General features: G+C 52.1%; 50 protein-coding genes and 1 pseudogene (2 of these 51 cut by a window edge). 20 read left to right on the top strand and 31 right to left on the bottom strand.

Annotated elements, in window-relative coordinates:
• Window positions 1-377, bottom strand: partial view of an Lrp/AsnC family transcriptional regulator gene (locus M975_RS06330; RefSeq protein WP_064518476.1) — the 5' portion only. 67 nt of this gene lie to the left of the window's left edge; only the first 377 of its 444 coding nucleotides appear in the window; it begins with the start codon at window positions 375-377; the stop codon falls past the left edge of the window.
• Window positions 378-485: 108 nt separating this feature from the next.
• Here M975_RS06330 and M975_RS06325 point away from each other — a divergent pair, with 108 nt between their 5' ends.
• Window positions 486-1385 carry a DMT family transporter gene (locus M975_RS06325; protein WP_064558001.1) on the top strand — a complete coding sequence of 300 codons (900 nt, stop codon included), beginning with the start codon at window positions 486-488 and terminating at the stop codon, window positions 1383-1385.
• Here the strand turns inward: M975_RS06325 and narI are convergent, their stop codons facing one another.
• The 8 genes from narI to narU all read right to left on the bottom strand — a co-directional run bounded on the left by narI (window position 1386) and on the right by narU (window position 13029).
• Window positions 1386-2063, bottom strand: coding sequence for a respiratory nitrate reductase subunit gamma (narI, locus tag M975_RS06320; protein ID WP_064558000.1), 678 nt, complete (start codon window positions 2061-2063; stop codon window positions 1386-1388). It abuts the gene before it with no gap.
• 2 nt (window positions 2064-2065) lie between these two features.
• Window positions 2066-2767: a nitrate reductase molybdenum cofactor assembly chaperone gene (narJ, locus tag M975_RS06315; protein WP_064557999.1), complete on the bottom strand. Its 702-nt coding sequence runs from the start codon at window positions 2765-2767 to the stop codon at window positions 2066-2068.
• Complete coding sequence (narH, locus tag M975_RS06310; RefSeq protein WP_064557998.1) at window positions 2764-4299, bottom strand: nitrate reductase subunit beta; 1536 nt, start codon at window positions 4297-4299, stop codon at window positions 2764-2766. Before narH ends, narJ begins: the two co-directional genes overlap by 4 nt.
• Window positions 4296-8042, bottom strand: coding sequence for a nitrate reductase subunit alpha (locus tag M975_RS06305; protein ID WP_064557997.1), 3747 nt, complete (start codon window positions 8040-8042; stop codon window positions 4296-4298). Before M975_RS06305 ends, narH begins: the two co-directional genes overlap by 4 nt.
• A gap of 341 nt (window positions 8043-8383) precedes the next feature.
• Window positions 8384-9649 (bottom strand): MFS transporter, encoded by a 1266-nt coding sequence (locus M975_RS06300; protein ID WP_064557996.1) that lies wholly within the window; start codon window positions 9647-9649, stop codon window positions 8384-8386.
• Between the two features lie 98 nt (window positions 9650-9747).
• Window positions 9748-10722, bottom strand: a complete 975-nt coding sequence (locus M975_RS06295) for a sugar phosphate isomerase/epimerase family protein (RefSeq protein WP_064557995.1) — start codon at window positions 10720-10722, stop codon at window positions 9748-9750.
• A gap of 8 nt (window positions 10723-10730) precedes the next feature.
• Window positions 10731-11438, bottom strand: coding sequence for a GntR family transcriptional regulator (locus tag M975_RS06290; RefSeq protein ID WP_064557994.1), 708 nt, complete (start codon window positions 11436-11438; stop codon window positions 10731-10733).
• Window positions 11439-11634: 196 nt separating this feature from the next.
• The gene (narU, locus tag M975_RS06285) at window positions 11635-13029 is read right to left on the bottom strand and encodes a nitrate/nitrite transporter NarU (RefSeq protein ID WP_064557993.1); all 1395 of its coding nucleotides are present in this window, start codon (window positions 13027-13029) and stop codon (window positions 11635-11637) included.
• Between the two features lie 309 nt (window positions 13030-13338).
• Here narU and narX point away from each other — a divergent pair, with 309 nt between their 5' ends.
• Both narX and narL read left to right on the top strand, forming a co-directional pair.
• Window positions 13339-15123: a nitrate/nitrite two-component system sensor histidine kinase NarX gene (gene narX, locus M975_RS06280; RefSeq protein WP_064557992.1), complete on the top strand. Its 1785-nt coding sequence runs from the start codon at window positions 13339-13341 to the stop codon at window positions 15121-15123.
• Window positions 15116-15766, top strand: coding sequence for a two-component system response regulator NarL (gene narL, locus M975_RS06275; protein ID WP_064518454.1), 651 nt, complete (start codon window positions 15116-15118; stop codon window positions 15764-15766). The genes narX and narL overlap by 8 nt, the downstream gene beginning before the upstream one ends.
• 46 nt (window positions 15767-15812) lie before the next feature.
• Here narL and M975_RS06270 read toward each other — a convergent pair whose 3' ends face one another.
• From M975_RS06270 to M975_RS06240, 7 genes are all read right to left on the bottom strand, one after another.
• Entirely contained in the window at window positions 15813-17213 is a 1401-nt protein-coding gene (locus tag M975_RS06270; protein WP_074388332.1) for a YchO/YchP family invasin, read from the bottom strand.
• A gap of 78 nt (window positions 17214-17291) precedes the next feature.
• Window positions 17292-19889, bottom strand: coding sequence for a nitrate reductase (locus M975_RS06265; protein WP_064557991.1), 2598 nt, complete (start codon window positions 19887-19889; stop codon window positions 17292-17294).
• The gene (gene nirB / locus M975_RS06260) at window positions 19886-23953 is read right to left on the bottom strand and encodes a nitrite reductase large subunit NirB (protein ID WP_074388331.1); all 4068 of its coding nucleotides are present in this window, start codon (window positions 23951-23953) and stop codon (window positions 19886-19888) included. Before nirB ends, M975_RS06265 begins: the two co-directional genes overlap by 4 nt.
• A gap of 10 nt (window positions 23954-23963) precedes the next feature.
• A complete protein-coding gene (locus tag M975_RS06255; RefSeq protein ID WP_064557990.1) occupies window positions 23964-24752 on the bottom strand; it encodes an ABC transporter ATP-binding protein in 789 nt (262 codons plus the stop codon).
• Window positions 24753-24762: 10 nt separating this feature from the next.
• Complete coding sequence (ntrB, locus tag M975_RS06250) at window positions 24763-25644, bottom strand: nitrate ABC transporter permease (protein WP_064557989.1); 882 nt, start codon at window positions 25642-25644, stop codon at window positions 24763-24765.
• A 10-nt stretch (window positions 25645-25654) separates the two neighbouring features.
• Window positions 25655-26905, bottom strand: a complete 1251-nt coding sequence (locus tag M975_RS06245) for a CmpA/NrtA family ABC transporter substrate-binding protein (protein ID WP_064557988.1) — start codon at window positions 26903-26905, stop codon at window positions 25655-25657.
• Window positions 26906-27144: 239 nt separating this feature from the next.
• Complete coding sequence (locus M975_RS06240) at window positions 27145-28341, bottom strand: nitrate- and nitrite sensing domain-containing protein (protein WP_064557987.1); 1197 nt, start codon at window positions 28339-28341, stop codon at window positions 27145-27147.
• A 79-nt stretch (window positions 28342-28420) separates the two neighbouring features.
• On the opposite strand from M975_RS06240, the gene M975_RS06235 reads away from it, so the two are divergent.
• Window positions 28421-28774 carry a DsrE/DsrF/TusD sulfur relay family protein gene (locus tag M975_RS06235; protein WP_064557986.1) on the top strand — a complete coding sequence of 118 codons (354 nt, stop codon included), beginning with the start codon at window positions 28421-28423 and terminating at the stop codon, window positions 28772-28774.
• 240 nt (window positions 28775-29014) lie between these two features.
• A complete protein-coding gene (locus tag M975_RS06230; RefSeq protein WP_064557985.1) occupies window positions 29015-29260 on the top strand; it encodes a DUF1883 domain-containing protein in 246 nt (81 codons plus the stop codon).
• Window positions 29261-29322: 62 nt separating this feature from the next.
• Here M975_RS06230 and M975_RS06225 read toward each other — a convergent pair whose 3' ends face one another.
• Together M975_RS06225 and chaB are read right to left on the bottom strand one after the other, a co-directional pair.
• A complete protein-coding gene (locus M975_RS06225) occupies window positions 29323-30018 on the bottom strand; it encodes a gamma-glutamylcyclotransferase (RefSeq protein ID WP_064557984.1) in 696 nt (231 codons plus the stop codon).
• A 225-nt stretch (window positions 30019-30243) separates the two neighbouring features.
• Entirely contained in the window at window positions 30244-30474 is a 231-nt protein-coding gene (chaB, locus tag M975_RS06220; protein WP_064557983.1) for a putative cation transport regulator ChaB, read from the bottom strand.
• 280 nt (window positions 30475-30754) lie between these two features.
• On the opposite strand from chaB, the gene chaA reads away from it, so the two are divergent.
• Window positions 30755-31858, top strand: a complete 1104-nt coding sequence (chaA, locus tag M975_RS06215; protein WP_064557982.1) for a sodium-potassium/proton antiporter ChaA — start codon at window positions 30755-30757, stop codon at window positions 31856-31858.
• 97 nt (window positions 31859-31955) lie between these two features.
• On the opposite strand, the gene kdsA is transcribed toward chaA, so the two are convergent.
• The 6 genes from kdsA to hemA are packed head-to-tail and all read right to left on the bottom strand — an operon-like array spanning window position 31956 to window position 37287.
• Window positions 31956-32810 carry a 3-deoxy-8-phosphooctulonate synthase gene (gene kdsA / locus M975_RS06210; protein ID WP_064557981.1) on the bottom strand — a complete coding sequence of 285 codons (855 nt, stop codon included), beginning with the start codon at window positions 32808-32810 and terminating at the stop codon, window positions 31956-31958.
• A gap of 40 nt (window positions 32811-32850) precedes the next feature.
• Window positions 32851-33660 (bottom strand): invasion regulator SirB1, encoded by an 810-nt coding sequence (gene sirB1 / locus M975_RS06205; protein ID WP_064557980.1) that lies wholly within the window; start codon window positions 33658-33660, stop codon window positions 32851-32853.
• Window positions 33661-33663: 3 nt separating this feature from the next.
• Window positions 33664-34053, bottom strand: coding sequence for a SirB2 family protein (locus tag M975_RS06200; RefSeq protein WP_064557979.1), 390 nt, complete (start codon window positions 34051-34053; stop codon window positions 33664-33666).
• Between the two features lie 29 nt (window positions 34054-34082).
• On the bottom strand, window positions 34083-34913 hold the full coding sequence (gene prmC / locus M975_RS06195) for a peptide chain release factor N(5)-glutamine methyltransferase (RefSeq protein ID WP_064557978.1): 831 nt from the start codon (window positions 34911-34913) through the stop codon (window positions 34083-34085).
• Window positions 34913-35995, bottom strand: a complete 1083-nt coding sequence (prfA, locus tag M975_RS06190; protein ID WP_064557977.1) for a peptide chain release factor 1 — start codon at window positions 35993-35995, stop codon at window positions 34913-34915. The genes prmC and prfA overlap by 1 nt, the downstream gene beginning before the upstream one ends.
• 35 nt (window positions 35996-36030) lie before the next feature.
• A complete protein-coding gene (hemA, locus tag M975_RS06185) occupies window positions 36031-37287 on the bottom strand; it encodes a glutamyl-tRNA reductase (protein WP_064557976.1) in 1257 nt (418 codons plus the stop codon).
• A gap of 211 nt (window positions 37288-37498) precedes the next feature.
• Between hemA and lolB the strand changes: the two genes are divergently transcribed.
• From lolB to dauA, 4 genes are all read left to right on the top strand, one after another.
• Window positions 37499-38116 (top strand): lipoprotein insertase outer membrane protein LolB, encoded by a 618-nt coding sequence (gene lolB / locus M975_RS06180; RefSeq protein WP_064558282.1) that lies wholly within the window; start codon window positions 37499-37501, stop codon window positions 38114-38116.
• Window positions 38116-38985, top strand: a complete 870-nt coding sequence (ispE, locus tag M975_RS06175) for a 4-(cytidine 5'-diphospho)-2-C-methyl-D-erythritol kinase (protein WP_064557975.1) — start codon at window positions 38116-38118, stop codon at window positions 38983-38985. Before lolB ends, ispE begins: the two co-directional genes overlap by 1 nt.
• A 122-nt stretch (window positions 38986-39107) precedes the next feature.
• On the top strand, window positions 39108-40055 hold the full coding sequence (gene prs, locus M975_RS06170) for a ribose-phosphate diphosphokinase (protein ID WP_008454180.1): 948 nt from the start codon (window positions 39108-39110) through the stop codon (window positions 40053-40055).
• A 138-nt stretch (window positions 40056-40193) separates the two neighbouring features.
• Window positions 40194-41900, top strand: coding sequence for a C4-dicarboxylic acid transporter DauA (gene dauA / locus M975_RS06165; RefSeq protein WP_064557974.1), 1707 nt, complete (start codon window positions 40194-40196; stop codon window positions 41898-41900).
• A gap of 80 nt (window positions 41901-41980) precedes the next feature.
• Here dauA and ychH read toward each other — a convergent pair whose 3' ends face one another.
• On the bottom strand, window positions 41981-42259 hold the full coding sequence (ychH, locus tag M975_RS06160; protein WP_064557973.1) for a stress-induced protein YchH: 279 nt from the start codon (window positions 42257-42259) through the stop codon (window positions 41981-41983).
• Between the two features lie 275 nt (window positions 42260-42534).
• On the opposite strand from ychH, the gene pth reads away from it, so the two are divergent.
• From pth to M975_RS06120, 8 genes are all read left to right on the top strand, one after another.
• Complete coding sequence (gene pth, locus M975_RS06155; protein WP_064557972.1) at window positions 42535-43119, top strand: aminoacyl-tRNA hydrolase; 585 nt, start codon at window positions 42535-42537, stop codon at window positions 43117-43119.
• Window positions 43120-43255: 136 nt separating this feature from the next.
• Window positions 43256-44347 carry a redox-regulated ATPase YchF gene (ychF, locus tag M975_RS06150; RefSeq protein WP_064557971.1) on the top strand — a complete coding sequence of 364 codons (1092 nt, stop codon included), beginning with the start codon at window positions 43256-43258 and terminating at the stop codon, window positions 44345-44347.
• A gap of 214 nt (window positions 44348-44561) precedes the next feature.
• Entirely contained in the window at window positions 44562-45737 is a 1176-nt protein-coding gene (locus M975_RS06145; RefSeq protein WP_064557970.1) for a tyrosine-type recombinase/integrase, read from the top strand.
• 275 nt (window positions 45738-46012) lie between these two features.
• The gene (locus M975_RS06140) at window positions 46013-46930 is read left to right on the top strand and encodes a hypothetical protein (RefSeq protein ID WP_064557969.1); all 918 of its coding nucleotides are present in this window, start codon (window positions 46013-46015) and stop codon (window positions 46928-46930) included.
• Window positions 46931-47458: 528 nt separating this feature from the next.
• Window positions 47459-48958 (top strand): CBASS system CD-NTase-associated protein Cap4, encoded by a 1500-nt coding sequence (gene cap4 / locus M975_RS06135; RefSeq protein WP_064557968.1) that lies wholly within the window; start codon window positions 47459-47461, stop codon window positions 48956-48958.
• 5 nt (window positions 48959-48963) lie between these two features.
• Window positions 48964-50109 (top strand): SMODS domain-containing nucleotidyltransferase, encoded by a 1146-nt coding sequence (locus tag M975_RS06130; protein WP_064557967.1) that lies wholly within the window; start codon window positions 48964-48966, stop codon window positions 50107-50109.
• On the top strand, window positions 50106-51908 hold the full coding sequence (locus M975_RS06125; RefSeq protein WP_083967847.1) for a ThiF family adenylyltransferase: 1803 nt from the start codon (window positions 50106-50108) through the stop codon (window positions 51906-51908). Before M975_RS06130 ends, M975_RS06125 begins: the two co-directional genes overlap by 4 nt.
• The gene (locus M975_RS06120) at window positions 51898-52392 is read left to right on the top strand and encodes a Mov34/MPN/PAD-1 family protein (protein WP_064557966.1); all 495 of its coding nucleotides are present in this window, start codon (window positions 51898-51900) and stop codon (window positions 52390-52392) included. The genes M975_RS06125 and M975_RS06120 overlap by 11 nt, the downstream gene beginning before the upstream one ends.
• A 413-nt stretch (window positions 52393-52805) precedes the next feature.
• Here the strand turns inward: M975_RS06120 and M975_RS06115 are convergent, their stop codons facing one another.
• Entirely contained in the window at window positions 52806-53207 is a 402-nt protein-coding gene (locus M975_RS06115; protein WP_064557965.1) for a hypothetical protein, read from the bottom strand.
• 382 nt (window positions 53208-53589) lie between these two features.
• On the bottom strand, window positions 53590-54114 hold the full coding sequence (locus tag M975_RS06110; RefSeq protein ID WP_064557964.1) for a hypothetical protein: 525 nt from the start codon (window positions 54112-54114) through the stop codon (window positions 53590-53592).
• Window positions 54115-54311: 197 nt separating this feature from the next.
• On the opposite strand from M975_RS06110, the gene M975_RS06105 reads away from it, so the two are divergent.
• Window positions 54312-54503 (top strand): helix-turn-helix transcriptional regulator, encoded by a 192-nt coding sequence (locus tag M975_RS06105; RefSeq protein WP_064557963.1) that lies wholly within the window; start codon window positions 54312-54314, stop codon window positions 54501-54503.
• A 132-nt stretch (window positions 54504-54635) separates the two neighbouring features.
• The gene (locus M975_RS06100) at window positions 54636-55703 is read left to right on the top strand and encodes a hypothetical protein (protein WP_157093338.1); all 1068 of its coding nucleotides are present in this window, start codon (window positions 54636-54638) and stop codon (window positions 55701-55703) included.
• A gap of 228 nt (window positions 55704-55931) precedes the next feature.
• Here the strand turns inward: M975_RS06100 and M975_RS06095 are convergent, their stop codons facing one another.
• The 4 genes and pseudogenes from M975_RS06095 to M975_RS06085 form a co-directional block, all read right to left on the bottom strand.
• Window positions 55932-56885 (bottom strand): tyrosine-type recombinase/integrase, encoded by a 954-nt coding sequence (locus M975_RS06095; RefSeq protein ID WP_083967845.1) that lies wholly within the window; start codon window positions 56883-56885, stop codon window positions 55932-55934.
• Between the two features lie 58 nt (window positions 56886-56943).
• Window positions 56944-57186: a DUF905 family protein gene (locus M975_RS23325; protein WP_245164331.1), complete on the bottom strand. Its 243-nt coding sequence runs from the start codon at window positions 57184-57186 to the stop codon at window positions 56944-56946.
• Window positions 57187-57225: 39 nt separating this feature from the next.
• A pseudogene (locus M975_RS23320) lies at window positions 57226-57573 on the bottom strand (TA system toxin CbtA family protein); the annotation flags it as partial.
• 57 nt (window positions 57574-57630) lie between these two features.
• On the bottom strand, window positions 57631-57671 hold the 3' portion of the coding sequence (locus tag M975_RS06085; RefSeq protein WP_064557960.1) for a type IV toxin-antitoxin system YeeU family antitoxin. The gene runs 316 nt beyond the window's last position; only the last 41 of its 357 coding nucleotides appear in the window; its start codon lies off the right edge, out of view; its stop codon occupies window positions 57631-57633.

The following is a 57671-nucleotide window of genomic DNA, read 5'->3' as shown; positions in this document are numbered from 1 at the left end:
TCGGCAAGCCCATCGAGCAGCGTGTCCAACTGCGCAATATCTTTTACTACCAGTCTCACCACAAAACAGTCTTCTCCAGTCACTTTGTCACACTCAATGCATTGCGGCATGGCTTGCAGATATTTTTCCACCTTCTGCAACATTCCTGGCAGCGGTTTCACCCTGACCAGAGCCTGCAATGTATACCCCAGTGCCGCCAGATTCACTCGCGCGCTATAGCCCTGAATAATCCCTCGCTCTTCTAAACGCTTCAGTCGCTCTGCCGTACTCGGCGATGTTAGCCCCACTCGCGCACTCAGTACTTTAAGCGACAATCTGGCATCCTGTGCCAGGCAGGTCACAATCGCCCGGTCGATATCATCAATAAGGAATTCCATCTAATTTACCTTCATAAAAAAAGAAATTATCTCTTTTTACCTTACAACAACTCTGTAAAGCACACGTCGATTTTTTCACAATAGAGACATCTGATTCGGGAGGTTTCTATGAGTGAATTTAAAACGGGTGTCTGGCAAATGTGCCTGGCAATGCTTATTTCAGGCTCCATTGGCGCATTTGTATTGTTGTCAGGTTTACCCGTTATTGACGTCGTATTCTGGCGTTGTGCGATCGGCGCTGCAGCGCTTGGATTTTTTATCCTGGTGAGCAAACAGCCTTTCAGCCACTTTACACGTCGCACGTTATTGCTGTCCGTAATCGGCGGGGTAGCTTTGGTCATCAACTGGTTACTGCTGTTCGCCGCCTACGACCAGATTTCCATCGGCATGTCGACCGTGGTCTACAATACCCAGCCGTTCATGCTGGTTCTGATAAGCATTTTAATGGGTGAGCGGGTGACACTGATAAAGTGGGGTTGGCTGCTGCTGGCGTTTAGCGGCGTGGCGATTCTACTTTCTAGTGAGCTTATTAAGGCGCATAACGCTAACTTGATAACAGGTATTGCCATGGCGCTTGGTGCCGCTTTCTTCTACGCGTTGACGGCAATCATCACCCGCAAATTACGCCCTCTTCCACCGCAACATATTGCCTTTATCCAGGTGCTGGTTGGTGTGGTTATATTGTTGCCGCTGGCCCGTTTCGTCACTCTCTCGGATAATTTCCCATGGGGAATTTTATTGACGCTCGGAATCGTTCACACTGGAGTGATGTACCAGTTGCTTTATAGCGCGATTCAGAAACTACCAACGCCGATAATCGGCTCACTCTCTTTTATTTATCCTTTAGTGGCGGTCACAGTAGATAGCCTGATGTTTGGTCATACGTTGAGCGTTGTGCAACTTATCGGGGGTGCAATGATTTTGCTGGCTGCGGCAGGAAATAATCTCGGCTGGGGCATAAAAGAAAAGGCCCCGCTCTCGCAGGGCCTGGAACAAAAAACGCGATAATTAGCGACGTGCGCGAACAACCTGATACTTACGCGTCAAATACTCAACCGGTGCACTCCACGCGTGCACCAGACGGGTGAATGGGAACAATAAGAACAACGTCATCCCCAACACCAAATGCACACGGAAGATAAACGCCACACCATCCAGGTGCTCAGATGCACCACCGTGGAATGTCACCACCGCCTGCGCCCAGCCCACTAACTTCATCATCTCGCTGCCATCCATATGCTGCGCTGAGAATGGAATGCTCAACAGACCGAGCAGGCACTGAATCACCAACAGGCTAAGAATCAGAATATCCGCCACGCTCGATGTCGCACGGATACGTGGATTAAACAGACGGCGCTTGAGCAACAAGAAGCCACCCACCAGCGTCATCACACCGCTCGCGCCACCGGCAAACATCGCCATTTTCTGCTTCACATCGATTGGCAGGAATGACTCATACATCCAGTGCGGCGTCAGCATGCCAAGGAAGTGCCCGGCGAAAATCCCCAAAATCCCAATATGGAACAGGTTTGAAGCCAGATTCATGCCTTTGCGATCCAACATCTGGCTGGAACCCGCTTTCCAGGTGTACTGGCCGTAGTCATAACGCAACCAACTGCCCAGCAGGAATACCGTGCCGCACAGATACGGATAAATGTCGTAGAAGAACACATTGAGAAAATGCATAGTTACTGTCCTCCGATATTCAAATACTGCGGAGCGACAGCCCCGGCAAAACGACGCTGATGGCTGCTGATTTCAGACTCACCGCACCCTGCGTCCGCCACAAATTTCACCTGCTCTTCTTCCCAGACCGCATCCAGCGCTTGCGGCGTATCATCACGCGCTTCGTCCGCGATTTGCAGGCTCACGCTTTCCACCACCACATCGCTTTGCGACAGGCCAAGCAACACATCAAACAACACCGCATAATCGCTTTCGCGCTGCTTCAGGCGTGCCGCCAGCAGAGCCAGAATCGGTGCCACATCCTGCAAACCGCCTCGCGCTTCACTTTCTTCACGCTGGGACAGATATTCCAGATACAGCGGCAAATGGTCCGGCAGCTCGCGGCTGTCGATTTCCATACCCGCCTGCTGATACTGGTTCATCAGGTTGACCATCGCCTGGCCACGGTCACGGGATTCCCCGTGCACATGTTCAAACAACAACATTGAAGTGGCACGACCGCGATCGAACAGCTCGCTGTAGCTTGCCTGCGCATCCAGCAAATCACCGCCACACAGCGTCGAAATAAAATTATTAAGCTGAGCGGCCTGTTGCAAATTAAGCGCCCCGCCCTCGGCTAAGGCTTCGCGCAATTCCTGTTGGTGCTGCCATAAGGCAGCATCCGGGTACTCGAGCAGACGGGAAATCACCAGAAGTTCAATCATGGTTTTGGCTCCGTTTTGCTGGACACATCAATCGCGTCGATACGTTTGCTATTGAACAGGTTGAATTTGCTGTCAGAACCATGGCAACCGTCGCCAAAGCTGAAACCACAGCCTTTGCTTTCCGGGAAGGCATCTGCCGCCAGTTCGCGGTGGCTTGATGGCACCACAAAACGATCTTCGTAGTTGGCTATCGCCAGGTAGCGATACATTTCCTGCGCCTGCGCTTCCGTCAGCCCAACTTCTTCCAGCGCACGCGTATCAACAACGCCTTCGACTGTTTCAGCGCGCTTGTAATGGCGCATTGCCATCATGCGTTTGAGCGCACGCAGCACCGGCGCGGTGTCGCCCGCAGTCAGCAAATTCGCCAGGTATTCCACCGGAATACGCAGGCTTTCAACGTCTGGCAGGATCCCGGTATGCGGCAGTTCACCCGCGTCAGCCGCAGACTGAATTGGCGACAACGGCGGCACATACCAGACCATCGGCAACGTGCGGTATTCCGGGTGCAGCGGCAGAGCGAGCTTCCAGTCCATCGCCATTTTATAAACTGGCGACTGTTGTGCGGCGTCAATAACACTCTGCGGCACGCCATCTTTCAGTGCCTGCTCGATAACCGCGGGGTCATTCGGATTAAGGAAAATACCCAACTGACGCTCGTAGAGATCTTTCTCGTTCTCGGTACTCGCCGCCTGTTCAATGGCATCAGCGTCATACAACAACACACCGAGGTAACGAATACGGCCCACACAGGTTTCAGAACACACCGTTGGCTGGCCCGCTTCGATTCGCGGATAACAGAAGATGCACTTCTCGGATTTACCGCTCTTCCAGTTGAAGTAGATTTTTTTGTACGGACAACCGGTAATGCACATGCGCCAGCCGCGGCACTTGTCCTGGTCAATCAACACAATGCCGTCTTCTTCACGCTTGTAAATGGCACCGCTCGGGCATGTCGCCGCACACGCCGGGTTCAGGCAGTGTTCGCACAAGCGCGGCAGGTACGCCATAAAGGTGTTTTCGAACTGGCCGTACATCGCCTTTTGCATGTTCTGGAAGTTCTGGTCTTTGGAGAGCTTTTCGAACTCGCCACCCAGATCGTCTTCCCAGTTCGGGCCGGCTTCGATTTTGTTCATCCGCTGGCCGGTAATCAGTGAGCGTGGGCGCGCAATCGGCTGATGCTTGCCTGCTGGCGCGTTATGCAAATGCTGATAGTCAAAATCAAATGGCTCGTAGTAATCGTCGATACCCGGCAGGTGCGGGTTAGCGAAGATTTTACCCAGCAGCATCGCGCGGTTACCCATGCGCGGTTGTAGTTTGCCGTTGATTTTACGGATCCAGCCGCCCTTCCATTTTTCCTGGTTTTCCCAGTCAGTTGGATAGCCGGTTCCTGGTTTGGTTTCGACGTTGTTGAACCACGCGTACTCCATCCCTTCGCGGCTGGTCCAGACGTTTTTACAGGTCACAGAACAGGTGTGACAGCCGATGCATTTATCAAGATTCAGCACCATGCCGACTTGTGAACGAATTTTCATTTTACGCTCTCCTGTACCTGGTCATTGCCTTCACCGTCTAACCAGTTGATGTCTTTCATCTTACGCACCACGACGAACTCATCACGGTTTGAACCGACGGTGCCGTAGTAGTTAAAGCCGTACGCCAGTTGCGCGTAACCGCCAATCATATGCGTCGGTTTCGGGCTAATACGGGTGACCGAGTTATGGATACCACCACGCTGACCGGTAATTTCAGAACCCGGCAGGTTCACGATACGTTCCTGCGCGTGGTACATCATGGTCATGCCTTCCGGCACACGCTGACTCACCACCGCACGCGCGGTCAAAGCACCGTTATTGTTGAACACTTCAATCCAGTCGTTATCGACGATACCCAACGCTTTGGCGTCGATTTCGCTCATCCAGACAATCGGCCCGCCGCGCGACAGCGTCAGCATCAGCAAGTTGTCGCTGTAGGTTGAGTGAATGCCCCATTTCTGGTGCGGCGTCAGGAAGTTCAACGCTTTCTCCGGGTTACCGTTGGATTTTTTACCCATCACACCTTTGACGGAGCGGGTATCAATCGGCGGACGGTACACCAGCAGGCTTTCGCCAAAATCACGCATCCACTGGTGATCCTGGTAAAGCTGCTGGCGGCCTGACAACGTGCGCCACGGAATCAGTTCGTGAACGTTGGTATAACCGGCGCTGTAGGAAACGTGTTCATCTTCAAGGCCCGACCAGGTTGGGCTGGAGATGATTTTGCGTGGCTGCGCCTGGATATCGCGGAAGCGAATCTTTTCGTCTTCTTTATTGAGCGCCAGGTGCGTGTGGTCGCGGCCGGTAAATTCGCTTAGCGCCGCCCAGGCTTTCACGGCAACCTGGCCGTTAGTTTCAGGTGCCAGGGTGAGGATCATTTCAGCGGCGTCGATAGCCGTGTTAATCATCGGCTGGCCTTTTGCCGGGCCTTCGGTTTTGGTGTAATTGAGCTTACGCAGCAGATCCATTTCAGACTGCGTGTTCCACGCGATACCTTTCCCGCCGTTACCGATGGTTTCCATCAACGGACCAACCGAGGTGAAACGCTCGTAGGTCGCCGGGTAATCGCGCTCAACCGTCACCAGATGCGGGGCCGTTTTGCCCGGAATCAGATCACATTCGCCTTTTTTCCAGTCCATCACGCCAAACGGCTGCGCCAGTTCTGCGGCGGAATCGTGCTGAATTGGCAGCGTCACCACATCGGTTTCTTTGCCCAAATGGCCGACGCACACTTCGGAGAATTTCTTCGCGATGGCTTTATAGATTTCCCAGTCGCTTTTTGAATCCCAGGCTGGGTCAACAGCTGCAGAAAGCGGATGAATAAACGGATGCATATCCGACGTATTCATATCGTCTTTTTCATACCAGGTGGCCGTTGGCAGCACGATATCGGAGTACAGACAGGTGCTTGACAGGCGGAAGTCCAGCGTCACCACCAGATCCAGTTTGCCGTCCAGCCCGTTATCTACCCACTCGACTTCCTCCGGCATGACGCCGCCTTCTTTGCCCAGATCTTTACCCTGAATACCGTTCTCAGTACCGAGCAAATATTTGAGCATGTACTCGTGGCCCTTACCGGAAGAGCCCAGCAGGTTTGAACGCCAGACGAACAAGTTGCGCGGATGGTTATTGCCTGCATCCGGCTGTTCTGCGGCAAAGCGAATATCGCCACTTTTCAGTTGCTGTGCGGTGAAATCAGCCGGGCTCATGTCCGCCGCTTTCGCCTGCTTCGCAATGGTCAGCGGGTTGGTATTGAGCTGTGGCGCAGATGGCAGCCAGCCCATGCGTTCAGCACGCACGTTAAAGTCAATCAGGTGGCCGCTATAGCGGGATTTATCCGCCAGCGGGGAAAGCAATTCTTCCGCGGTCAACGACTCGTAGCGCCACTGACTTGAGTGGTTATAGAAGAACGAAGTGCTGTTCATCTGGCGCGGCGGACGCTGCCAGTCGAGTGCGAACGCCAGTGGTGTCCAGCCGGTTTGTGGGCGCAGTTTTTCCTGGCCGACATAGTGTGCCCAGCCGCCACCGCTCTGACCAACGCAGCCGCAGAAGATCAGCATATTGATCAGACCGCGGTAGTTCATGTCCATGTGGAACCAGTGGTTCATCCCGGCACCGACGATAATCATCGAGCGGCCATGGGTTTTATCAGCGTTATCGGCAAATTCACGCGCAATGCGGATGATGTTCTGGCGAGAAACGCCGGTGATTTGCTCAGCCCACGCTGGGGTATACGCTTTTACATCGTCATAACTGGTCGCGCAGTTTTCATCATTCAGGCCGCGATCGAGGCCGTAGTTCGCCAGCGTCAGGTCATAAACGGTGGTCACCAGTGCGGTGGAGCCGTCAGCCAGTTGAATGCGTTTCACCGGCAGTTTGTGCATCAGCACGTTATCAAGTTTAACGTTGCTGAAGTGTTCAGTGCTTTCGCCACCGAAGTACGGGAAACCGACATCAGCGATTTCGTCGTGGCTACCCAGCAGGCTCAGGCGCAGTTCGGCTTCTTCACCGCTGGTGCCATCACGCTGTTCGAGGTTCCACTTGCCCTTCTCGCCCCAGCGGTAACCGATGGAACCGTTTGGTGCCAGCAGTTCGCCATTCTGGCTATCCATGGCGACCGTTTTCCACTGCGGGTTGTTTTCCTGGCCAAGACCATCCACCAGGTCAGAGGCACGTAACATACGGCCTGCGGCATAGAAACCGTCACGCTCCTCTAACATCACCAGCATCGGCATGTCGGTGTAGCGGCGCACATAATCGGTGAAGTATTGGCTTGGGTTATCGAGGTGGAATTCACGCAACATCACGTGGCCCATCGCCAGCGCCATGGCGGCATCGGTACCCTGTTTTGGTGCCAGCCACTGATCGCATAATTTAGCGATTTCAGCGTAATCCGGCGTCACCGCTACGGTTTTGGTACCTTTGTAGCGCACTTCGGTAAAGAAGTGGGCATCTGGTGTACGGGTCTGCGGAACGTTAGAGCCCCAGGCGATGATGTAGCTGGAGTTATACCAGTCGGCAGATTCCGGCACGTCCGTCTGCTCGCCCCAGGTCATTGGTGACGCTGGCGGCAAATCGCAATACCAGTCGTAGAAGCTCAGGCAGGTGCCGCCAATCAGGGAAAGGTAACGTGCACCTGACGCATAAGAAACCATCGACATCGCCGGGATCGGCGAGAAGCCCGCGATACGGTCCGGGCCGAAGGTTTTTGCGGTAAACACGTTTGCTGCGGCAATCAGTTCGTTTACTTCAGCCCAGCTTGAACGCACAAAACCACCACGACCACGGGCTTGTTTATAGCTTTTTGCTTTTTCCGGGTCGTTGATGATTGAAGCCCAGGCATCGACAGGATCGTCATGCAAAGTTTTCGCTTCACGCCACAGTTGGATCAGACGCTTGCGCATCAGAGGATATTTCAGGCGGTTGGCGCTATAGAGATACCAGGAATAGCTGGCGCCGCGTGGGCAGCCGCGTGGTTCATGGTTTGGCATATCCGGGCGGGTACGCGGGTAGTCGGTTTGCTGCGTTTCCCAGGTTACCAGGCCGCTTTTGACATAGATCTTCCAGCTACAGGAGCCCGTGCAGTTTACACCGTGAGTGGAACGAACCACTTTGTCGTGCTGCCACCGCTGGCGATAACCTTCTTCCCAATCACGATTGGTATCGAGCAGTTGGCCATGTCCATCGGCAAAAGTTTCGCCCTTCTGTTTGAAGTAACGAAACCGGTCAAGAAATTTGCTCATCGGGGTTCTCCTGATGTGGAGCCTGGAGGCTCTATCTTATGAAAACGACATTACTAACGATGGCGGCACGGTAACTCGCGCATATGAAGGGAGAATTGATGAGGATCAACTGCGGCGGAGGATGTTTTAAGCGCGAACTGGCGATCTACCACCAAAGTGGCAATCGAATATTGATGGTTAATTAACTGATATATAAACAAAATACCCATTATCTATATTCTGTAAGGAGTAGAAATCTGAGCGACTGAGTATTAAGGGGTAAGTCCGCCAATATTGCGGGCATGGAAGCAAAAAAATGGGGCTCCCCTTGCAGAGAAGCCCCATGTTGAATGGTGTCACAATCAGACAGAGGTTAGCGGTTCAGCTTTGCGTTGCCCACGAATATTTTTGATAAGCAGACCCGAAATCACAATCCCGGCGCAGGCGAAAACAGCCATCAAACCAAACACGATTTTATAGCCCAATAACCCTGGGTTGGTATCTAAGATGTAGCCATACAAGCTGTAGCAGAACATCGCTGGGGCATAACCGATAAAACTTCCCAACGCCATTGCCGCACCGGTGTTTTTCTCACTGATTCCCGCCTCACCGATAGGGGCGAAGAATACCGCTCGCTGAGTAAAAATGACCGCGCCAAACATCAGGGTACAGGCCATGCCTAAATAAACAGGCATTTGCTCATGCGGCAGTAATATCAAGGCAACCAACGCCAGAGCGCTAATAATAAAAGTATAGAACAAATACTGGCTGGGAGATTTTAAAACCTTGTCAGCAATTAAGCCACCAATAGGACCGCCTACCATTTTCAAACAATATTGGTTGATAATCCCGTACGCCCCTACCAATGCAATCGGTAGAGCGTAGACATTTCTTAAGAATGGAATGAAGAAAGTCAATCCGCAATACACCGCATAAACACAGAACACACTAAAAGCGATTAACCAGACAGTTTTGTTTTTTAATACATTACCCAGACCTGGATTAGCTTCTTTTTTCTCTGCTTTCTCTTGTTTAGCCACTTGTTCTTCCGGGCTTTCTTTTAATACAAAGAAAATAACCACACCGACCAGAATTGCGATGAAAGAGTAAAACAATATTGCGGCTTTAAACCCGAAATAGTCGCTACCAAACCAGGTGAACACCGCCAGGGCGCTAAATGCGATAACGGTATCGACAATCCCTCGCCCGGTTTCAAAGAAGCCAAATAAGCGCCCCTGTTGAGTGTTGTCACCCAGCAAACTCACCGACTTTAGCAACACCGGCCAGTTGAGCATGTCGCAGGTCACGCCGAACAACGCCCAGACAAAAAGTATCCCCCAGTAGCCCGGCATGGTAGAGAGGTAGATCCCCAGCAGACCCGTCGCAATCAGCGAAAGCGACATGGTAAAGCGGCGCGGTAATTTGTCAGAAAAGTAAATTGATAAAAAGAAACCAATAGTCGTGACAATGGAGTTAACCGACATCGCATTACCAATCTCACCGTTTGTCAGGTGAAAATACTCCTGCATAGGAACATAAAATGCGTCTTTCAATGACGGCAGTTTATATATTGTGCCGCCGCACAGAACCAACAAGCTAAATATAGTCCATCTTTTTTTAGATAGCATAAGACACCCCACCCTGAATTAGCGGAATTAATTATTATATTGAGAGTACAGTGACCTCACGAAAGGTGAGACAGCTGAATTTAAATTTTCTGGATTAATTACTTTCTTAAAATAGCCACAGCATCTTTATGAAGTTCGCCAAGAATATTACGCACATGCATTATTTGATTCATGGCGTCGTCAATTTCTTTATTTAATCTTTCTTCCAATCCGGAGGTTGGCAACGGGGTTTCACTCATCTGGCGCAATGGAATCCACGGGTTTTTATCTTCGTTGGTAAAACGAAATGCTGGAGCGTAATAATCCACTTCTTCTTCCAGACCGAATGCGGTGACTTGCGGTTGATCTTCGCCCAGACAAATTAATTGCAGTAATAACTCTTTAAACGGTAATTCGCCTTCCCCAGAAATACAGGCCGTATGCCCGCGCCCTTCACCTTCGTGATTGATTAACGCATCTTTGATATGCACCTGAGTGACTTCTTTTCCCATCACCGCCAGCGCGTCAAGCGGCTCTTCGTTGGCATTAATCATATTGGCAAAGTCAAACAACAGGGAAAGCTGTGGAAAGTCAGCCTGTTGAACCAGCTTCACCAGTTCGTGGCTTTGCAAATCTTCGTGTTGCTCAAGCGTAAATGTCAGGCCGCTATGCTGGTATTTTACTTTAATGTATTGAATATCCTGAGCAATGATTTCCATTACCTCAGAAAGTGTCCCTTCATAGCGCGGATAAAACCGCACCGAAGTCGCCCCCGATTTCAGCGCAATTCTCACGGCCTCGTCAATGGTTCGGGCATCTGAGGCGCTGGTTTCGATGTGAACATCCAACCCCAACTGGCGCGATTTTTCTGCAAAATTCGCAAGCCGCTCATCGCTGGCATGCCTTAAAGACTGGCTTTCTCCATCCACAACATGAATTTTCACCCCTTTCAGTTGCTGTTGGCTGGCAATATCCAGCAAGTCTTCCGGCAGAATCTTCTCCATACGCATGTTTAAATGAAACGCATAGGCATGCAGATACAGCGGCAAATTTGCAGCGCGATCGACAATTTTTGTAGCCTGGATGTTGTTCATGGAAACTCCTATAAATCGATATAAAACTCTACTGATTCAAAACGCCAATATTCGATATCAACCTGAATAACTTGCCCGGCTTCGTCGGCGCGGTATTTTTCAACCCGGATAGACGGAGTCCCCGCCGTGCCGCCCATCCCTTTGCAAGCGCCTGCCGAAAGTCGGGTGGGTTTAAAAGCTAAATGCTGCGTGTGCGAGCTTTTGCCGAAGGCTTCTTGCCACACATCAACAAAAGAACGATCGCCTAATTTGTCGATAAAACCGGGAGCGGACTGCGCGTTGATAAAGGTTTCGTGATAGAAAACTTTATGGTTATCCAGCGCTCCCCAACCGCAGATTTTGTAGATTTCATCACCGTCTTTTACATTCAGCTGCGACAAAATTTCCGGTTCTGCGGTGTAAACCCGTTCTTTTTCCAGAAAGCCCCAGGACGGCAAACGCCCCTGCTCCAGAGCTGCTTGCTTAAAACTGGTCGAAGTGTTGGGGGTGTATTTGAAACACGGCAAGGCCACAAACCAGCCGCGACGATCTTTACGAAAGATCTTTTCTTCCCCTTCAAGAAACAGCAACGCCTGTCGCAGTGTCATGCGCTTGATGCCCAGTAATTCTTCCAGCTCACGCTCGGAAGGTAATTTACCGCCCGGCTGGACGACCCCTTTGCTCAGCCAGTCATTGAGCATCTCTTTTGCCGTCTCTACGGTGGAATGGCTTTTCATGTTTTAATCCATTTGGTTTAAACCAGATTTGTCGTCACGGTACTCTTAGCCAGCGAATGTGACAATGGTGTCTGGCGGGGTAGTTATTCTAAATGTGAGGTTTCTCGCAGAATAAAGTTAGATCGCGGAGGAATTGCAGGCAAAAAAAAGCGCGGCCTAAGCCGCGCAAGGGATAACCAAAATGGTCAATCGGTCATTATTTACGTGCTGACTTACGGCCATAAACAGCCCAGGTAATCACCACGCAAACAATGTAAAACACGAGGAAGACTTTCATCGCGCCCGCAGGCGAGCCGGTTAGCGCGAGGGATGTACCAAATGCTTTCGGAATAAAGAACCCGCCAATGGCACCAATGGCTGAGATAAAGCCCAGTGCTGCAGCTGTATCGGTTGCCGCTTCACGCAATGCACGCTCTTCAGTGCCGCCCTGCGCTTTCACGCGGTCCATGGTCAGCTTGCGGAAGATAACGGAGATCATCTGGAAGGTAGAACCACTCCCCAGACCGGCCGTCAGGAACAGCATCAGGAAAACGCCGAAGAAGGCAATAAAGTTACCGCCCACGCCATTGTGTGGCAGCGTGGTAAACAGCAGCGCACTGAAAATCGCCATAAAGATGAAGTTCAGCAGGGAAACACGCGTCCCACCAAAGCGATCAGAAATGGCCCCACCCGCCGAACGCGCCAGCGCGCCAAACAGCGGGCCGAAGAAGGCGAAGTGCAGAATATTGATATCAGGAAACTGGGTTTTCGCCAGCATCGCAAAACCGGCAGAAAAACCGATAAACGAACCGAAGGTCGCCAGATACAGCACGCCCATAATCCACAAATGCGCGCGTTTAAGAACCGGCAACTGCTCTTTTAAAGAGGCTTTGGACGTTGCCAGGTCGTTCATTCCAAACCAGGCCGCAACGGTAAAGATAGCCAGAAGCGGCACCCACACCCATGCGGCGTTTTCGAGGAACAGCATGGTGCCGTCAGCCTGCTCAACGCCCGTTCCGCCAAACACGGCGAACATAGAAAGTGAGATCACCAGCGGCGCAACTAACTGCATCACGCTCACACCCAGGTTGCCTAATCCGCCGTTAATGCCCAGAGCTCCGCCCTGTTTTGCTTTCGGGAAGAAGAAGCTGATGTTCGCCATGCTCGACGCAAAGTTCGCGCCCGCAAAACCGCAAAGCAACGCAATGATGATAAAGACACTAAAGGGTGTCGCCGGGTCTTGCACCGCAAAGCCAAGCCATACACAAGGAATGATTAAGATCCCGGTGCTGAATGCCGTCCAGCGGCGGCCACCAAATACCGGCACCATAAAGGAGTAAGGCACACGTAATAATGCACCGGAAACAGACGGCAGCGCGGTTAGCATAAACAGCTGGTCAGTGGTGAAGTTGAAACCCACTTTATTCAGGTTTACCGCAACCGCGCTGAACAGCATCCACACGCAAAATGCTAACAACAGACAAGGAACGGAAATCCATAAGTTGCGGCTGGCAATACCATGGCCTTTGCTTTGCCAGAATGCAGGTTCTTCCGGTCGCCATTCGGTAATGAGCGATCCCGTTTTTGAGCGACTATCGGGTGACTGTGACATAAACACCTCAAAAAAAGTATGAGTAATTGCCGCCACAGTAGGGGGTAATCAAGAATAAAAATTGATGTGAATCAAGGGATAAACCATCTGAATAACGGTTAAAAAATCACCGTCATTCTTTGTGGGTAAGGCGAAAATATGAAAATAGTGTGGTTTTTCACACGGCTGACTACAGGTGTTAGCCACCTTACTCCGCAACATGCCACTTCTGGCAATTAGTGGGTAATCCTTAAGGGGTATGGGTATACTCCAGGGGATGTCTGAGAATACCCGCAACATGCTTTTCCACACTCCGGAGTTCACCTGTCGATGCTAAAACGCCTGCTCTCTCCCCTCACTTTGTTCAACCAGCTGGCATTAATTGTGCTGTTGCTGGCGCTGCTGGGTGTCGCGGGTATGAGTCTTGCGGGTTGGCTGGCACAAGGTATTCAGGGAAACGCGCACGCTATCAATAAAGCCGGTTCGATGCGCATGCAAAGCTATCGCCTGCTGGCCGCCATCCCACTTAACGAAAAAGATAACGTCCTGCTTGATGAGATGGAACAAACCACCTGGAGTGCGGATTTAAAAGAAGCAGCCGAACAGGACGGTCAGCAAGAGAAGTTAGCCGCGCTACAACATTACTGGCGCGAAGAGTTAGAGCCTGCGCTGCGACGGGCGAAAAACTCCGACCAGGTGAAACCACACGTGGCGGGTTTTGTCGAACGCATCGACCAACTGGTGACTACCTTTGATCACACCACCGAACTGCGCCTGCATCGAATTATCCAGCTGCAACTTGGCATGGCGGTATTGATGGGGTTGCTGATTATTTTCACCGTCATCTGGTTACGCAAACGGCTTTTACGCCCGTGGCAGCAGTTATTGGCAATGGCGCAGGCCATCGGGCAACGGGATTTCACCCATCGCGTGAATGTCCGTGGGCGTAATGAAATGGCAACGCTCGGCATTGCGCTAAACAGCATGTCTGAGGAACTGGCCGAAAGTTACGCCAGCCTTGAGCAGCGCGTGCGTGAGAAAACCGCCGGGCTGGAGCAAAAAAACCAGATTTTGTCGTTTCTCTATCAGGCTAACCGCCGTTTGCATTCGCAGGCTCCCCTGTGCCAGCGGCTCTCTCCGGTGCTGAGCGAATTACAGCATTTGACACCGTTGCGTAACATTGAGCTGCGGGTCTATGAGTATGAAGACGAAGAGAATTACGAAGAGTATACCTATCAGCCTGACAGCAGTTGCGAAGCCAGCGGGTGTAACCTCTGCCCGCGTGAGCCCGCTTTGCAGGCAGGTGAAACCACCGCGCAAAAATGGCGTTTAACCGACAACCATATCCAATATGGCCTGGTGCTCGCCCAGTTACCGCTCGGCCGTAGCCTGACGCACGATCAACAGCAACTGATCTTAACGCTGATGGAACAACTCACCGCCACGCTGGCGCTTGAGCGGCAGTACGAACGCCAGCAGCAGCTGGTGGTGATGGAAGAGCGTTCAGCCATTGCCCGCGAATTACACGACTCCATCGCACAATCCCTTTCCTGCCTGAAAATGCAGGTCAGCTGTATGCAAATGCAGGGCGAGACACTGCCTGCCCAAACGCAGACGTTACTCGGCCAGATGCGCAGCGAACTCAACACCTCATGGCGGCAATTACGCGAATTACTGACCACTTTCCGCCTGCAATTAACCGAGCCTGGGCTGCGTCCCGCGCTTGAAGCAAGCTGCCGTGAATTTAGTGAAAAGCTCGGCTTCCCGGTGAACCTCAATTACCAGGTTCCACCGCGCCTTGTCCCGTCGCATCAGGCTATTCATCTGGTGCAAATTACTCGCGAAGCACTGAACAATAGCCTGAAACACGCAAGCGCAACCGCATGTGGGGCCAGCGTGATTTACCATGAAAACCAAATTACCTTAACCATATGGGATAACGGTCGGGGTATTCCCGACAACGGTGACCGCCGTAACCATTACGGATTAATTATTATGCGTGACCGCGCGCAAAGCCTGAAAGGCGATTGCCAGGTGCGAACACGTTCCGGCGGCGGTACCGAAGTCATCGTCAGCTTTATCCCCGAAATAACCACTGGAGCCAATCATGAGTAACCCGGAAGCCTCGACCATTTTGTTGATCGACGATCATCCCATGCTGCGCACTGGCGTTAAGCAGCTCATCAGTATGGCGCCGGAACTGGCGGTTGTCGGTGAAGCGGGCAACGGTGAGCAAGGCGTACTGCTTGCCGAGGAACTCGACCCGGATTTAATCTTGCTGGATTTGAATATGCCGGGGATGAATGGTCTGGAAACGCTCGATTGCCTGCGTGAGAAACCGCTGTCAGGCCGCATCGTAGTGTTCAGCGTTTCGAATCATGAAGAAGATGTGGTTACCGCACTAAAACGTGGGGCTGACGGCTATCTGTTAAAAGATATGGAGCCAGAAGATTTGCTCAAAGCGCTGCAACAAGCAGCTGCCGGAGAGATGGTACTGAGCGAGGCGTTAACGCCCGTGCTGGCGGCAAGTTTGCGCGCCAACCGTGCCACTTCCGATCGTGATGTGAACCTGTTGACGCCACGCGAACGCGATATTCTCAAACTCATCGCCCAGGGTTTGCCGAACAAAATGATTGCTCGCCGCCTGGATATTACCGAAAGCACGGTGAAAGTTCACGTTAAGCATTTGCTCAAGAAGATGAAGCTTAAGTCCCGCGTGGAAGCGGCAGTCTGGGTGCACCAGGATCGGATTTTCTGATGATAAATAGTGTCGGATTAGCGTAAGCGACATCCGACACTATCTGCTATTCCGGCAACAGCTCATAACGTGGATCATCAACAGGGTTAACGATAAGCGGCGGTGCCAGCTTCAACGTAATCCAGTTTGACGTCACTTTCTGGCCCTTACTGTCCTCAATCACCACCGACAAACGATACTCATTCGGCTCAGTTTCACTCCACGCCGGCATAATAATGCTCCAGCCATCGCTGTCGCGGTTATCGACAGGCGGCGTCAAACTAAGCGCGTGGGTGTCACCCTGCCAGGTAATGCTACGAACGTTGTGGCTGGCGCGAATTTGTAATTTTAACGCCACCGTTTCACCGGACTGTAATTCCCATGGCGGTGTGGCTAAAAATGCCGACAACGTTTTCGTCTGGCGGTATTCCATCACTGGCAGAGAATCACGTTCTACGTTGTCATAACGGCTGCCACGCAGTGAACTGGTGGTCGCGACTTCAGCCGCAGAAAGCTGTTTTTCCACCGGCACGCCAAAACGGTAATTCACTTTGAGACCAAGATTGTCCTGTGAAACGCCGCTTTCCCCCTGCTTATGTTGGGCGGTTAACGTCAGTAGCGGGATTGGCGTGTAATTGAGTCCCATCGTCACCGCCACCGGGTTGCGATAACCGGTGCCGCTATCAAACAGGTCAACGTTCTGGCCAAAATACTGCTCAAGGCTAACGCTGGTATTGATATGGCGATAAAACGGTAGCCATGCCTGTGCGGTCACGTCATAGCCACGCGCCAGGCGCTGCTCGAGCGTTTCACTGTTTCCTGACTGCCAGCCAGAGAGCGGTTGGTAATAGTTTGCCGACAGGCGCAAATATTCGCCCCAGGCTTCGGTCCCGAACCCTGCACGTTGTAAATTGCTGGAGAGTTGATTGTCATAGAAGGCGTTGTAACCAAGCAGCCAGTTGCCCGCCACCCAGCGTTGCCCGGCGCCCAGGTTACCAATTGCACTATCGTCGCGCTGCGTAAATCCCACCTGGCTCCAGGTCAGATAACGGTTGTTATCTTCCCACGGTGTAAACAGCGAGGCGCTGCTACCGTCCCAGTTACCGTGCTCATCCACCAGCAAATTGATACTGGCTTTCCCCCACGGCGACAGCAGTGACTCGGCTTCGCTGGTCACTTTATCAGCCAGCACATCACGCAGACGCGCGAAGGCAAACATCCGCGCTTGTTCGCCAGTATCCAGCCCGTTATCGACCATACTGTCTTCAGCGAATTTCTTCGCCATAGCGGCGATTTCACGCGCCGCAGCGTCGGATTCCGGCGCAAGACCCAAATCGGGCAGTTGTTCAGTTCTCTGGTCGAAAGGGTTTTCGGCTTTCTCGATAAAAGTCTGCCGGGTACTGGCAGCCCCTCCTGCGCTGAGGAGTAGATAAGACAGGGTAAAAAATGGAACGGCTTTTCTAAACATCTGGAAATTATAACATCACGCCACAGCAAATCATTCCCAAACTGGCAAACACAGATTTGTCCGGTGAATATTAAGCCGTTATTTGGCCGCTTTAGCGATTAATGCCCTGAGTTCAGGAATGCATGAACCACAGTTGGTGCCACAACGTAATTTTTCACCCAGCAGCCCGACTGACTGGCAACCCGTTGCGATTGCCGAAAGAATCGTTTTCTCCCCTACGCCAAAGCAACTGCACACGGTTGCACCTGCATCTCTTAGTACACCTGCCGATTTCCCGGCTAATAGCAGGTGACGGCTGGCGGCGGTTGTCGGCGCACTTTCAAAGGCGGAAACCACCGCACTGGTGTTGATATCAGGCCACCCTTTTGCTGCATAAAATGCCAGCTGTAGCTCACCATTGTGCCACGCAAGCAAGTGGTAAAAATCGCCGTCACCGCGAGCATACTGCAATTGCCAGCCCCGGCCTGCGGTTAAGGTTTCAGCCCATGCTGCTGGCAGGTTTTCGGCGGCACAAACAAAGTGCTGCACGCCATGTGAAGTCTGCCGCCACCACTGAACTTCATCGGTAAATTCAATCTTTTCACGAGCGAAGATCTCCCCACGCCACGCAGGCTGCCAGCGCTGAATGCGCACCGCCGTTTGTTTACTTTCTGGCTGCCCGGAATGCGGGTCGCAAACCCCTGCCACCAGTCCATTGACCAGGCCTCGTCGCGAGAATTGCTGGTTCCAGTGCATCGGAGCAAACACATTTCCCGGCAACTGGCTGTCGCTCACTTGTACACGCGCCACCATCCCGCCCTGGCGCGAGGCGATTCGTACCAGATCGCCTTCAGTGACACCGTAACGTTTTGCATCGTGTGGGTGAATGTCGATAAGCGGCATATTGATGTGCTGCATTAGCCGTGGCACACCGCCAGTGCGCGTCATCGTGTGCCACTGATCGCGGATGCGCCCGGTATTCAGTATCAATGGATAACGATGGTCGGCGAGGGCCTCAGGCAACTCCGGTTCGACGGGGACAAGTTGAAACTTACCGTTGGAGCGCCAGCTTTTGAATGCCGGGGTACTGGCTGTGGTTACAGGCCAGCGCACCGGTTCTAACGCGTCATATTGTTCGAGGTTCAGGTGTGCCAGGCCACTGATGTCAAAGGCTCGGCTGCCATTATTTTCATATCCGGAGAGCGCGGCATGTTCACAGAAAATTTCATGAGCGTGCTGCCAGCTAAAGGCTTCTGCGTATCCCAGGCGACGGGCGATTTGCGAAATCATCCACCACTCGGCACGGGCTTCGCCTGGCGAGGGTAAAAACCCACGCTGGCGTGAAATACGGCGCTCCGAGTTAGTTACCGTACCGTTTTTCTCCCCCCAGGCCTGCGCCGGGAACCTGACTGTGGCAAAGCGCGAGGTGTCCGTATTGCGCACGACATCGGAGATGATCACCAGCGGGCAACTCGCCAGCGCCTGCGCCACGCGGGAACTATCCGGTAGCGACACCGCCGGGTTGGTGCCCATAATCCACACCGCTTTCACGTCGCCACGCGCTATCGCCTCGAACAGTTCAACCGCCATCAATCCCGACGTTTGCGCAATGCGTTCGCTGCCCCAAAAGCGCCCAAGCTTTGCGATATCTGCAGGTTCGAAATTCATGTGGCAGGCCAGTTGATTTGCCAGTCCGCCCACTTCACGCCCGCCCATCGCATTTGGCTGCCCGGTCAGCGAAAAAGGACCGCAGCCTGGCCGCCCAATTTTGTCACTCGCCAGATGCACGTTAATGATGGCGTTGCATTTGTCGCTGCCGCTTGATGACTGGTTGATACCCATGGTGTAGAGCGTCATGGCACGGTCAGTGCTGGCAAACCATTGCCAGAATGTCTGCACCGCAGCGCTTTCGAGCTGGCAAAAATCGGCACATTTCGCCAGACTCCAACCTGCGGCCAGGGTTGTTGCATCGCTTTGCCCGTCGAAGCGGTCAGTCATTAACGGCTGTTGTTGCAGCAAATAATTCAGTAACCCGACAAATAGCCCTGCATCGCTTCCGGGGCGCAACGCCAGGTGCAAATCGGCAATGTCAGAGGTGGCGGTACGGCGCGGATCGATAACCACCACTTTCATCTGCGGGCGCAGTTTTTTTGCCTGCACCAGGCGTTGATACAGCACCGGATGCGCCCATGCAGCATTCGATCCCACCAGCACAACCAGGTCGGTTTGCTCCAGGTCCTCATAGCTACAAGGCACAAAGTCCGCACCCAATGCCCGCTTGTACCCCACCACCGCCGACGACATACACAACCGTGAATTAGTGTCGATATTGGCCGCCCCGATAAACCCCTTCATCAGTTTATTGGCCGCGTAGTAGTCCTCGGTCAGCAACTGACCGGACGCATAAAACGCCACCGCTTTTGGACCGAACTCATCAATAATGGCCTGCAGGCGGCTGGCCGTTTCATCGAGCGCAGCGTTCCAGGTCATGCGCTCTCCGTCCACTTCGGGATAAAGCAAACGCCCTTCCAGACCGAGTGTTTCCCCCAGCGCTGCCCCCTTGACGCACAGCCGACCAAAATTTGCCGGGTGCTGTTTATCACCGATAATCTCGTGGCCGCCGTTGACTGCTGGCCGGGCTTCTACCCCGCACCCGACACCACAGTAAGGGCAAGTAGAGCGCACCACCGTATTCATGATGCCTCCGCACGCAAGATAAGCGCCTGACTCCCCACCCACACGGTGCCTTGTTCTACTTTCACCGGCCAGGCGCGAACAGCCTGCTCCCCGTCCTGCGTGCGCCCGTCACGCAGGCGAATACGGTGTTTGTAGAGCGGGGAAATCACAATCGGCTCGCCGGAAGCGTCACCCACTATTCCTCGGGAAAGTACGTTGGCATCGCTGCCCGGTTCAAGATTATCAAGCGCATAAATCGTATCACCAAAGCGGAACAGTGCGATTTGCAGCTCGCCTAAACGCGCGCCAATGCCTGCCTGCAAAGGAATGGCGCTGATATCACACACCGCGTGCCAGGGTTTAACGGGGACGACCGCCTGGTGTTGCACCACTTCATTTACCGGCTGCAACTGCCCGCGCAGCGTCTGGCGTTGGACCGCCTCATCCGGCTGTTCGCTGTTGACGTAAGAACGAAATAGCGCAAGGCGATCGGGGCTGTTAAGCGTGGTCTGCCATTCGCACTGGTAAGTGTCCACTACGGCCACCATCTCTTTTTCCAGTTCATCGGCAAGGCCCAGGCTGTCGTTGAGTATGACGTCGCGCAGATATTCAATGCCGCCTTCGAGGTTATCCATCCAGGTGCTGGTGCGTTGCAAACGGTCGGCGGTGCGGATGTAAAACATCAGCAAGCAGTCGATGATGCGGATAAGCGTTTCACGGTCGAGATCGCTGGCAAACAGATCGGCGTGGCGTGGTTTCATGCCGCCGTTACCGCAAACGTAGAGATTCCAGCCTTTGTCAGTGGCAATCACACCAATGTCTTTGCTCTGTGCTTCGGCGCATTCCCTGGTGCAACCGGAGACTGCCATTTTGATTTTGTGCGGGGAACGCAGGCCTTTGTAACGATTCTCTAATTCTATGGCGAGGCCGGTAGAATCCTGTACACCGTAGCGACACCAGGTTGACCCCACGCAAGACTTCACGGTACGCAACGATTTGCCGTAGGCGTGCCCGGTTTCAAAGCCTGCCGCGACCAGTTCCTCCCAAATGGCGGGTAGTTCTTCAAGGCGTGCGCCAAACAGGTCGATGCGCTGGCCGCCGGTAATTTTGCTGTAAAGCTGGTAGCGTTTTGCCACCTGCCCGATGGCAATCAACCCGTCCGGCGTGATTTCCCCGGCAGGTACACGTGGCACAATGGAGTAAGTCCCGTCTTTCTGGATATTAGCGAAATAGCGGTCATTGGTGTCCTGAAGCGGGAGATGTGCCGGTTTGAGCAGGTACTCGTTCCAGCACGAAGCCAGCACCGAGGCTGCCAGTGGCTTGCAAATCTCACAGCCGTGACCATGACCGTAACGGCTTATCAGCTGTTCGAAACTGTGGATATGGTTAACGCGCACCAGGTGGTAGATTTCCTGACGCGAGAACGGGAAGTGTTCGCAAATATCCTTTTTCACTTCAACGCCCTGCTCTTGCAACTGGTATTCCATCACCTGTTTCACCAAGGCTGAACAACCGCCACAGCCCGTTGCTGCTTTGGTACAGGTTTTAATGGCGCCCATGTCGCCCGCACCGTTGCTCACGGCAGAGCAAATATCCGCTTTGCTGACGTTATGGCATGAACAAATCTGCGCGCTATCGGGGAGTGCTGCCACGCCCAGCCCCTTCGGCGCGCCACCTGCCGACGCAGGCAGGATCAGGCTTTCGGGCTGTGCAGGGAGCGCCATGCCGTTGAGCATCATTTGCAGCAGCGTGGCATATTCCTGACTGTCGCCCACCAGTACGCCGCCAAGGAGTGTTTTATTATCGGCAGACACCACGATTTTTTTGTAGATCTGCTGCGGGCCGTTAGTCCACTGGTAGCTTTGGCTGCCGGGTGTGCGCCCGTGAGCGTCGCCAAATGACGCCACATCAATGCCGAGCAATTTGAGTTTGGTGCTCATATCCGCACCACGAAAAGCCGTTTCTTGCCCGGCAAGCGTTGCCGCCGTAACACGCGCCATCTGGTAGCCCGGTGCGACCAGACCAAAGATTCTCCCTTCCCACAGAGCACATTCACCGATGGCATAAATTGCGTTATCGCTGGTCTGGCACTGGTCGTTAATCACCACGCCACCGCGTTCACCAAGCGCCAGGTCGCACGTTTTCGCCAGCGCATCTTGCGGGCGGATACCGGCTGAAAAGACGATTAAATCGGTGCTGAGCGTTTCTCCATCGGCGAAATTGAGTTGCAAACCGTCAGCATCGGTAATCGCTGTTGTCGCTTTACTGGTATGCACCTGAACGCCGATATCGCTGATTTTCTCGCGCAGCATCGCGGCCCCGGAATTATCGAGTTGCACCGCCATCAGGTTGGGCGCGAACTCCACCACATGGGTTTCCAGCCCCAGCTGTTTAAGGGCATTGGCGGCTTCCAGCCCCAATAACCCACCACCAATCACCACCCCGCGCGTGGCATTGCGGGCACGTTGCGCGATGGCATCGAGGTCGTCGAGCGTACGGTAAACAAAACAGCCAGCAAGATCGTTCCCCGGCACAGGGGGCACAAACGGAAATGAGCCTGTCGCCAGCACTAATTTGTCCCAGTAAGTCTCGCGCCCGTCGTTGTCACGCACCAGGCGTTGCTGGCGATCAACCGCCACGATTTTGCTGTTACAACGAAGTTCAATGCCGTATTCGTTAAAGAAATCTCCTTGCACCATCGAGAGTGAGTCAGCACTGCGCCCGGCAAAATATTCCGACAGATGGACGCGGTCATAGGCCGGATAACGCTCTTCACCAAACACAACAATGTGGTAGCGCTTATGCAGTTGCAGTGCCACGCACTTCTCCAGAAAATGGTGCCCGACCATGCCGTGACCAATTACTACCAGCGTTTCTTTTGTCATGTCGTCATTTCCGGCAGCCGGCGGCTGCTCATCAGAGTGGTATTCATCAAACAGCACGCCAGGCGTAACGGGTGCCGCGTTGAGTAAAATGTCGGTCAGCGCGTTGGCGGGTGTGATATCCCCCAGCAGTAACGCACCAACCAGCCTGTCACCGCGCAGATGCAGGCAGCGATAATGTTTTGTCAGGGGATCAAAAGCGGTAAGAACACGCGAGTCTGGCTGCTCGCGGATTTCGCCTGCGGAAAATAGCGGGATGCCGCTCACTTTCAGGCGTGTGCCACGATCCAGGTAGTGGAAGTCATCGCTGATTTCTCCGCACAGGCGAGCGGCTAATACATCGGCTTGTTGCAGGCATGGCGCCACCAGGCCCCATGTCTGCCCATCAATTTCGCAACATTCACCCAATGCGCTGACGTGCGGTGTTGCACTGCGCAGTTGCGCATCGACGGTAATTCCACGTGTGCAGTCCAGCCCGGCCTGTTGTGCCAGAGAAATATTCGGTTTCACCCCCGTGGCGATAACCACCCGCCCGGCAGGCAACACGTCGCCATGACTCAGCAACACACTGTCTGCGTTGATGCGCTCAATGCCACAACTTAACTGGCAGGCAATACCGCGAGCGGCAAGATGCTGTTCAAGCAGCACGCCCGCCTGTTGATTAAGCTGAATATCCATCAGCCACGGCTGGCGGTGCACCAGAGTGACGGGAATACCGCGCGCGCAAAGTGCAGCCGCCGCTTCCACACCCAGCAAACCACCGCCAAGTACTACGGCATCGCCTTCGCCACCAAGAATGGCGTCAACATCAGCCAGCGTGCGAAAGCCGTGAACGTGGGGCAATGTGTGGCCGTCTATTGGCGGAATAAACGGGCGTGAGCCGGTGGCGAAAACCAGTTCGTCGTACTCAAGCGCACGCTTTGCCGAGCGCACAATCTGGCGCTTTGTATCAACGTCCAACACCGCTTCAGCGGTTAACAGCTCGATATCATGGGCACGATACCAGGCCGCAGTGTGTAATTGCGTTGCACTGGCAGGTTTTTCCCCGGCAAGTACCGGCGAGAGCAAAATGCGGTTGTAGCTCAGAGCGGGCTCTTCACCAAAAAGGGTGATAGAAAATCGCCCCGCTGCTCGCACCACAATTTGCTCCACCAGGCGGATTGCCGCCATGCCGTTGCCGATAACAATCAGACGTTGCTTCATGAGCCGTTCCTCAGGCAGCCTTCGGCTGCTTTTCGTACAGGAAACGCAGCACCTGCTGGCGCAAATGGTGGTAACGGCTGTCTTCTGCCAGTTCGACGCGGTTGCGCGGGCGCGGCAAATCGACATGCAGCGTTTCACCCACCGTGGCCGCCGGGCCGTTGGTCATCATCAGCACGCGATCGGAGAGCAAAACGGCTTCATCAACGTCATGAGTGATCAGTACGATGGTGGTGTGCAGCTCCTGTTGTATGTGCATTACCGCATCCTGCAAATGGGCACGCGTCAAAGCATCCAGCGCCCCGAACGGCTCGTCCATCAGCAGCACTTTCGGTTTCATCGCCAACGCACGGGCAATGCCGACACGCTGTTTCATGCCGCCGGATATTTCACCGGGTCGTTTGTTTATCGCGTGGCCCATTTGCACGCGTTCGAGGTTGTGAACTATCCATTCGCGGCGCTCGGCGCGGTTCATGGTGCGGCAAAAAACCTGATCCACCGCCAGGGCCACGTTTTCAAAACAGGTCATCCATGGCAGCAGTGAATGGTTCTGGAACACTACGGCGCGCTCCGGCCCCGGCCCGGCGATTTCTCGGTTGTCGCACAACAACCCGCCTTCTGATGGCAAAGTGATCCCGGCAATCAAATTTAGCAGCGTGGATTTGCCGCAACCCGAGTGCCCTATCAGGCTGATGGTTTCACCTTCGGCGATATCAAAACTGACGTTACTCAGGGCTAAAAATTCGCCACTGGCAGTGGAAAAACGTTGGCTAACATTCTGAACCTGGATGATTTTCTTCATGTTCTTCTCCTTATTTTTCCCAGCTGAAGCGACGCGCCAGCAGCATTAAACCCTGTTCGAGCAGCAGCCCGACCACGCCGATAATCACAATCGCGATGAGGATGTTTTCGACGTTGAGGTTGTTCCACTCATTCCAGATCCAAAAACCGATCCCAAGCCCCCCAGTCAGCATTTCGGCGGCGACGATCACCAGCCATGCAATGCCGATGGATAAACGCACACCCGTGAGAACAGCGGGTAAAACGGCCGGGAACAAAATTTTCCGCATCACCGTCCATTCGGAAAGTTTCAGTACCCGGGCCACGTTGAGGTAATCGTCCGGGATGCGCTTCACCCCTTCGGCGGTGTTAATCACCATCGGCCAGATGGAACAGATGAAAATAGTCCAGCTCGAGGCAGGCTCCGCTTTTTGAAACAGCAGCAGACCAATCGGCAGCCAGGCCAGCGGGCTGACCGGGCGCAAGAGCGAGATAATCGGGTTAAACATGCGGGCTAAGAAGGTAAAGCGACCAATCAGGAAGCCTGCAGGTATACCGACAATGGCGGCGAGTCCGAACCCAACGGCGACACGCTGGAGCGAGGCAAGAATGTTCCAGCCAATCCCCTGGTCGTTTGGCCCGGCGTTGTAAAATGGGTCGGAAAACAGCGTAATGGCTGATTCCAGTGTGCTTAGCGGCGTCGGGAAACCTTTGCTGTTCAGCGCTGCGATTTGCCATGCCACCACCAGTAACCCCATACCAAGAACCGCGGGGATCAGGCGCTCAAAAAGGCCAAGGATAAACTGGCGCCATTGTGGTTTACGGCGGCGAATGGTGACGGGCGGTAGTGTTATCACTTCCCCAACCGGGGCGCTAAGCGCCGTGGTGGGCGGTTTGTGTGCAGAATTGTTCATCTCATTCCCCTTAGCGTTTAATGGCAAAACTTGCGGCGTAAGCGGCAGGGTCGCTGCCGTTCCAGGTACTGCCATCCATCAAGGTGCTGGTGCGCATCTGGCTTGTAGGAACAGAAATGTTGCCCACGGCGCTAGCAGCCTGTTGATAGATGTCGATACGGTTGATGCGGCGAGCGACAGCAAGATAGTCAGGGTCGTGGTCCAGCAAGCCCCAGCGGCGGTGTTGGGTCAGGAACCACATACCGTCAGAAAGCCACGGGAAGGTCACTTCGCCGTCGCGGAAAAAGTGCATTGCGTGGTCGTCCTGCCATTTCTTGCCGATGCCGTTGTCGTATTGCCCGAGCATGCGCCCGGTCAGGAAATCGGCTTTGGTGTTGAGATATGCCCGCCCGGCGAGCACGTTTGCAGTTTCGCGTCGGTTGTCGTCACTGGCATCAATCCAGCGCGATGCCTCAAGAATGGCGGCGACTAACGCTCGTGCGGTATTGGGGTTTTGTTCAACCCAGGCACTGCGGGTACCGAGGATTTTTTCCGGGTGATCCGGCCAGATTGATTGCGAGGTTGCAGCGGTGAAGCCGATGCCATCGCTGATTGCCCGTTGGTTCCAGGGTTCACCGACGCAAAATCCCTGCATATTGCCGATGCGCATGTTCATGACCATTTGCGGTGGGGGCACCACCACGGTGCGCACGTCGGTAAACGGGTTAATGCCCGCCTGTGCCAGCCAGTAATAGAGCCACATCGCGTGGGTACCCGTCGGGAAGGTATGCGCGAAGGTGAAACTTCCCGGCTCTTTGCTGGCCACGAGTTTTTTCAGGCTTTGCGCATCCGTCACGCCCTGCTTTGTAAGATCCATCGAAAGGGAGATGGCCTGACCGTTGTTATTGAGCGTCATCAGGTTCGCCATCGATTGTTGTTTACCGGCGATACCCATCTCCAGACCATAAACCAGGCCGTACAGGACATGGGCAGCATCGAGTTCACCGGAAACCATTTTGTCGCGCACCGCCGCCCAGCTTGCTTCTTTGCTCGGTACAATCGAGATGCCATATTTTTTGTCGAAGCCTTTTACCGAGGCCATCACCACTGATGCGCAGTCAGTGAGTGGGATAAAACCGACCTTTACTGTGCTTTGTTCCGGTTTATCGCTGCCCGCAGCCCACACGGAATTGATCATGCCCGGCAGTAAATACGCCCCGCCTAATACAGCACCCGCCTGTAGAAATCGACGGCGCGACAAAGTTATGGTTTTTTTGCTCATCGGCTTCATCCTGACAAAAGGTAAAAAAAAAGCGCCCATCAATGTGGGTCAGCACATTGAGGGACGCCTTTGTCCAACCTGAAGCACACCGCCATTGGCGCAATTCAGGTAAAAGTTAGATTCAATAGGTTATTGCAACTCGCGTGCCAGTTTGGGAAGCCTGTGAATCCGTGCTTTTGCGAGAAAACACGTGGCCATTCGCACCACCAAAACGCACTAATTGCCCACCCTTTGTGCAACTACTCCTTAGTAGGTAGCTGCCAGATGTCGGCTACGGAAACCATCGCGCTCGCGACTTCTGCCATGCGTTTATTCTGGTTCATCGCCATTTTGCGCAGCGTTTGCCAGGCCTGTTCTTCACTGTATCCCTGATGGCGAATCAGCAACGCTTTTGCCTGGTCTATCACTTTTCGCTCATTCACCGTGGCCTGAAGCGACGCCAGTTGCTGTGCCATGGTTTCGAGTTGTTGGGCCTGCTGGCGTACCAGCGGCAGAAGATGGCGGTCAAGATAGTGCTCGCTGTGGTTGCCGCCTCGCCCCGCAACCCAGTGAGCAAATTCGTTATCGTTAAGGGGGGTTTGCTGTAAAACCTGGCCAAGCGCCTGCTGCACCTGCGCCATCACGGCGTCGATAAGTTTATCCTCCACCTCTTTTAAGGCATCAATTCTGCTGGTTAACAGCGTAAACCAGCGTAATGCCAGCAGCGCCTTATCACCATCAGCCGGGAGGCGAGTACAAGCCATGCGTCTGAGCTGCTCGGTTTCCCGGCATGGTTCGCCACAGGCCTGGTATTGCAGGCGCAGCGGTTCATCGGCCATGGTGCAAAACACATCAAAACAGCGTTGCTGGCTATCAATACGATCCACCAGTTGCTGGCGCAGCGTGTCGCTAAATTCCCCTTGCGTAAAACCGAGTGCACCAATCGCCCGCTCCTGCCCCGCAAACTCTTTGCCCTGCATAAAACTGAACAATGCCGCAAGCGTACGAGCAACGCCTGCATCGTCCACCACGTTGCTGGTTTCGGGGACAATACTGAGCAAGTGCCGCAGCGTGATATTGAATTGCTCCATCGCCTTTAGCGGCGTGATTTGCTGCTCTGCAATATTTGTTCGCAGCACCGGTAAATACTCAAGGTAATGCAGGGCGCAGGCCAGACTGACCAACAGCGCACTGCCGGGTAGGTAATCTGGTTGCTCAATCGCCTGTTTGAAAAGACCCAGTTCGTGGTCAACTTCCTGCATACAACGCTGCCGTTCGGCACCAAACAAGTGGCCCGATGAACACAGCCAGATGTTGGAAGCCCCGCGCTCACGTTGTAGCATGTGTGCAAGCCTGGCTATCCGTCCGGTAAGCTGCCCGATTTGCAGAATGTCCTGCAACTGCTCGCGCCCTCGGGTTTGCGCCACCATTAAAAAGTCACGGGCGGTTGAATTCATAAACGCTCCTGAACGGCGAGTGATGATTTGAGTCATTCAGATAAGCAAGAAACATGCCTTGAGGGGCAAAGGAGAAGCAATGCAAAAAATTGTGATTATCGCCAACGGGGCTGCTTACGGCAGCGAGTCTTTGTTTAACAGCCTGCGCCTGGCGATTGCGTTATGCGACCAGCAGCCACAACCGCAGGTGAAACTTTTTTTGATGTCTGACGCGGTAACCGCAGGTCTGCGTGGCCAGAAACCTGCCGAAGGCTATAACATCCAGCAAATGCTTGAAATTTTAACAGCACAAAATGTGCCGGTGAAATTATGTAAAACCTGTACCGACGGGCGTGGCATCACGGTTCTGCCGCTGGTTGATGGGGTAGAAATTGGCACGTTAGTCGAGTTAGCCGAGTGGACGTTAAGCGCCGATAAGGTATTAACGTTCTAATTAATGCCAGATTAAATGATGACCAGCAGCAGATTTTCCGCATAAAAATTCATCTGCTGAATGGTTTCAGGAATATCTACACTAAAGTTGATTCGTTACAGCATTTTTTGATCAAAGTCAGCATTTCTGATACCAGGGTCTGGTGTTATGCATGAAGTGTGATTTGTGAACAACATCACTGATTGCCTGAAAAACCAGCGGCGCGGAAGTCTAACTTTGATGTGATAGCGGAGTATAAAAATGCCAGTAGTGAAAGCCAGTCTGCATCTTTTTGGCGGTGATACCGTGGTGGTTCGCTGTTCAAACAATTGCCATATTCATTTGATGAGCGACACCAGCTCTGCGGGTAAACCACAGGCGGATATTCTTAGTGTGGAAGATAAGCAGTCTGCTTATTTGACAGTGCCGTACAGCGGGACGTGGAAAGTGTTGATTGACAGCCACAGCAAATCACTTGAGCACTCAATCAGTTATGTAGCAGCATAAAGACCTCATCCCGGCCCTCGTTTTGAGGGCTACTTTCTTAACAGGATGAGGCTCAGAAATGATCAGGCAAAGCCAGGCTGGAAATCCCCTTCGTCGCCTTTCGGTTGCAACCAGTCTCTGACTTTATTCACCAGCTCATCAAGACAATCGTCGTGCATGCCACGTTTAATAAGCTCTTGTTCGAGCGAAAACAGATACTGCGCGTTGGTGCCCAGCGGGCCACTGGCGGCGGCAATCAATGGCGCGATGATCTCAGCTCGCGTGTCAGCTTCATACAGCGGGTGTCGCGGGTCCATAATAAACACCAGCGCATTCACGACCTGGCCATTATCAAGCTCAAGCTTGCACCACGTCGGCAAATAGCAGCCGGTTATCATCTCGCGCTTCCACACCAGCGTCAGCTCGTCATGAAGAATGGCTTCTGGCAAGCGGTAAGCAAGCCCGGTGGTGCGCCCACCCTCTTTCAGGGCAAGCATGCGCCCAGGCTGGCACGCGGTGCCGCGCCCTGCCGTCAAACGCAGGCAAAAAGCGCGATGCCAGCCGACAAGCGTACCTGCCGCTGACTCTTCATATTCAAATGCCGGGTTCCACATCAGGGAACCATAGCCAAAAATCCATACTGGACTGCTATCGGGACGGCAAGCGAGCGTTGCGGCGAGTGAGGCCGAGCGCTGCTCAGGGGTCCACAACAACGATTCCTCAATGGAACCAAAAGCCGTCTTACAATCCGCTTTCATTAAGAAATCACGTGTTAACACGATACACCTCCGCCACTGCAAACTTCCTTGTGACTACATCAGATTTGCCTTCCGGGCTTTTATTTCGCTGCTTAATATTAAAACAACATATACCTGACCATAAGCAATTAGCGGGACGCTGGCAAGTTTGACGGCGATCACAAAACAATAAAAATGTCATATTAACTTGCCATACTGAAGTGTGTGGCGGAGTTTGAAGATGAATATCAATACATTATGTACGGTTTAGCTTTTCTTATGCCATTTGTCGTCGTCGCCCTTTTGGTAACCGTGTTTCACCGCCGCCCATGCAACTTTATGGGCTGTTTCTTCGCGGCTGGCATCATCGCGGCGATCTTCTTTGTCTTTGTACTCATCCCAGGCGCTGTTAAACGCCTCTTTGTAGATATCCTGGGCATGAGCAGGAAGGACGTTTTGTACGCTTTCCGGGAGGTCGTTTCGGCTTTTATAAGGCATCGCGCCATCCTCAGTTGAGTAAATCTAAAGTGTGAAACACCAGGTACGATCCTGCCAGTTAAAATCGCTAATTGCATTTATGAAAAAGGTATCTTGATGTTTTGTATTATTTAAAATCAGTAAACATCTATTTTTATTCATCAGAAATACTATGGCTATCTAAGCGGTAAAACTGAGTAAATTTTCCCGGAAAACACCCATTGTTTGCTATTTTAACGGGGACTTAATGTCCGACTATAATCAATAAATAGCTTAATGCCTGCACAGATGGAGATGTATTTTGACCAAAACACAACATGAGGCGGTGAAAACCCGTCATAAGGAGAGTTCGCTCATTTTCCCGGTATTAGCGCTGGTCGTACTGGTGATGTGGGGAGGAAGCCAGTCTTTTCCAGCGGTTATAGGGATTAATATTCTGGCCCTGGTGGGCATTTTAAGTAGCGCCTTTAGCGTCGTTCGTCACGCAGACGTTCTCGCGCACCGTTTAGGCGAGCCTTATGGTTCTCTGATTCTGAGTCTTTCCGTCGTTATCCTCGAAGTCAGTTTAATTTCCGCATTAATGGCGACGGGTGATGCCGCTCCAACGCTGATGCGCGACACACTTTATTCCATCATCATGATTGTGACCGGCGGCCTGGTTGGTTTCTCATTATTGTTGGGAGGCCAGAAGTTCGCGACGCAGTACATGAACCTCTTTGGCATTAAACAGTATCTCATTGCCCTGTTCCCGCTGGCGGTGATTGTGCTGGTGTTACCCACAGCGCTACCTGAAGGCAACTTTAGCACCGGGCAGGCACTGATGGCGGCCGCCATTTCAGCCGCAATGTATGGCGTATTCTTGCTGATTCAGACGAAAACGCACCAGAGTCTGTTTGTTTACGAGCATGAAGACGAGTCCGACGATGACGACCCGCATCACGGCAAACCGTCGGCACACAGCAACACATGGCATGCCATCTGGCTTATCGTGCATCTGGTTGCGGTTATTGCTGTCACCAAGATGAACGCGGGGCCACTCGAATCATTGCTCACGACATTGAACGCCCCGGCGCAATTTACCGGCTTCCTGGTCGCGTTGTTGATCCTCTCCCCTGAAGGTTTAGGGGCATTGAGAGCGGTGTTAAGTAACCAGGTTCAGCGCGCAATGAACCTGTTCTTTGGCTCCGTGCTGGCAACCATTTCATTGACCGTTCCTGCGGTGACACTGATTGCACTATTGACGGGCAATGACCTGACCTTTGGTTTAGGGATGCCGGAGTTGGTGGTGATGCTGACGTCATTGGTGCTGTGCCAGATTTCATTCTCGACCGGGCGCACCAACGTCCTGAACGGCACCGCGCACCTCGCGCTGTTTGCCGCTTACCTGATGACGATATTTGCCTGACGTTTGCCCCTCACCCCACCCCTCTCCCTCAGGGAGAGGGAGAAAACCGTTAATCCCCTCTCCTGGGGGGAGAGGGTTAGGGTGAGGGCTTTAACTTTTACTTGCTGGTATCCAGCGGCTCGAAGTTCTTCACCAGGTCATCAATGGCTTTGATTTGCTGGAGGAACGGTTCAAGTTTCGCCAGTGGCAATGCAGATGGGCCATCGCAACGCGCTTTATCCGGGTCCGGGTGAGCTTCGATAAACAGACCGGCAAGGCCTGTCGCCATCCCAGCACGAGCCAGTTCAGCAACCTGCGCACGACGGCCGCCTGATGCTGCACCAAACGGGTCGCGGCATTGCAGTGCGTGAGTCACGTCGAAGATAACCGGTGAGCCATTAGAAACTTGTTTCATCACGCTGAAGCCCAGCATGTCGACAACCAGGTTGTCATAACCGAAGTTTGCACCACGGTCACACAGGATAATTTGATCGTTGCCACCTTCGTGGAATTTATCAACGATGTTACCCATCTGGCCAGGGCTTACGAACTGTGGTTTTTTGACGTTGATGACTGCGCCAGTTTTCGCCATCGCTTCAACCAGATCGGTCTGGCGGGCGAGGAAAGCAGGCAGCTGAATCACATCAACCACTTCCGCAACAGGCTGTGCCTGGCTTGCTTCATGAACGTCAGTGATGATTTTCACGCCGAAGGTTTGCTTCAGTTCCTGGAAAATCTTCATCCCTTCTTCAAGGCCTGGGCCACGATAGGAGTTGATGGAGGAACGGTTGGCTTTATCGAAAGACGCTTTGAACACGTAAGGGATGCCCAGTTTCTGGGTCACAGTGACATAATGCTCACAAATACGCATCGCCAGATCGCGTGATTCCAGCACGTTCATGCCGCCAAACAACACAAACGGCAGGTCGTTTGCGACCTTGATGTCACCAATCTTAACTACTTTTTGTTCCATCTTTATCTCGCCTTGTTGGGAAATATTTAAAAATTTAGCATCAGTGCAAGATGATCTGTTTTTGCGAAATAGAGTTAATTTGCGCTTTGATCATCTCGCTTATCGGGTCTTCCGGGCACTGCTCAACAAAGTAGCTGAGATCGATGAGTGCCACATGTTCGCAATCGAGCTGAGCATATATCAAGCCACGGTCGCGGATTTCATAAGGATCTTCCGGGTTAAACTGAAGCAGAGCCTCGCTGGTACGCAGTGCCAGCTCCATCTGACGCTCTTCCATCAGCGCGGATTTCATGGTGTCGAGTAATTTACGCACCACTTCCGCGTTATCTGCTTCATCTAAATCTTCATCGAACAGCTCTGCGGTCGGCCCGACATTGCCCTTTAACCACACTTCCAGCGTGTGCTCATTGAGCGTGTCACCGTTGAATGGGTTGATGAGCCACATTTCACCGTCCATCCAGTCGCCGCGTAAAATCAGCTGCGTCGGGAAAATGACCGGCGTTAATGGGATATCCAGGCGCTCAGCTATCCACAACAAAATAGCGCCCAGCGACACCGCACTGCCCTGGCGTTTAGTCAGCACATTATCGAGCCACAAAGCATCAGACAGGCGGTAAACACCGCTGGAGTCTTTAAACCCCCAGGCTCCGTAGAACAGTTCGATTAACTTTTCGAGCTGCACATCCTGGTGTTGACCTTCGCAGATCTCTTCACGCGCCAGGCTCGCCAGGCTTTCCAGTTGTGCTCGTACATCTTCTGCCGGGAAATCATCACGGATCAACTGCGAGACTAAAATCATGCCCTCGCACAACGGCGCCTGATTGAATTCGAAATCGGCTAACGACCTCATGACTTACCCCAGTAATGGTATTTTTGTAGTGGCGAGTTTAATGATGATGTAAAGCACCACCAGCGCCAGCAGAAAGGTAAAACACCGAACTTGCTGACTGCGCGGGCGCTTGCCCAGCACGATAAACCCTAAAACGATATAGATAATAACGCCAAATAGCTTCTCAGTCAGCCATGCGCCTTGTGGCGTGAAGGGATAGAAATGCGTAATCATCACAAGAGCAGCGCCAGTGACCAGCAACACGGTATCATTCACATGCGGAACAATGCGCACCCAGCGCTTGTTGGACATGGCTGAATCACGGTATTGCCACCAGTAGCGTAAAACGAACAAGCTCACGGAAATGAAGACTGTCAGAATATGCAAATGCTTGAGCGCAAAGTAAGTTGCCATAAAGCTAGATTCCTTATTTCCCTTTATTTTTAAAGAAAGCGTCCTAGTGTCAGGCGGTCATTACCACCGTAATCCTGACAGCTTTGTATCTCGGTATATCCGGCTTGCGTAAACAACTCGCGAACTTGTGCCGCCTGAAGCCAGCCGTGTTCAAGCAGCAACCAACCGCCCGGTTCCAGGAAGTTTCGCGATGACTCCACCAGAACGAGTAAATCGGCTAAACCCTGGTTATCTGCCACCAGCGCACTGCGTGGTTCAAAACGCACATCACCTTGCGAAAGGTGCGGGTCTTCCCCGTCGATGTAAGGCGGGTTGCTGACAATCACCGCAAAACGTTCTGTATTGAGCCCACTAAACCAGTTACTTTGCAAGACCTTAACATTGGTTATTCCGAGGCGGCTCGCATTATCGCGCGCAAGCTCTACCGCTTCCGGGATCAGGTCAAGCGCGGTAACGTCGCAATCCGGGCGTTCGCTGGCAATGGCTAAAGCAACCGCCCCGGTGCCCGTGCCTAAGTCCAGCACTGAACATGCTGATGCAGGCATTCTTGCGAGGGCTTGTTCAACAAGGCATTCGGTATCCGGGCGCGGGATAAGTGTGACGGGGGATACGCGCAGTGGCAGCGACCAAAACTCACGTTCACCGACCAGGTGCGCAACCGGCTCGCCCTTCACTCTTCGAGCCAGCAAAACATCAAGCTGTTGCTGTTGTTGTGCTGTCAGTTCGGTTTCACCGAATGCCAGAATGAAGGTACGCGCCTTTTCAGTGACAAAGCCCAGCAGGATTTCCGCGTCACGACGCGGACTTTCACTTTCCTGAAGCTGGGCTATTGCCTGCTGTAACCAGTGCTTAAAATCCATTAATCCTGCTCAGACAGCGCAGCTAACTGGTCTGCCTGATACTCCTGCACGATTGGCTCGATAAGCGCGTCGAGTTTGCCTTCCATCACTTCGTCCAGGCGATACAGCGTCACGTTGATGCGGTGATCGGTTACGCGGCCTTGTGGGAAGTTATAAGTACGGTTACGGTCTGAACGGTCACCACTGCCCAGCAGGTTACGACGCGTTGAAGCCTCTTCCTGCTGGCGTTTAGCCATTTCTGCAGCACGAATACGTGAGCCCAATACCGACAACGCTTTGGCTTTGTTTTTATGCTGCGAACGCTCGTCCTGGCACTCAACCACGATACCAGTCGGCAAGTGGGTAATACGAATTGCAGAGTCGGTGGTGTTAACGTGCTGGCCGCCCGCGCCCGATGAGCGGAAGGTATCAATACGCAAATCGCCCGGGTTGATATCTGGCAGTTCCGCTTCAGGAATTTCCGGCATGACCGCAACGGTACATGCGGAGGTGTGAATACGCCCCTGAGATTCGGTAGCTGGAACACGCTGAACACGATGGCCGCCGGACTCAAATTTCAGGCGACCGTAAACGCCATCACCACTGATTTTTGCGATCACTTCTTTGTAGCCGCCGTGTTCGCCGTCATTGGCGCTCAGGATTTCGACTTTCCAGCGACGCGATTCAGCGTAACGGCTGTACATACGGAACAAGTCACCAGCAAAAATGGCCGCTTCATCGCCACCCGTACCGGCACGAACTTCCACAAACGCATTGCGTTCGTCATCGGGGTCTTTTGGCAGCAACAATACTTGCAGCTGCTGTTCTAATTCTTCGCTGTCGCTTTTCGCCTGGTTTAATTCTTCTTGCGCCATTTCACGCATTTCCGGGTCATCAAGCATGCTTTGTGCGGTTTCAATATCTTCCTGAACCTGGCGCCATTGCAGGAAACAGCGTGAAACATCACTCAACTGAGCATATTCACGCGACAGCGCACGGAAACGGTCCTGGTCGGCAATTGTGGCAGCATCACCAAGCAGAGCCTGAACTTCTTCATGGCGCTCTTGCAGGGCTTCTAGTTTGGCAACGATAGAAGACTTCATGGGCGGTGTTTCACCTTGTAATAAGAGTTTATTTGCTAATCCAGCCCGAGGCTGTTACGCAGAATCTGCAGGCGTTCGTCATCCCCGTCACGGGCAGCCTGCTGAAGAGATTTGGTTGGTGCGTGGATCAAGCGGTTGGTTAACTTCCACGCCAGATCCTGAAGAACGGTTTCGGCATTGGCACCCTGCTGGAGTGCGCTCAATGCCTTTGCAGCCAGCTCATCACGAACGAGTTCAGCCTGACTGCGATATTCGCGGATGGTTTCCGTGGCACTTTGTGCGCGCAACCACGCCATAAATTCACTGCATTCCTGCGCGACAATGGTTTCCGCTTCAACCGCGGCAGCTTTGCGCTGCGCCAGGTTGCTTTGGATAATCGCTTGCAGGTCGTCCACGCTGTAGAGATAGGCGTTTGGCAGTTTACCGACTTCGGGTTCTACATCGCGAGGTACCGCGATATCGACCAGTAAAAGCGGTTGGTTACGGCGGGCTTTCAGGGCACGTTCCACCATACCTTTGCCAATAATCGGCAAGGGACTCGCGGTTGAGCTGATAATAATGTCCGCTTCCTGCAAACGTGAGTCGATGTCGCTGAGACTGATGACTTCTGCGCCAACTTCGTCAGCAAGGACTTGTGCGCGCTCACGCGTACGGTTGGCGATAATCATTTTCTGAACGTTATGTTCCCGCAAATGGCGCGCCGCCAGTTCGATTGTTTCACCGGCACCGACCAGTAGCACCGTCACGGTCGATAAGGACTCAAATATTTGCCGGGCCAGGGTACAGGCCGCAAACGCGACAGATACAGCGCTTGCGCCAATTTCGGTTTCGGTTCGTACACGCTTGGCAACAGAGAAGGACTTCTGGAACATCCGCTCCAGTTCACTGGAAAGCGAGTGCCCTTTTTGGGAGTCGGCAAAGGCTTTTTTAACCTGTCCGAGAATTTGAGGCTCGCCAAGAACCAACGAATCAAGGCCGCTGGCGACGCGCATTAAATGCGTGACGGCTTCGTTGTCATGGTGCCAGTAGAGGCTTTTACGCACTTCCTCTTCATTGAGGTTGTGGTAATTACACAGCCAGCGCACCAGTTGTTCATGCAGGTTTTCCTGCTCTTCAACACTCAGGTAAAGCTCAGTGCGGTTGCACGTCGACAACACGACTCCACCCTGCACCATCGGCTGTTCAAGCAGGCTGTTCAACGCCTGGCCGAGCGTATCCGGCGAAAACGTAACACGTTCTCGCAACGAGACTGGAGCTGTTTTGTGGTTGATGCCAAGTGCTAAAAGGGTCATTGAGCGGTTGTGAGTAATACCGATGTTGATAAGGATTAACTCGGCGCATCATACAGGATGCGCGCAGTCAATAAAAGGGAGCCACCCCTTGTGAGGTATCATCGCAATTAATGATTTAAGACAACTTGACCGTAGACGACCTTGCCTGCCACCGCTAGCATAAACAGTTAACAACTAAAATTAATGAGAAGGATCCGCCGCCACTATGTTTATGACGAAACCCCGTCTGCTGTGCCTTGCGCCACTGGCAAGCCTTGTTTTGACTGCTTGTGTGACTCCTCAGTCAACGGGACCAGGCAAAAGTCCTGATTCTCCACAATGGTTACAACACCAGCAGCAAGTGCAAAAAATCACCCAATATCAGACGCGTGGTGCTTTTGCTTATCTCTCCGATAGCCAGAAGGTATATGCGCGTTATAACTGGCAACAAACCGCGCCAGACCGTTATCGTCTGCTGCTAACGAATCCTTTAGGAAGTACTGAGCTGGAATTGAACGCGCAACCTGGCACGGTGCAACTGACTGACCGCAATGGCAAAAAATACGTTTCTGATAATGCCGAAGAGATGGTGGGTAAGCTGACGGGAATGCCGATCCCGCTTAACAGCCTGCGCCAGTGGATCCTCGGCCTGCCGGGTGAAGCCACTGACTATAAAATTGATAACCAATATCGCCTGAGCGAAATCAACTACACCCAGGACGGCAAAACCTGGAAAGTGGTTTACAGTGATTATGACGACAGTGTGCAACCTGCCCTGCCATCAAACATGGAATTGCGCGAAGGCACACAGCGAATCAAACTCAAAATGGATAGCTGGACGGTTAAATAATGAGAAAGCGTTGGCCATCACCGGCAAAACTGAACCTTTTTTTGTATATCACTGGCCGTCGCGAAGATGGCTATCATAATTTACAAACTTTATTTCAGTTCCTCGATTATGGCGACACCATCATTATCGAGCCCAGAAATGACGGCCAGATTTGCTTAGCTACGTCTATCGAAGGGGTGCCGGATGAAGAGAATTTAATTGTCCGCGCCGCCCGATTATTGCAAGACACGGCGTTGCTGATGGGCTCATTACCCCAGGGCGCTGGAGCCGACATCAGCGTTGAAAAACAGCTACCAATGGGCGGCGGTTTGGGTGGGGGTTCGTCAAACGCGGCAACCGTTCTGGTGGCGCTCAACCATATCTGGAACACCGGCCTGACTGAAGATCAGCTGGCGGCACTTGGTGTCACCCTCGGTGCAGATGTACCTGTTTTCGTCAGAGGATTTGCCGCCTTTGCAGAAGGGGTTGGTGAGAAACTTACGCCCGTCTCCCCGGCTGAAAAATGGTACCTGGTTGCCCATCCGGGTGTCAGCATCCCGACACCGGTCATTTTTAAAGATCCAGAGCTTCCAAGAAATACCCCGGTTAGATCAATTGACACGTTATTAAACTGTGAATTTGGTAATGATTGTGAGGTTATCGCAAGAAAACGTTTTCGTAAGGTTGATGAGCTGCTTTCCTGGCTGTTAGAATACGCGCCGTCGCGCCTGACCGGCACCGGCGCTTGTGTGTTTGCTGAATTTGACACCGAGAACGCTGCCCGCCAGGTGCTTAAGCAAGCCCCGGAATGGCTGCATGGGTTTGTTGCGCGAGGCGTTAATGTCTCCCCGCTGCATCAGGCCATATCCGGGCAAGCTGAGTATTGGTGACAACGTCACCTTGTTTCAGACGTTGCATCAAGCTCTTTATACACCGCCTGGATGGCGCTACCCCGCCCGCATAAGCTGCGGTAGTACCATCCGCCACTGGACGCATGCCTGAGGTTTTTCTCGTGCCTGATATGAAGCTTTTTGCTGGTAACGCCACCCCGGAACTAGCACAACGTATTGCCAACCGCCTGTACACCTCCCTTGGTGACGCCGCCGTCGGTCGTTTTAGCGACGGAGAAGTAAGCGTACAAATCAACGAAAATGTACGCGGTGGTGATATTTTCATCATCCAGTCCACCTGTGCACCAACCAATGACAACTTAATGGAATTGGTTGTAATGGTAGACGCCCTGCGCCGTGCTTCTGCAGGTCGTATCACCGCTGTTATCCCTTACTTTGGTTATGCTCGTCAGGACCGCCGTGTGCGTTCCGCCCGTGTGCCAATCACCGCGAAAGTGGTTGCTGACTTCCTCTCAAGTGTTGGGGTTGACCGTGTTCTTACCGTGGACTTGCACGCAGAACAGATTCAGGGCTTCTTCGATGTTCCTGTAGATAACGTCTTCGGTAGCCCAATCCTGCTGGAAGATATGCTGCAAATCGGCCTGGAAAACCCAATCGTGGTTTCTCCGGATATCGGTGGCGTTGTGCGTGCTCGTGCTATCGCAAAACTGCTCAACGATACCGACATGGCTATCATCGACAAACGTCGTCCTCGCGCTAACGTTTCTCAGGTTATGCATATCATCGGTGATGTTTCTGGCCGTGATTGCGTACTGGTAGACGATATGATCGATACCGGCGGTACTCTGTGTAAAGCAGCTGAAGCGCTGAAAGAGCGTGGTGCTAAACGTGTGTTCGCTTACGCAACTCACCCGATCTTCTCTGGCAATGCGGTTCACAACCTGCGTAACTCCGTAATCGACGAAGTTATTGTTTGTGACACCATTCCATTGTCTGATGAAATCAAAGCACTGCCAAATGTCCGCACCCTGACGCTGTCCGGTATGCTGGCTGAAGCAATTCGCCGTATCAGTAATGAAGAATCAATCTCTGCGATGTTCGAGCACTAATCGAACTCGCTTAAAAAAACCCGCTACGGCGGGTTTTTTCTTTTTGTAGAACGCAAAGCCACCAGGTCGCTGTAGCAAGGTCGCTACGGCACTCAGTCAGCAGCATGTAATTAAGTTTAGCCTCCTTCACCTGCCTTAATGACAGATGATGCGCTCACGGATGGAATCAAAGTGAAAAACGTATCTTCTTCTGTATTACCTTTTCGCGCTCTGGTAGACGCTTGTTGGCGCGAGAAATACACGCTTTCCCGTTTTAGCCGCGACATTATTGCCGGCATCACCGTCGGGATTATTGCCATTCCCCTGGCGATGGCGTTAGCTATCGCCAGCGGTGTGGCGCCACAGTACGGCCTTTATACATCTGCTATCGCCGGGATTGTTATCGCGTTAAGCGGGGGTTCACGCTTTAGTGTTTCCGGGCCGACCGCCGCATTCGTGGTTATCCTCTACCCTGTCGCTCAGCAGTTCGGTCTTGCCGGTTTGCTTATCGCCACCTTGATGTCTGGCGTGTTTCTCATACTGTTTGGTCTGGCGCGATTTGGCCGCCTGATTGAATACATCCCCCTTTCCGTGACGCTCGGTTTTACCTCCGGGATCGGGATTACCATCGCGACTATGCAGGTGAAAGATTTCTTTGGCCTGACGCTGGCACATGTACCGGAACACTATCTGGATAAAGTGGCAGCACTGGCTATGGCAATGCCGACAATTAATCCTGGTGATGCGGCAATTGGCGTTGTGACACTCGGCGTGTTGATTCTCTGGCCGCGTCTGGGTATTCGTTTACCCGGCCATTTACCGGCACTGCTGGCCGGTTGCGCGACGATGGCCATGGTTCATGCGGCAGGTTTCGATGTGGCAACCATCGGCTCACGCTTCCATTACGTGTTGGCAGATGGCACTCAGGGCAACGGCATTCCACAATTGTTGCCGCAACTCATGCTGCCGTGGAACATTCCTGATTCTAACTTCACGCTAAGCTGGGATTCCTTAAGCGCCCTGCTTCCCGCAGCATTTTCGATGGCGATGCTTGGCGCGATCGAATCGCTGCTGTGCGCTGTCGTGTTAGACGGCATGACTGGCACCAAACACAACGCCAACAGCGAACTGATTGGCCAGGGGCTGGGCAATATTATTGCGCCATTCTTTGGTGGGATTACCGCCACGGCGGCTATTGCTCGTTCAGCGGCCAACGTGCGTGCTGGCGCAACCTCACCGATGGCGGCTGTGATTCACGCATTACTGGTGATTATGGCGCTGCTGGTGCTGGCACCGCTGCTCTCGTGGTTGCCGCTTTCGGCCATGGCGGCCCTGCTGCTGATGGTGGCGTGGAATATGAGCGAGGCGCATAAAGTGGTAAGCCTGCTGCGCCGTGCGCCAAAAGACGACATCATTGTGATGCTTATCTGCATGTCACTGACCGTACTTTTCGACATGGTCATAGCGATAAGCGTCGGGATCGTGCTGGCATCGTTGCTGTTTATGCGCCGTATCGCGCGCATGACTCGCCTTGCGCCGGTGAACATCCCCACACCTGAAGGCGTACTGGCATTGCGCGTGACCGGGCCACTGTTTTTTGCCGCCGCTGAAGGTTTGTTTAATGACCTTGCCCAACGTGTAGAACAAAACCACCTGATTATTCTGCAATGGGATGCCGTGCCCGTTCTGGATGCCGGTGGGCTTGATGCGTTTGTGCGTTTTGTAGAAAAAATGCCGGAGGGTTGCGAGTTGCGAGTGACTAACCTGGAGTTTCAGCCGCTAAAAACGCTGGCTCGCGGAGGTGTTCAGCCGATTGCTGGTCGTCTGGCTTTCTTCCCGGATGTTCAGTCAGCACTGGCTGCGTAGTCATTTTTTGCCCAAAAAAACGGTTCCTGAACAGAACCGTTTTTACACTTATTTCCTACTAATGTTTAGTACGAAAAGTATTAACTGTGGCGATGGCTATCATTACGACGGCAACGTTTATCAAAGTGGCGGATCCACCAGTAACGGTCGCCCACTTGTTCGTGTCCACCAACGCGCGCGCCGGCCAGCCAAAGCACTGCGCCAACGAAAATGCTCAATACGGCACCATGAGCGAAATATTGCGGGAAGTTGAATTGAGGGAGTTGGTTTAAAATGGAATAACCAACACCACCTACCATAACGACAAGCCCCAACCCCATGAAAATGTTGCCGAGTAACGAAGCGTTTTTGCGTTTCATATGTCACCTCTGGGTGTTCCTGGGTCGGCGGGGAAAATCCCCATTCCTTGTGTGTAAAGTATAGACAACACCGCTCCGAATTATGTGCGTGGGCGATCACAATTACGAATGAAAGGTCTACAAATATTTACAAATAACTCGCTGAATAGCATCAAATTCTAATGGTTTTCATAATGAACTATTCAGTAATTCAATGGTTGCAGCAATGTGACTTTGTCATCGTGCCGGGAGCACAGTAAACTACGCGGCTCTGGTCTGTTTTCAGGATATTAAACGTGAGTATTAAATTAATAGTTGGCCTGGCAAACCCAGGTGCGGAATATGCGGCAACCCGCCATAACGCAGGCGCCTGGTATGTGGATTTGCTGGCCCAGCGCCATAACCAGTCGCTTAAAGAAGAAAGTAAATTCTTCGGCTACACGGCGCGCATAAACCTTGCCGGAGAAGATGTTCGCCTGTTAGTGCCAACCACGTTTATGAACCTTAGCGGTAAAGCGGTCGGCGCGATGGCGACATTCTTCCGCATCGCACCCGATGAAATTCTGGTCGCCCATGATGAGTTAGATCTCCCGCCAGGTGTCGCAAAATTTAAACTCGGCGGCGGCCATGGCGGCCATAATGGCCTGAAAGATATCATCAGCAAATTGGGCAATAACCCTAACTTTCACCGCTTACGCATTGGAATCGGCCATCCAGGCGATAAAAACAAAGTTGTCGGTTTCGTGCTGGGTAAACCGCCGCTGAGCGAGCAAAAGCTCATTGATGATGCGGTAGACGAAGCGGCACGCTGCACCGAAGTCTGGCTAAAAGAGGGTTTGACCAAAGCGACCAACCGTCTGCATACCTTTAAGGCGCAATAGCACCTGAGCGGCAGCAAACCTGGATTTCTGCGCCCGTTATATGCCTTTTGCGTGTATAATGGGGAAAGTTATGATCATTTTATCAATGAGGCATCAACAACTCATTGAATATCAAGTAATTAAGGTGAATTAAACCATGGGATTCAAATGCGGTATCGTCGGCTTGCCGAACGTTGGTAAATCAACCCTGTTCAACGCGCTCACCAAAGCGGGAATCGAAGCTGCAAACTTCCCGTTCTGTACCATTGAGCCGAACACTGGTGTGGTACCAATGCCGGACCCTCGTCTGGATAAATTAGCCGAAATCGTTAAACCACAGCGTATTCTGCCTACCACCATGGAATTCGTGGATATCGCCGGTCTGGTAAAAGGTGCGTCCAAAGGTGAAGGTCTGGGTAACCAGTTCCTGACCAACATCCGTGAAACCGAAGCTATCGGCCACGTTGTACGTTGTTTTGAAAACGACAACATTATCCACGTGAACAACAAAGTCGATCCAGCTGATGACATCGACGTCATCAACACTGAACTGGCACTTTCGGATCTGGATACGTGTGAGCGTGCAATTCACCGTGTGCAGAAGAAAGCTAAAGGCGGCGATAAAGACGCAAAAGCTGAACTGGCTGCACTGGAAAAATGCCTGCCACAGCTTGAGAACGCCGGTATGCTGCGTGCCCTTCCTCTGACTGAAGAAGACAAAGCCGCAATCAAATACCTGAGCTTCCTGACGCTGAAACCAACAATGTACATCGCGAACGTCAACGAAGACGGTTACGAAAACAACCCATACCTCGACAAAGTGCGTGAAATCGCTGCTGCCGAAGGTTCTGTGGTTGTTGCAGTGTGTGCCGCTGTTGAGTCTGACATTGCTGAACTCGACGATGCTGACCGTGATGAATTCATGGCAGAAATGGGCCTGGAAGAACCAGGTCTGAACCGCGTAATCCGCGCGGGTTACGAGCTGCTGAACCTGCAAACTTACTTCACCGCTGGCGTGAAAGAAGTTCGTGCATGGACTATCCCTGTTGGTGCAACCGCTCCACAAGCCGCAGGTAAAATCCACACTGACTTCGAAAAAGGCTTCATCCGTGCTCAGACCATCGCGTACGAAGACTTCATCACCTACAAAGGTGAGCAAGGCGCGAAAGAAGCAGGCAAGATGCGTGCAGAAGGCAAAGACTACATCGTGAAAGATGGCGATGTTATGAACTTCCTGTTCAACGTCTAAATAGCTTCTATTGTCTCATGAGATCTCACTGCATCTCATGAAGAATAACAAACCCCATAAAATCCACGCATTTGCGTGGATTTTTGTTTTCATGACGTCTCATACAATCTCGCTACAACGCAGCTAAAAATGAGTACAGGCATGAGTACAATCAGTTTCCATCTTTATTTTAGGTGAGTACAATAGCGGTATAGTAAATAGTCAAGGACTCGCTATGCTCACTGATACGCAATGCCGCACGGCCAAGCCGAAAGAAAAACTCTATCGGCTCAATGACTTCAACGGTCTCTATCTCGAAGTGAAACCCAATGGCAAAAAAGCATGGCGCTATCGGTTTAAACTCAACGGTAAATCCAGCATGTTTGCGTTGGGCGAGTATCCAGCGGTAAAACTCGCCGAAGCGCGAGAGAAATGCGAGCAAGCACGTAAGCAAGTCGCAGATGGAGTTAGCCCGACACAAGCTCGTCAGTTAGAAAAGATCCGTAAGGTCAACGACGCATCCAACACCTTTGAGCTTATCGCTAAAGAGTGGTTGCAGATGAAAGATTGGGCAGAAATCACCAAAACACGTCGCCTTGATATGCTGGAACGTGTTGTATTCCCGGCAATTGGTAAACTCCCGATCAGAGAGATAACCCCACATCATATTTTAAAAATACTACAAGAAACAGCAAAGCGTGGTGCACCGACCGTTGCTGCTGAAGCCCGACGCACAATCTCATCTGTCTTTGAGTTAGCTGTAGCGACTCTTAGGGCAGATAGCGATCCCGTCTGGCCTGTTCGTAAAGCACTTCCAGCAAATAAGACACAGCACAAGCAAGCCTTAAATCAACAACAAATCGGGAAACTGCTGATAAGTTTTGATAACAGCCGAGGTACATATCAGGTTAACTATTGCATGTGGCTGATGTGGTGGACGCTGGCAAGACCAACCGAAGTCACTGAAGCGGAATGGTCTGAATTCGATCTTGATAAAGCATTGTGGACCATTCCCGCAACGCGAATGAAAGCCCGCAGAGAACATCTTATTCCCCTTCCCTCTCAAGCCATTAAAATGCTCAGAACCCTCCATGGTTTGACAGGACATCGGCAGCACCTATTTCCGGGACGAGATAACCCACGCGGCCCTATGACATCGCACTCGTTGCGTCAGCTTCTCAAGAGCCTTGACTGGAGTGGTACATACAGCCCGCATGCAACAAGAACCACTGGCAGCACACGCTTGAATGAAATGGGATACCGACCTGATGCTATTGAAGCGCAATTGGCCCATGCTGATACAAATAATGTACGCCGTACGTACAATCATGCGACTTACCTTGATGAGCGTAAAGTGATGATGCAGGACTGGGCGGATAAGCTTGATGGGTGGATATTAGAGCTCAATTAATTTGTACTAACTCGTTCTTATTCTGCCACCCTTGCGACTCTGATTCCAATCAGGTCTGACAGTCAGCTCAGGGCCAGAAGCGGAACTTGCTTACATCGTGCTATGTTAGTTTGCCGGGAGCAGGTCAGGGATGTTATGCCTGAGATCGAAGCCATTTCCAATGACACAATTGTAGTTGTCTGCATAGCCCTCTCACGTCAGATGACCTGTTTGCGTTGAAATACCAGAATATCTCGTGTTTTATAACAGCAAATACCTTATACCCCCGAAAAATTATGGAAAAAATCAGCCCCGCAACAGTTCAGTTCATCAAACTTGGTGAGGCAGGTGAATGGGAGCAGCAGTGCCTGTCGGAGGGCACGCTTCGGTTTGGTTATCATAAAACCCCGGACAATCTTTGCGTTGACGACCGATGGGAAGACGTTCACAAGATATGGCTTAAAGAGCGGAAGGGAAATAAGGCCAGCGCCAGCAGTGACGTCAGGCAGATCAAAACTTTCTACACGGCAGATGAAGATACACTATTCATTACCATCAGGGGGGGATTTCTTTACTGGTGTCGACCCGTGGGGCCGGTTGAGGTACTGGCAGATAGTAGCCGGGTCAGAAAAACGATAGAGGGGTGGCAAAACACCAGCGTTGGGGGAGCGCGATTAACCACGGATCACCTGAGCGGAGACCTGTTAAAGGTCCAGGGGTATCGGGGTACGATCTGTAACGTAAGCGCACATGATTACGTTGTGAGAAAAATCAATGATGAAGATCTCCCTGCGGTGTCTGATGCTAAGCAGGCTGAAGTAACGTACCTGGCCGCGATAAAAAATCTGTGCCAAATGCTGACTTGGCAGGATTTCGAGCTACTGGTAGACCTTGTTTTTTCAACCAGCGGGTGGCGGCGCACCAGTATTGTCGGTAAAACCCAAAAAACGCTGGATCTTGAGCTTGAATCCCCCACCACCAGCGAGAAAGCTTTTGTTCAGATTAAATCATATGCGGACGCACATGCATTCAGCGATTACGCAAAACGGTTCAGAGAAACCAGTGCCTATGAACGGATGTTTTTTATCTGGCACAGCGGACCGTTATCCGAAAATATCAAAGCCGAAGGCATCACGTTAATCGGCCCGGACAAGTTAGCAGGACTCATTCTGGACAGTGGTTTATCAAGATGGCTTCGTAAAAAAGTTTCATGATATTCCGGCTGTTTCTTCAACTCATCGGCAGTGAATCAACGAGATAAGGCTCCGGAAACGGGCTTTACCTAGACGCCATCGGACCTCAGCCGCAGGCGCGAAATGCCTACTCAAGCAGTTCGGTGAAATTTACCGGCCTGCCGGTAAGCGCAGTAGGGCTGAAGACCCGCGGAGCCGAAGGGGGCACTAGGTATGATGACTGTGATGACTCTTATGTCTTGAATACATAGTCAATAATCACACCTTTGATCAATGTCATTTTGTTCAATAGTTGATCATTCTGCAGAAGTCTGCAGTTAAATGCTCTTTTTCAGGGATCGTATGGAAATTAAATAAATTTTGTTCTTCAGTTTAACTGAAGTCTGATTGATATTATTTTTTACAACCTTTTATTTAATATTAATATCAATTATTTAAATACAAATGAGTCGTTAATGAATTCCAGAACCTGCAATAAACACTGTCTTCTTGAACAGTATCCTCTGACGTGATAGCTTCAAAATATTACTGTTATTTAGGAGAAATCTCATGGCGACTTCTGTATTGGCTAACTGGCACGGTCATGATTATCAGGCTCGGTATTTCTGGATTGAGGCATCCCGGCTTAAAAATCCCCAACAAGATTTCGTCGTAGAAGTTTCCTATGAAGCCGATGGCCCTAAAGCCTTTGATGACGTGATTACGCGTTATAATCCCCCCCGCCGCAGCACCGGGCCCGATCGGATTCAGGCCGATTACTATCAAATCAAGTTTCACGTTACACAAGCCGCTAGCTTCGGATTCGCGGACCTGATTGACCCTGCATTCATTGGTGCTGAAACCTTCTCGATCCTTGAAAGGCTAAAACAGGCAAAAGGAATTGAGCCTGCCAACTCTGCTTTTCATCTTGTCACGACAGATCGAATTATCGATGAGGACCCGCTTGGTGAAATAATCAGCAATGTGGATGGCTCAATACGACTCGATAAGTTGTTTGATGGCACGACCGACAGGAGCCGTAAGGGAAAGGTTCGCAAGCTCTGGCGCCAACATCTTAAGCTTTCCACAGACCAAGAGCTGGAGCAGGTGCTTTCTGGTTTTCACATTCAGCAGTCACAGCCCACGCTTGAAGCGATGCGTGAAAAAGTTAATACCTGCTTCCAGATCATTGGTTTGATAACCTGCGAAACAAGTTCGGACTTCCGTTTCGATGGCGCTGCGCGTGCCTTACGCAGTCAGGAACGTTATCGCTTTACCCGAGAGCAATTCACAGTCCTTTGCGAGGAAGAGAACTGGATCAGATCGGAAGCACCTGAAAGCTTCAGAAATGTTGCGCTACGCTCTTTCAGCGATGGGCCACTGGACATCATGGATGCGCTTCCGGAACACACACTCTCCCTGCTTTCTCTCTTCGAAGGTAGATTTCCCTCCCCAGGCATTGAGTGGAATGATGTTATTAAGCCCCAGGTAGAAAACTTCCTCACAGGTATCAGGCAGACGGAGCGTAAAGTTCGGCTGTATCTGAATACCCACAGCTCCCTTGCAATGCTTGCCGGCAAATGTCTTGGTCACAAGTCAGGCGTAGAAATCGAACTGGTCCAGAAAGGGAGATCGGGTGATTCTATCTGGTCTGAATACGAACCCCACAACGAACCTGCTGCGGTTATCGAGATCGAGACTGTCGGAACCGGAAGCGATGTTGCAGTAGTGCTCAGCATGGCGAGAAATGCGCTGCCAAAAGCGCACGCTTACATACTCGCAAATCAGCCTGACATAGGACGGATCATTCATGTCACCCCTGCAAACGGGTACGGGCAACGATCTGTGAAAAACGGTTCACATGCCGTAGCGCTTGCCGAACAGATATCCGATGCCGTCACGTATGCAGATTTACCGGTTGAGGCAAGCTTGCATATTTTCAGCGCTGCGCCAAATGCCGTTAATTTTTATCTTGGCCAGCACACCGATTTTCTGGGGACATGCGTCTTTTACGAGTTTGACTTTCAACGCCAACGAGATGGCTCCTACCTTCCTTCATTTAAGGTTTAATCACCATGGAACTTCAACCTCAGTTCAACGAATTTTTAGCAAATATCAGGCCGACTGATACACAGAAGGAAGACTGGAAAAGTGGTGCAAGGACACTGCGCGAGCGCCTGAAGAATTTCGAACCACTCAAGGAAATTGTCGTATCAACGTTCCTGCAGGGCAGCATTCGTCGTTCAACGGCAATCCGTCCGCTCGGCGATAAGCGCCCTGATGTTGATATTGTCGTGGTGACCAATCTTGACCATACCCGGATGTCTCCCACTGATGCAATGGACCTGTTCATCCCATTCCTCGACAAGTATTACCCGGGTAAATGGAAAACTCAGGGGCGCTCTTTTGGCATTACCCTCTCCTATGTCGAATTGGACCTGGTGATCACCGCCATCCCAGAGTCAGGGGCAGAAAAAAGCCATCTTGAGCAGCTCTATAAGTCAGAGTCAGTTCTGACTGTTAACTCTCTGGAAGAGCAAACTGACTGGCGCCTGAATAAAAACTGGTCCCCCAATACGGGATGGTTGTCTGAGAGCAACAGTGCGCAGGTAGAGGACGCCCCCGCTTCAGAATGGAAAGCGCACCCGTTAGTGCTACCTGACAGGGAAAAAAATGAGTGGGGCCGGACGCATCCTCTCGCGCAGATCAGATGGACCGCTGAGAAAAACCGCGTTTGCAACGGTCACTACATCAACCTTGTCAGGGCGGTGAAATGGTGGCGACAGCAGAACAGCGAAAACCTGCCGAAATACCCTAAAGGCTATCCGCTGGAGCATCTGATTGGTAACGCTCTGGATAATGGAACCTCCTCAATGGGCAAAGGTCTGGTTCAGCTGTTGGACACTTTTTTGTGCCGTTGGGCAGACATTTACAGCCAGAAAGGTAAGCCGTGTTTGCCAGATCACGGCGTTGAAGAACATGATGTGATGGCGCGCTTATCAACCGAAGATTTCTGTTCATTTTATGAGGGTATTGCGGGTGCGGCGGAAATTGCTCGTAACGCGCTGGCGTCTCAGGATCCTCAGGAAAGTGCAGAACTCTGGCGCCAACTGTTCGGATCCAAGTTTCCTTTACCCGGTCCTCAGGGCGGCGATCGCAATGGTGGATTTACAGTGCCAAGTAAACCAGCAGAACCACAGAAAACCGGGCGCTTCGCTTGAGTACAGTCGTTCAGCAGGTGCCAGGAGAGCTGCAGGCAGCGTTCACCCTTATCAATAATGATCCCAGGATGCGGACGAACAATGCCTGGGCGCTCTCTGCTGACAAGAGATGGTCGCTTAAATTCACCGCCGGGCTTTCCGTACCCTGCTCCAGGTTCATGCCAGACAACAGCGTCTGGCATCTGGTCCTCTGGCAGGAAGAGGCTCAGATACGTATAGAGGTCTATCCCGATAAATCGGAAGGTATATCTGCAACGTTTCAGCACCAAAACTACAACTTTTCGGCTGCGTCTACCCCCGGATGGACATCAGGAAATCCGTGTCTTGAGAATACGCCCGCCGCATTTGGTCGTAACTTATGGGGGCAGGAACCCGAAGCATTACTCGACCGAATCAGCTGGCGACTCAGCAGGCTGCTGCTCTGGATTGACGCAGCTGCACAGGAAAAACTGGCCACAACCGGGGATGCTGTTGAACTCCCCGCCTTCCCCGGTCAGTCACCCTTTACCGTGATCGGTTTTAGCGAACAGATTGATGATCTCCCTTTCTGGGCATCGAAAACAGGAGAATGGGGGTTTGCAAGCAGCACTGGATTGCCCGGTGCGCGCGGTACCCACTTTTTGCGTGAGTTTTTTGATAACAAAGGAAAGCTAATCCGGACAACCAAATGGTCCCCGTTCATGCGCAAAGGCGCGAGAACAACGAACGCAGTGTGGTCTGTTTTGCCTACCCTCCCCGTTCTGGCTCCTTGGCAGGCACCCAGGACCTGGCAGGAGCTCAGCCATTGCTTCGCACAATGCGGGTTATCACTGCCGGACCTCTTTTCAGATATTGGGCGTTCTGTCAGAGCCCTGCGCAAGCAACGCGCGCCCGGATTACTCTTGCTGGGTTTTCCGCTGGAAAACAAAATTGGAGATGAGCCAGCGCGCATTCATTGGCTGGCGCTGCGTCTGGCCGGTCTCAGTAATACAATGACAAAACGCCCCGGATTCCGCCCAACGGAACGGAATCGCAGAGCCTGGGATCGCGAACAGCCACTTTCACAGGAGCCCATCAGGTGGGTGAGGACGCAGAACTGGGCTGCCGACCAGCTCAGAACACGTGGCGAAGCAGCCAACGACATTCGCAGCAAAAAGGTGCTGATAATCGGTGCAGGCTCACTGGGCAGCATGATTGCAGAAAACCTGATGCGCATGGGTGTTGTCAGCCAGGGCATTCTGGATGCAGACCTCCTACAGACCGGAAATCTGAGCCGTCACGCCCTGACAATGACGTCAGTTGGCCATAACAAAGCGGCCGCGCTGGTTGAACATTTGAATCGTATTCTGCCTGACGCAAGTGCACGTTCATTCAGCTGCGCGTTTCCCCCTGAGAGTGAGGCGGCAAAAAACTCACTGCGTAAGTACGACGTGATCATTGATTGTACCGGTGATGATGGTGTTCTTAAGTCATTGGCGGCATTTGACTGGCAAAGTGAAAAAATATTTATCAGCCTGGCTATGACATGGCGGGCTGAAGGTTTATTTGCGTTTGCTGCCAGTGAAACAACGTTTCCGGTGACGGATGCTTCCAGCCGCTTCGACGCCTCAGCGTCACCTGAGATCGACATGGATGAGGCGAGAATAGAAGGCATCGGGTGCTGGCATCCTGTATTTCCGGCCCGTGCCGATGATGTACAGTTATGGGCGGTCGTCGGTACAAAATTCATTTGCCGGGTGGTCAGTGCGCCAGGGAGAATCTATGAATATTTTAAGCAGATGCCTGATGGCACTGTCGAGAGAGAGCCGCATGAGTATTAAAGATGTGACTTTTTCGAGTGAGGGTGCACTTTATACTGTCGTCATTAGCTCCTCAACCATTGAGCAGATGGTTTCCGAATGTCTTAAAGCTGGCGTAAATGAAACAGGTGGTATTCTGATTGGCTCATACAGCGAAGACAGTTCTACGGCAATGATCGTGGAAGCCACAACCCATCCAGCGGATTCACTCGCTGGCCGGACGACATTTCAACGAGGCGTCAGAGGGCTGAGGCCTTTACTTCATGCCCGATGGAAAACGGGATTGTATTATGTTGGTGAGTGGCATTTTCATCCAGGAGGCTCACCCGAGCCAAGTGGTGATGACTTCAGGTCTATGACAAGCATTGCAGCGAACCCTGACTACCAGTGCTTGGAGCCTGTAATGATTATACTTGGAGGGGATCCGGCAGGCTCATACAGTCTGAGCGCCAGTGTATTCCCAAGGGGAAACGCCCCCATCAGACTGCGAGAGGTTCTGATTTAATATCCGTTCCCTTTGCTTTCCATCAGACCATGGTCTTCAGGCCCGAAACGCGACTTTTTGCGGCCCGGCTGAGCCGCGCTCTGCCGGTTCGCGCAGTCGACAGATACTCAGGCTGGCCAGCGAGCCGAGGCGTTCATTGTGTGCGGCGTCACTTAATCATCGGTCCCATGAACGATTTCCATTGAGATGCTTGACACAAACCACACACGCTTATAAAACCGCTTTCCGGAACAAGAAAACGCGGGATTGCAGGAAAGATCGCTTTCAGAGCGACCATTACCAGACCATAAAGCCTGTGTCATTACCATCTGCCCCGCCGTTGATTCAAAAAGAATGCTGTCATCACTGTCCGCTTTTCGCTGTGAGTTCAACTAATGGATGCAACACACTGGTTAAATCGCTCTGCGGGTGACTCAAAGTCTAGTGTTTTTCTCGGCCTCTCTTTGAGCCCCCCACTTTTCGAGGACGTAATCCCGGATCTCGTCGGCCTGGGAGTCATCGCCGCCAAGAAAGCGTCCACACTGCCCGAGCCAGCTGTTCCAGTTATACAATCGGTTAAGCGGCTGTTCTGAGTCAGGCATCAGCATTCGATAGTCGTCGCCGTTGTCTTTAGCATCGCGACGAATCTGTTTGATACGTTGTCGCAATTGTGCAAATCCATCAGCCTTGTAGGCTGCATCCAGATCTGCATGAGGAGAACCCAGCGCCGCGAGTTTTTTTTCGATAGTTTTAACCGCATAAATACGAGAGTTGAGGCCCGCTTGTGTTTTGGCACCTCTGATCTCTAGCCATTCCCGAAATTCGACTTCGAGCATTCCCTATGTCCCCTCATTCAACGTTAACTCACTGATAGCTATCTTCGTGGATGATGGGAGGGCCAGCAAGGATATTGTTTAATACGAGCGACATTGTTATGCCATTCTGCACTCGTTTATCCCATTTATGCGCTTCGCCAACTGGAACACCGCTCTTACGCGGTGCACAGTTCTAGATCCCAAAAGCTGTACAAAACCCGGGTCCAGCCTGAAGTCTATTAAAAGGATTTCAATTACGGAAGGGTTTTAAGTTTTATATATCCAGTGACTAGTGTTGATACATCTATATAGATACCCCCCTTGACGGTCACTTCTAAAAAAAAGGGATTTACACAGAATCATAAACAGGATCGTTATATTAACTTAGTAACACAGCCCCCTATTATTTTACGTCCCGCGCAGCCCTGATTAAAGAAATGACATCTTCAGTATGTGTCATTTTAATAACATCAACTGCACTCCAGGTAATGTTCCGTAGTACAACATCGTCCTTTTTTATTTCAGGATAACGGTAACCCTCCTCATTCAAATAATTCGCCACTTCATCTTCTGAACACCGATCAACAATACGCTTCTCCCATATAACATTATACAAATCAGCAATCTCTTTCCCGGCCTTTGTCTTGGGGCGGACAAATGCATCATAGTAAAACTGATTAATCAATTCAGCCAATGCATAACAACGCCCACGGGTTCCTGGTGAAACGTCCTCACCGGGAAATACCCCCTTTTCAATGAGATTGTCCAGCCGGTTCTTAGTCGTTTCTGACATATAAACATCTACAGACGGGCCAAAATCTTTTTTCAGGGTACCACGACGGGCATCCTGCCGCTGCACATCAGAATTCGGTTTTAGTGCTTTGGAAAGGGTCGTTTTCTGCCCCTTTCGGGTCATTCTTCCAGCCATTTTGTAGCCTCCTTTGGGTGGCTTCACAGTATGAGAAATACAACCATCACGGTCGCGTGACGGTCACGCTCACAAACACCATATATATTTCGTGACCGTCACGCAAGCATCGCGAACCGTCACGCCTTTTCCAGTGTCAGGTCAGTAAAAAAACATCTTGTACCAAAGTGCACCTAAACAAGCGAAGGAGCACTTCGATGAACGAAATCAGGTTAATCAGGATACAGACCGTACTGGCGCGCTGCGCCGTGAGCCGGGCAACGCTCTACCGGATGATTGCCGCAGGTACTTTTCCGCGACAGGTGTCGCTCACGGGAGGACGTGCTGTGGCGTGGTTGCAACACGACGTTGAGGCGTGGATAGCTTCAAGAATGCCAGCAGGACGCTAGAGGTCGAGGGTTAGTGGCTTATGGGCGTGTTTTTGAACCGTCTATAAGCCACATATGCGCCCACTCAGAACCATGTAATTGGATTAATTGATATAGCCACTCACATGGATGAATGGTTATGGGAGAACGATGATGAGTATGAAGAATATAGATAATGGGAAGAAGTCATTAAAAGTTGGTCGTAGTAAAGATGGGCACCCGCTGAGAATGCGTGTTGATGGGATCACTATTGTATCCATGGTGGATGGTAAACGTGAGAAAAATACAATTAGAGACTGGGTAAAGAATATCATGGGTATGACTGAGCACTATTCTGTCGAGCCTGTATACCATAAAAAGAATGGTAAAAACCATTATCAGAAAGGGGTGAAAATATCCTCTGGCAGTACTATGTTGGTAAGAATTGACTATAAACCATACAGGGATAATGTGGGTAATATTCGCTTTGAATTCCGGCCACAGCATCTCACTGAAAATGGAATGAATAAGCTTATTCTGTGGCTGGCTGAAAGTGGACTGGCAGATCTTATTTTCACGATCTTTAAACGTGCATGGGTCACCCGTCTGGATGTGGCTCTGGATGTTTATAACTGTACGCTTGAGGATTATTTTTTTGGACTGAAACGCTGCTATACAGGGAATATGAATCTGGAAGGTGACTCACGGGGACTGACTCTGGGAACGGTGTACTCCCACCTCCAGATGTCAATTTATGAGAAAACTGATTTATTTGGGGTAGAATCTTCCATTGAAAAGGTAGAAACTTTGGGAAAAAATATTCTCAGGGTGGATGAATATGCTGATTTCCTGCGTATTGAGGCCAGAATTCGCCCCAAAAATACACCTCATTCAAAACAGGCCAACAGAGCCATTCGTCTGGCCGATCTTGATAAATTAGTTAACCCTTTTGAAAGCTTACAAATCTACCATAAAGGCCTGGATAACATGCTTCATGGGACTGATAACCGTTTTAGCTATAAAAAGGGACATACTCTGGCAAGAAATAAGCATGACTTTCTGAAACGCATTGGTGCCAGGAAAATGCCGAAACACCAGGAGAAGGTATTCAAACAATATGAATATGAACTCTTGAACAAGGGTGAAGTCTGGTCATTCTGGCCCGATTGCAAAGCAAAACTGGGTCTGCTAGGCAACCCGCCATTATGGGTAGCAACCAACAGAAATCGCTACTTTAGCTAAATAGCCTCCGGTAACCCCCTGTGAATACTCGCAGGGGTATATAAACGAATATTTGAGCCGATACAGCCTCATGTTCAAGGGGGCATTCACCGGGGTGGTGAATCACCCGTGCTTCCCGGCCCCCTTACGTCAAAACGAACTGTCTGCATATATTTGGGTCATAAAAATAGGTTCTGGCCCCGTTTGATGGTTTTAGCCAGCAGAGTGAGAAGCATATCCCCCAAACAGCTACCAGCAACTAAACCCTCTGGAGGCTTGTTGTACCACCACCTCACCACGGCAGTCGTAGCGGGTGGTCGTAGATATGTCAGCATGGCCTGCCAGCTGGCGTACAATGTTGATATCGATACCCTGCTCCAGAAGTTGTGTGATAAAGGTTCTACGCAAATCATGCGGGGTAAAATACTCCACGGCCGCCAGTTCGCACAGTTGTCTCAGTAACCCCGTCAGGCCGGTTGTCGTGAGCCTTTGATGCCCTGAACGGTCAGCACGGCTGATGCGACTGAACAACGGACCGTCATGGCCTCCCCTGACTTTCAACCAGCGTTTGAGTTGTGTACAGACTTTCCTTGCAAGATGAATTTCCCGGCTTTTGCGGCCCTTCCCTTGCCTGACCCAAACAATGCCAGTGGTCACATCGACGTCCTCAACGTTCAACGCAACCAGCTCACCGGCCCGTAGACCAGCGCCACACAAAAGCAGCAGAATGGCGCGGTCACGCTGGCTGCGCAATACCGCATATCCAGTCGCTGCGTCCAGCATCGCCCGGATTTCGCTACTGTCCAGTGCACGCCCCTGCCGGCGGGCATCTCCGCTGATTCGCCGGACTGACCGTATATGCGTCAGCCTGTCAGCATCCAGCAGACCCATACTGAACGCTGCCCCGGCCACGGACTTCAGCGCCGACAACGCCATATTCACCGTGGCAACGGCATATTCCGCATCCAGCAGGCAGGCTCGCACCCGCATCACACTGGCATAATCCAGCGTATGCCAGGGATAACTGTCAGGCGTACCTCCCGAACTGAGAATATCTGCGCAGCGCCTGAGCTGGCTCTGCATCCCCTTACGTCCCGCAGTTGTCAGTCCATCCAGCCACAATTGGGCGGGGTTTATGGCTAAGTTTCCCACAGCGCTGGCAGGGCCATGTCGTGGGGTGTTCTGAGTCGTTTTTGTGGTCATTATCCTCTCCCTGAAAAAGGGACTGTCCCCGACGCCAGTAAGGTGCCGGGGAATGAAGTCAGCGTGATTTCACGCCATGGCTCAGCAGATACGCATTCAGTCCCTGCCCCGCATCCGCCTCAAAATTCCATGCCCGCCACACAAGCAGCCCTTCAGCATCGCGTATCACCAGCCGGAAGTGGGCACGCTGGTCATCCTCAATGGTGACGTTGCAGTAAGCCGCAACAACAGCCTCCGCTTCACTGCGGTTAAAGGTACTCAACGGCAATGTCAGGCTCTCCGGACTCCTCTGCGTGGTCATGTCCGCAGGCGCATTGCCACATGGTGGGAGAGGCTCCTGAGTGGTGCTTTTTACCGACTGGTAACTGCCACGCTTCATAAGCCCTGCGGCCTTTCGTGCACGCATGACATCAGTGGATGTGATAAGCGAGGACCGTGGGATAAAACTGAAGCCCTTCTGGTCGGTGCGCACCAGGTCATACTTTTCAACTACGGCGTTCAGGGCGTCTGCCAGCGAAACCCCGGTATCAATGTGCTCCTGAATAACGCAGTCATCGCCAAACGGTGTGTCGTTGAGAGTCAGTCCATAGTGCTGACTGAGCAGATGCGTCAGCAGGGTACGCCAGACCATAACGGGTGACGGGCAGCACTGCGCCGCCCGCGTCGGCGAATCGGGTGATTTCTTCATATTGGTTATCTCGTAAGTCAAAAAAAGAAGGGGTTAACGTGGATAGTTCTTTATGGCTCAGGCTTTTACCGCTGGAGTCGGATAAATGGCGATATACA

This window comes from Buttiauxella brennerae ATCC 51605 (genome assembly GCF_001654925.1).
Lineage (GTDB): Bacteria > Pseudomonadota > Gammaproteobacteria > Enterobacterales > Enterobacteriaceae > Buttiauxella > Buttiauxella brennerae.
This window is presented reverse-complemented; position numbering and strand designations above follow the sequence as displayed.

What these genes read in the sequence shown, in the direction of transcription:
- M975_RS06325 (WP_064558001.1), top strand. Translation starts at nt 486, where the DNA reads ATGAGTGAATTTAAAACGGGTGTCTGGCAAATGTGCCTGGCAATGCTT.
- narI (WP_064558000.1), bottom strand. Translation starts at nt 2,063, where the DNA reads ATGCATTTTCTCAATGTGTTCTTCTACGACATTTATCCGTATCTGTGC.
- narJ (WP_064557999.1), bottom strand. Translation starts at nt 2,767, where the DNA reads ATGATTGAACTTCTGGTGATTTCCCGTCTGCTCGAGTACCCGGATGCT.
- narH (WP_064557998.1), bottom strand. Translation starts at nt 4,299, where the DNA reads ATGAAAATTCGTTCACAAGTCGGCATGGTGCTGAATCTTGATAAATGC.
- M975_RS06305 (WP_064557997.1), bottom strand. Translation starts at nt 8,042, where the DNA reads ATGAGCAAATTTCTTGACCGGTTTCGTTACTTCAAACAGAAGGGCGAA.
- M975_RS06300 (WP_064557996.1), bottom strand. Translation starts at nt 9,649, where the DNA reads ATGCTATCTAAAAAAAGATGGACTATATTTAGCTTGTTGGTTCTGTGC.
- M975_RS06295 (WP_064557995.1), bottom strand. Translation starts at nt 10,722, where the DNA reads ATGAACAACATCCAGGCTACAAAAATTGTCGATCGCGCTGCAAATTTG.
- M975_RS06290 (WP_064557994.1), bottom strand. Translation starts at nt 11,438, where the DNA reads ATGAAAAGCCATTCCACCGTAGAGACGGCAAAAGAGATGCTCAATGAC.
- narU (WP_064557993.1), bottom strand. Translation starts at nt 13,029, where the DNA reads ATGTCACAGTCACCCGATAGTCGCTCAAAAACGGGATCGCTCATTACC.
- narX (WP_064557992.1), top strand. Translation starts at nt 13,339, where the DNA reads ATGCTAAAACGCCTGCTCTCTCCCCTCACTTTGTTCAACCAGCTGGCA.
- narL (WP_064518454.1), top strand. Translation starts at nt 15,116, where the DNA reads ATGAGTAACCCGGAAGCCTCGACCATTTTGTTGATCGACGATCATCCC.
- M975_RS06270 (WP_074388332.1), bottom strand. Translation starts at nt 17,213, where the DNA reads ATGTTTAGAAAAGCCGTTCCATTTTTTACCCTGTCTTATCTACTCCTC.
- M975_RS06265 (WP_064557991.1), bottom strand. Translation starts at nt 19,889, where the DNA reads ATGAATACGGTGGTGCGCTCTACTTGCCCTTACTGTGGTGTCGGGTGC.
- nirB (WP_074388331.1), bottom strand. Translation starts at nt 23,953, where the DNA reads ATGAAGCAACGTCTGATTGTTATCGGCAACGGCATGGCGGCAATCCGC.
- M975_RS06255 (WP_064557990.1), bottom strand. Translation starts at nt 24,752, where the DNA reads ATGAAGAAAATCATCCAGGTTCAGAATGTTAGCCAACGTTTTTCCACT.
- ntrB (WP_064557989.1), bottom strand. Translation starts at nt 25,644, where the DNA reads ATGAACAATTCTGCACACAAACCGCCCACCACGGCGCTTAGCGCCCCG.
- M975_RS06245 (WP_064557988.1), bottom strand. Translation starts at nt 26,905, where the DNA reads ATGAGCAAAAAAACCATAACTTTGTCGCGCCGTCGATTTCTACAGGCG.
- M975_RS06240 (WP_064557987.1), bottom strand. Translation starts at nt 28,341, where the DNA reads ATGAATTCAACCGCCCGTGACTTTTTAATGGTGGCGCAAACCCGAGGG.
- M975_RS06235 (WP_064557986.1), top strand. Translation starts at nt 28,421, where the DNA reads ATGCAAAAAATTGTGATTATCGCCAACGGGGCTGCTTACGGCAGCGAG.
- M975_RS06230 (WP_064557985.1), top strand. Translation starts at nt 29,015, where the DNA reads ATGCCAGTAGTGAAAGCCAGTCTGCATCTTTTTGGCGGTGATACCGTG.
- chaB (WP_064557983.1), bottom strand. Translation starts at nt 30,474, where the DNA reads ATGCCTTATAAAAGCCGAAACGACCTCCCGGAAAGCGTACAAAACGTC.
- kdsA (WP_064557981.1), bottom strand. Translation starts at nt 32,810, where the DNA reads ATGGAACAAAAAGTAGTTAAGATTGGTGACATCAAGGTCGCAAACGAC.
- sirB1 (WP_064557980.1), bottom strand. Translation starts at nt 33,660, where the DNA reads ATGAGGTCGTTAGCCGATTTCGAATTCAATCAGGCGCCGTTGTGCGAG.
- M975_RS06200 (WP_064557979.1), bottom strand. Translation starts at nt 34,053, where the DNA reads ATGGCAACTTACTTTGCGCTCAAGCATTTGCATATTCTGACAGTCTTC.
- prmC (WP_064557978.1), bottom strand. Translation starts at nt 34,913, where the DNA reads ATGGATTTTAAGCACTGGTTACAGCAGGCAATAGCCCAGCTTCAGGAA.
- prfA (WP_064557977.1), bottom strand. Translation starts at nt 35,995, where the DNA reads ATGAAGTCTTCTATCGTTGCCAAACTAGAAGCCCTGCAAGAGCGCCAT.
- hemA (WP_064557976.1), bottom strand. Translation starts at nt 37,287, where the DNA reads ATGACCCTTTTAGCACTTGGCATCAACCACAAAACAGCTCCAGTCTCG.
- lolB (WP_064558282.1), top strand. Translation starts at nt 37,499, where the DNA reads ATGACGAAACCCCGTCTGCTGTGCCTTGCGCCACTGGCAAGCCTTGTT.
- ispE (WP_064557975.1), top strand. Translation starts at nt 38,116, where the DNA reads ATGAGAAAGCGTTGGCCATCACCGGCAAAACTGAACCTTTTTTTGTAT.
- dauA (WP_064557974.1), top strand. Translation starts at nt 40,194, where the DNA reads ATGACAGATGATGCGCTCACGGATGGAATCAAAGTGAAAAACGTATCT.
- ychH (WP_064557973.1), bottom strand. Translation starts at nt 42,259, where the DNA reads ATGAAACGCAAAAACGCTTCGTTACTCGGCAACATTTTCATGGGGTTG.
- ychF (WP_064557971.1), top strand. Translation starts at nt 43,256, where the DNA reads ATGGGATTCAAATGCGGTATCGTCGGCTTGCCGAACGTTGGTAAATCA.
- M975_RS06145 (WP_064557970.1), top strand. Translation starts at nt 44,562, where the DNA reads ATGCTCACTGATACGCAATGCCGCACGGCCAAGCCGAAAGAAAAACTC.
- M975_RS06140 (WP_064557969.1), top strand. Translation starts at nt 46,013, where the DNA reads ATGGAAAAAATCAGCCCCGCAACAGTTCAGTTCATCAAACTTGGTGAG.
- cap4 (WP_064557968.1), top strand. Translation starts at nt 47,459, where the DNA reads ATGGCGACTTCTGTATTGGCTAACTGGCACGGTCATGATTATCAGGCT.
- M975_RS06130 (WP_064557967.1), top strand. Translation starts at nt 48,964, where the DNA reads ATGGAACTTCAACCTCAGTTCAACGAATTTTTAGCAAATATCAGGCCG.
- M975_RS06120 (WP_064557966.1), top strand. Translation starts at nt 51,898, where the DNA reads ATGAGTATTAAAGATGTGACTTTTTCGAGTGAGGGTGCACTTTATACT.
- M975_RS06115 (WP_064557965.1), bottom strand. Translation starts at nt 53,207, where the DNA reads ATGCTCGAAGTCGAATTTCGGGAATGGCTAGAGATCAGAGGTGCCAAA.
- M975_RS06110 (WP_064557964.1), bottom strand. Translation starts at nt 54,114, where the DNA reads ATGGCTGGAAGAATGACCCGAAAGGGGCAGAAAACGACCCTTTCCAAA.
- M975_RS06105 (WP_064557963.1), top strand. Translation starts at nt 54,312, where the DNA reads ATGAACGAAATCAGGTTAATCAGGATACAGACCGTACTGGCGCGCTGC.
- M975_RS06100 (WP_157093338.1), top strand. Translation starts at nt 54,636, where the DNA reads ATGAGTATGAAGAATATAGATAATGGGAAGAAGTCATTAAAAGTTGGT.
- M975_RS06095 (WP_083967845.1), bottom strand. Translation starts at nt 56,885, where the DNA reads ATGACCACAAAAACGACTCAGAACACCCCACGACATGGCCCTGCCAGC.
- M975_RS23325 (WP_245164331.1), bottom strand. Translation starts at nt 57,186, where the DNA reads ATGACCACGCAGAGGAGTCCGGAGAGCCTGACATTGCCGTTGAGTACC.